Consider the following 56,716-nt stretch of genomic DNA (forward strand, 5'->3'; position numbering starts at 1 on the left):
GGTGGCGGACGAGCGGCCTCGGTCGAGGGGCTTCGACCCGAATGTGCCGAACATTGCCCGCATGTACGACTACTACCTCGGTGGCAAGGACCACTATGAGGCCGACCGGGTGCGGGCGGAGGAGGCGAAGGCCGCCGACCCCACACTGCTGTCCACGATCAGGGCGAACCGGGCCTTCCTCGGACGCGCGGTGCGCTACCTGGCCGAGCAGGGGATCGACCAGTTCCTGGACATCGGCACCGGCCTGCCCACGCAGCAGAACGTGCACCAGATCGCGCACTCGGTGAATCCGGACGCCCGCGTCGTCTACGTGGACTACGACGAGCAGGTCGTCGCGCACGCCCGGGCGCTGCTCGCCCGGTCGGAGAACGTCCGGATCGTCCAGGCCGACCTGCGCCGCCCCCGGGAGATCCTCGACCACCCGGACACCAGGGCGCTGCTGGACCTCTCCAAGCCGGTGGGGCTGCTGCTGGTGGCGACGCTGCACTTCATCCCGGACGAGGACGATCCGCCCGCCATCATGGCCGAGCTGCGCGACGCGCTGGCCCCGGGCAGCCACCTGGCGCTGACGCACGCCTCCGCCGACGGCATCCCCGACGTGGTCGCGAAGGTCGTCGAGGTCTACAAGAAGACGTCCGCGCCCGGCACGCCGCGCACCCGCGAGCAGGTGATGGAGCTGTTCGGCGACTTCGAGCTGCTCGACCCCGGGCTGGTGTGGGCGCCGCTGTGGCGCCCCGAGGAGCCGGTGAGCCTTGAGGAGGCCGTGCGGATCTGGTTCTACGCCGGTGTCGGCCGCAAGCCCTGAAATGTTGGCGGACCGCTCCCGATAGTTGATCGTTGGGGGAAAGTGACCGACGGGGAGGACGAGATGGGAGCGACGACGGTCGGATCGGCGCTGGCGGACGCGGCGGCCCGCGGCGGGGTGTTCCTGCGCGACGGCGACGACGCCGTCACGTTCGAGGAGTTCGACGGGCTGGTCGACAGGGTCGCGGCGGGACTGCTGGCGCGCGGGATCCGGCGCGGCGACCGGATCGGACTGCTGGGCCTGAACACGCCGCAGTGGCTGGCCGCGTTCTTCGGCGCCGCGCGGATCGGCGCCGTCATCGTCCCGCTCAACGTCCGGTACCGGGAGCGGGAGCTGTCCTACATGCTGGGGCAGAGCGGCGCCCGCATGGTGATCTGCCTGGACGCCACGCCCGACTTCGACTTCGCGGCGTTCCTGGACGGCTTCCGCTCGCAGCTGCCCGGGGTGCGCGACTACGTGTTCTTCGGGAAGGGCTTCGCGGGCAGCACCGCGTTCGACGAGCTGGCCGCGACGCCGCCCGACGCGGCGCTGTCGGCGGCCCGCGACGAGGTCGCCCCGGACGACCCGCTGCTGATCCTCTACACCTCCGGCACGACCGGACGCCCCAAGGGCGCGGTGATCACCCATCGCAGCATCCTGGCCTCGGCGTCGGCCCAGGCCGAGCACCTCGGGTTGGGCGCCGGCGACGTGCAGCTCGGGCACCTGCCGTTCAACCACGTCGGCGGCATCACCTGCACCGTCATGACCGCGCTGGTCAGCGGCGGGTCGGTCGCGCTGGTGCCCGCGTTCGGCCCGGACGCGTCGCTGCGCGCGCTGGAACGCCACCGCGTGACCGTCCTGGCGGCGGTGCCGACGATGTACGTGCTGATGCTCGGCCACGGCGACTTCGCCGACCGCGACGTGTCGTCGGTGCGCGTCTGCATCGCGGGCGGGTCCAACCTGGAACCGGCGCTGGCCGACCGGATCCGCCGCGGCTTCCCGAAGGCGTCGCTGTGCGGACTGTACGGGCTGTCGGAGTCGTCGGGCGCCTGCGTGCTGTCGCGCAGGGACGACACCCCCGAGACGGTGACCCGCACCCTCGGCGTGCCGATCGGCGACTTCGAGGCGCGGGTGGTCGGCCGGGACGGTGCCGTCCTGCCGCCCGGCGAGGCCGGCGAGCTGCAGATCCGCGGCGGCTGCGTGGCCGCCGGGTACTGGGAGATGCCGGAGGAGACCGCCGAGGCGTTCCTGCCGGACGGCTGGCTGGCCACCGGCGACATGGTGGAGATGGAGCCGTCCGGGCACCTGGTGCTGCGCGGCCGGAAGAAGGAGATGTACATCCAGGGCGGCTTCAACGTCTACCCCGTGGAGATCGAGAACGTCCTGACCGCGCACCCGAAGGTCGCGATGGCCGCCGGGATCGGCGTCCCCGACGACGTCCTCGGCGAGGTCGGCCGCTTCTACGTCGTGCCGCGGCCCGACGTCGAGCCGCCCACCGCCGAAGAACTCACCGAGTACTGCCGGGAGCGGCTCGCGGACTACAAGGTGCCCCGCCAGTTCGTGATCACCACCGACGTCCCGCTGACCCCCGTCGGAAAGATCCACAAGGCTCTCCTCAAGGAGCGCTACCTGGCCGATTCGTAGCCCGCGTCGTCGAGAGCTCCTCGCCGTCTGAGCACGTCGACGACCTGGGAGTGCTGTTCGGACATGCTGGTGACGCGGCCGGCTGCGGCATGGCCCACGATGCCGATGTGGGATCGGTGGTAGCCGTCACCGGTCGAGCCAGTCGCAGAAGGCGGCCTGCCGTTCGGCTGCTTGTGAGACGGACTGGTCGTAGGCCCATTCCCAGCTTGGCGCATGTGGTGCGCCGGATGGTCGTGGGTAGGCCAGGCGTTCGGTAAGGACGCGTCGAGGTGGTCATCGGCGCCCTTTGGCCAGCCGGTTGCGGATCCGGTCGGCGCGTTCTGGGATGGTGGCGCCGATACCACGGCGGTGCGGTCAGGCGCGGATGGCGCGGGGTGCAGCCCTTGTCCGCGACCAGGTGGCCGGGCGGCACGCGGTAACGTCGCTGGCGGTCACCACCACCCCAGCGGGCGTCCTCTGCCGTCGCGGGCCAGGCGGATCTCGCTGGTCGATCCTCCCCGCGATCGGCCGTGCGCCGGACGCTCTCTTTCGGGCGTCGGCGGCGTGCTGGTGGGCGCGCACGATGGTGGAGTCCAGTGACAGCCAACCAGTTGATGGCGGCGCGTCAACGGGCCGTGTCAGTGCTCGCCCTCTCAGCGGGACGCGTCAGTAGGAGACGAGAAAAGGCGTCAGGGCTTGCGGGCGACGCCCCCGAGGACCCCCTCGTCGGAGGGCGTCTCGAACGGGCTCGGGTCGGGGCGCCATTCGTTGATGGGGACGACGCCGGGCTCGACCAGCTCCAACCCGTCGAAGAGCCGTTCGATCTGCTCGGGGCGCCGCAGGTGGTACGGCGCGGCACCCCCCTCGTTGTAGCGGCGTGTGGCCTCCACGTTCGCCGGATTGGTGTCGGTGCTGTCGTTGAGCGCCAGGTAGCTGCCGGACGGCAGGGCGTCCATCAGGCCCCGGATGATCGACCGCGCCTCCTCGTCGTCGCCCTCGTTGCTGACGTGGCCGAGGATCTGCATCAAGATCAGCGCGATCGGCTTGTCGAAGTCCAGCGTCTTGGCGGCCTCGCGCATGATGGTGTCGGGGTCGTGCAGGTCCGCCTCGATGTAGCTGGTGGCGCCCTCCGGGCTGCTGGTCAGCAGCGCGTTGGCGTGGACCAGCACGAGCGGGTCGTTGTCGACGTAGACGATCCGCGACTCGGGGGCCACCCGCTGGGCGATCTCGTGCGTGTTGTCGACGGTGGGCAGGCCGGTGCCGATGTCCAGAAACTGCCGGATCCCCGCCTCGCCCGCCAGGAAGCGCACCGCGCGGCCGAGGAAATACCGCGACGCGCGGGCCAGATCGGTGATGCCGGGGTAGATCCGGCGGAACGCCTCGCCCGCCTCCCGGTCGACCGGGTAGTTGTCCTTCCCGCCCAGCCAGTAGTTCCAGATCCGCGCCGAATGCGGCACAGTCGTGTCGATCTTGGGGTGCCCGGTGCCCGGTCCTTCGGGGGCGGGCGTGTCGTTGTCGGTCACGGAACACCCTCCTCGAGGGAAAGCCGGGCATCTCTGACCGATTATGGCTTACCGGGCACGCAGGCGTCCTGTTCTGGCCACATCAGGCGACGAGACGGCCGCCGATCCGAGCGCGGCCGCGCCCGGCTGCCTGTGCGCGAGCCCAGGGCGAGCGGCCCGGCCGCGCCGGACGCCGGCGTGGTCAGACCCGGCCCGCATGCCCCACCGCTGCGGGCGTCGGCGGGGTCCAGGCCCAGGCGCGGGTACGGGTCTCCTTGCTGACGACGTCCAGCGGACGGTACGCGGCGGGGTCGACGAGACCGCCGGTGTCGGTGGCGTCGGTGTACAGGCGGTCCGAGACGATCATCGCGAGGGCGCCCGCGGCGGCGTCGGCGAACTCCTTGAACGCCGGCGCCTCCAGCAGTCGGAACAGGTGGACGAGCGCGGGGCCCGCGACGCCGTGGGCGTCGGGGTGGACCTGGCCGATGTGCACGGCCAGGCGCAGCCTCAGCCGCGTGGCGGGGCCCGCCAGCCGGTTGTGGCGGCGCAGCACGGCGGTCAGATGGTGCGCGAAGGGGTCCAGCAGGCGGTCGGCGGCCACGCTGGGCGGGGCGATGAACAGCGCCCCGTCCCCGCGGTCCTCGTGATAGCACGAGCCCCACGGCACGCCGGTGATCCGGCACGCCTGGTCGATCAGCGCGTACATCGCGCGGCGCAGATAGAGGTGGGTCTGGGGGTCGCGACGAGTGCCGAACCCGCAGATGTCGAGGGCGGCCAGCGTCGTGGTCGGGGACGGGGCGGCCAGCCAGGCGGGGTGAGCGGTCATGCCGAGGTCTCCGGGAACGGGGCGGTGCGGTCGGCGGGCGGGACGTCCTCGTCGGGCTCGCTCCAGAACTCGATGAGCTCGTCCTCGGTCATCTCCTGCAGGGGACGGGTCGGCGCGGGCCGGGCGGTGCGCAGCTCCCACATGGCGATCAGCAAGAGGAGCAGCTGGTCGTCCTCGGTGAACTGCGCGGTCCTGGCGGTGGCGGCGGGCACGGCCTGCGGGCTGAAGCGCACCCGGTGGCGGCGGCCGGTGAAGCGGCAGCCGCGGGGGAAGGGGGCCGGTCGGCGGAAGGACATGGCGGACTGGTCCTTGCTGGTCGGTGGACGGACGCCGACAAGTAGGCCAGATTGCGGCCGCCCGCGAAGCGCTCTCTGGCCGATCGGAAGCGAACGGAACAGTTCACCGCACCGTGACCCCGCCGAAAGCGGACAAATGGCGATACCTGTCGTATGTGCGGGTGAATTCACTTTGGTTACTGGGCGGTTTGTGTCGTATGACGCACAAGTTTGCTCCGCGTCGTTCCGTTGTGATCCGCTTTGTTCCTCCGCGTCGGTGACCTGCCGTCTTAGCGACGTAACGGAACAATCTGGAGCGATGGGGATATGGGTGTTGAACCATCCGGAACGGGCGCCAAGTGAGACCATTCAGTCCACCATTAACGATCAAGTAAAATGATCATGTAAGGGTCGGTGCGATGACGACCGTTCATTCCGATGACAACGCCGTCGATCGGCTCATCCGGGACCTCGCCCGGTTCAGGCACGCGTGCGGCTCGCCCGCCTACCGTGAGCTGGAAAGGCTGGCGCAGGAGGTCCTGCGGCGCCACAAGAGGCGGATGCCGCTGCTGCTGCCGCTGTCGCTCACGGCGATCAGCGACGTGTTCAACCGCAAACGCCTCGGGCCGCCGCGCTGGGGATGGGTGGCCACCCTGGTGCTGACCTGCCTGCACTACGCCGAGCAGACGGGCGTGCGCCCCGACTACCCGGGCCCGACCGACCTGCGGGAATGGCACGTCCGCTATCAGGCGATGCGCGCCGAGCTGGACCGCCTGCCGCCGGAGGAGGCCGGTGAGGAGGCCGCGCCCGCGCCGCGGGCGGCCGAGGCGCAGATCGCCCAGAAGGTGCCGGTCGACGCCGTGCCGGCCGCCGGCGGGGGCGTCCCTCCCGTCCCGCCCGCCCCGCCGGGCGGAACCGGGCGGCCCGCTCCGCAAGAACCGCAGGTGCTGCGCCCGGAAGACATGCGCGACGACAGGCTGCTCCAGAGCCTGGACGAGCTGCCCGCCATGCAGTCCATGTCGCACCAGCGGTACAACGAGCTGTTCGGCCGGCACGGCGTGGAACTGCTGACCGCCGCCGAGCGCGGCGACCCCGAGGCCAAGTGCAGGCTTGGCATCCTGCTGCTGTGCCGGGACCATCCCGCCGAGGCGGAGGCGTGGCTGGCGTCGGCGGCGGACGCGGGCGACGAGACCGCCCGGATCCTGGTCGCCGCCCGTCCAAGCCGGCGGCGTCAGCTCGCCGCCGAGATCGCCTACGACCTCACGCTTCCCGGCTACCGTCAAGATCGCGACGCCGACGCCGCCCGCCCGTCCCCGCGCGGCGCCGAGGTCTACTACTACGCCGCGGCGGTCGCGGGGCACTCGGGCGCCATGATCCGCCTCGGGCTGATCTACGAGGCCCGCGGCGACTATGTCAGCGCCCTCGCGGTCTTCACCGACGCGCTGCGGTTCGGCCACCCCGACGCCCGCGCCCACCTGGAGCGTCTCGACGAGCAGATCGGCCGGACGCCCTGAACCGGACCGCGGCGATCCGCCTTCGAGGCCCCGGCGCGATGGAGGGCCGCCCGCGGGAAACCACAAGGAACGAGCCGGCACGTGCGACGTCGGGGGCGCTGTGACCAGAATCGCCGAGAGAGACCTGCCCAGGGGGACGGCCCTGGTCACCATGGCGCTCGCGGCCTGCGCGGGCGCCGTGGATCTGCTGGCGTTCGCCGGCCTCGGCGGCGTGTTCGCCGGGGTCGTGACCGGCAATCTCGTCGTCGCCGGCGCGGGCATCGGCACCGGCGGCTTCGGCAAGATCGGCAGCGCCGTCCTGGCCACCGCCGGGTTCACCGCGGGCCTGGTCGCCTGGTCGCGCCTGTGGCGGCGCCGGCCTCGGGCGATCCTCGGGCAGCTCGCGGCCGAATTCGCGGTCCTGGCGGTCGTGGCGGGCGGCTGGCTGGCGGCGCGGGGACGGCCGGGGCCGGTCGCGGCGCAGCTTCTGCTCGTCCTGCTGGCCACGGCGATGGGCGGGCAGAGCATCACCGCGCTCAGGCTCCACTCGGTCACCACCTACATGACGGGGATGATCACGGGGGCGCTGCACGACCTGGTGACCGGGCGGTCCGCCGACCCCCTCGCCGCGCTGCGCCAGATCGCCGCCTTGGTGGCCGGCGCGATGCTCGCCTCGGCCGTGTTCGTGGTCGCCAGAGGGGCCGTCGCGCTCCTGCCGGCCGGCCTGGTCGCCGCGGCCATCGTCGTGCGCCTGCTGGGCGAACGCGCCGCCGCCCGGCGCCGGCGGACGGTCCGCTGACCGCCCGCCGTCGAGAGCCGGCCCGGTTGCGGCGTGCGCGGGCGCGGAACACTCCTCGACGAATGCAGTCGAATACCTGAACTATCGTTCATTCAACGCGCGCACTCTCCCCGCGCCCGGCCAAGAGGTGATCATGTGGGCACCCCCGCGGAACGCGACGGGAAGACCTGGACGTTCCTGACCAACCACGCCCGAGTCCTGATCCATATCGCCCGCAACCCGCAGGCCCGCATCCGCGACATCGCCGCCGCCGTCGGCATCACCGAACGGGCCACCCAGGTGATCCTCAACGACCTGGAAGAAGCCGACTACCTCACCCGCACCCGCGTCGGCCGCCGCAACACCTACACGATCAATCCGGACCGGCCGTTCCGCCACCCCGCCGAGCAGGACCAGCAGATCAACGCGCTCACCTCCCTGTTCACCCGTCACGACGAGGCGCGGTACGCACCGGTTGGGGACGAGCGCGCATCCCTCCGCGGCCCGGCCGCAGAACAGGCGCCGCCCAATGAGCACTGACCGCGCCCTGACCGTCCAGGTGTCCGAACAAGCCGGCTGCGCCCTGGTCGCGCCCGCCGGAACCATCGACTTCCGCACCCGCGCGCTGCTGAGCGACCGTCTCCGCCGGGCGATCGACGAGACCGGCCTCGCGGTGATCGTGGACATGAGCGCCGTCGAGCTCTGCGACTCCGGCGGCCTCGACGCCCTCGTCCGCGCCCACCGCCGCGCCGACGCCCGCGGCACCACCATGGTCATCGTCGGCCTGCCCCGCCACGTCGAGCGGCTGTTCTCCCTCGCCGGGCCGCGCCACGCCCTCTACCGCAAACCCGATCTCCGGACCGCCCTGCACTGGCTGGAGACCGGGGTGGGCGAACCCGCCGCCTCCTGACCGTCCGCGACAAGCGCCGCGACGCGGACGCGACCGGACCTCGGTCGGATGGGTAGCGACATGGGGGTTTTCCCCCGTCCCCCCGGCACGGTGCGCGCGACATGCTTCCTGTGTCCGAGATGCGCGGCTTCCAGCGTGCACCGAGGGGCTTCATCATGTGCGAGCATTGGCCACCGTGCCCACCGGCGACCGCGCCGGAGCACGGTTCGGCGCGTCTTGTGGCCTACCACCCGGAACAAGGGTGGGGGCTGCTCTGCAACGGCGTCGTGATCTTCGATGACGGCGGGGAGCTGCCGCCTGGGGATCGCCTCGTCTCCCTGTCCCGACTTCAGGCGGCCGCGCCGGTCGGTTGAGGCCACGCCACCCGGATTCCCGGGGTGCCGTCGCGCGGGTGCACCAGCTCGTCGTGGCTCATGCTCGAGATTCTGAGGAGACAACGTGAACCCGCTGAACCAGCAGGAACGAGGGCGGCGAACCGGTCTCGGCGAACCCGGGCCGGGCCGGGAGCGGTTCCCGCTCTGGGGGACGACGGCCACGGTGGCGGTCACCGAACCCCGCCGGCTCGGCGTCGCCCGCCACGCCGTGGACCGCGTCGTCGCCGACATCGGAGCGGCGTGCGACGCCTACCGCGGCGGGTCCGACCTGGCGCGGGTCCACGCGGCGGCCGGGCACCCGGTCCGGGTCGGCGCCACCTTCCACGCCCTGCTGTGGACGGCGCTGCACGCGGCCGAGGTGACCGGGGGAGGAGCCGATCCGCTGGTCCGGGCGCCCAAGGGCGCCTGGCGGTCGATCGTGATCGACGACCCCCCGGGGACGGTGCTGCTGCCGCCGGGGACGACCCTCGACCTGTGGCCCACGGCGAAGGTGTTCGCCGTCGACCGGGCCGCCGAGCTCGCCGCCGGGGAGGCGGGGTGCGGCGTGCTCGTCTCGCTCGACGGGAAGATCTCGGTGGCCGGGGCGCTCCCCGCCCGCGGCTGGCGGCTGCGGCTGACCGACGATCTCGACGACGCCCGCGGCGACGACGACCCGTTCGGCCAGGACATCGTGCTGCGGATGCAGTGCGGACTGGTCACCCGAGCGCTGACGGCCGCGGACCGCCCCGCGCTGAACGGGGGGACGGGCGTGACCTGGCTGATCGACCGCCTGGCGAGCAGATCGGCGCGCGGACCGTGGCGCACGATCTCGGTCGTGGCCGACAGCTGCGTGGACGCCGACACGGCGTGCATCGCCGCCGCGGCCCACGGACCCGAGGCCGCCGAGTGGCTGAAATCCCTCGGACTGGCCGCGCGAACCGTCCACGAGGACGGCTGGGCCCTGACGATCGGCGACTGGCCCGCGGTGTCGTCCTCATCATGACGTCGAGATCATGACGTCGAGCGCGGCGTCCCCGGCGTCGCGTCGTGCGCCCCCTCTGAACCCGTCACCCGGACGGGCCGCCGTTGCCGGACGCGCCGTCCCGCTCCCTCACCCAGGAAGCGATCCGAGCACGGGACCGGAACCCCAGCTTGTCCATGATGTGCTCGATGTGCCCCTCGACGGTGCGCTGAGCGATCACCAGCGTCGCCGCGATGTCCTTGTTGCTCAGCCCCTGGGCGACCAGCCCGGCGATCTCCGTCTCGCGGGGTGTCAGCGGCGACGCCTCCGCCGCGCCGGAGGCCGCGGCGGCCTCCGCGGGCCGCTCCTCCAGGGCGTAGGAGAGCGCCGCCTCGTGCGACAGGCGCGCCCCGTGCTGGAAGGCCGACGAGAACGCCGACGCGCCCAGCGCCTGGCGGGTACGGGCCTCGCACTCGTCGTGGAAGTGCACCAGGTGCCCGTAGCCGGACAGCGGAGCGCCGACCGACTTCCACACGTTCTGCACGGCGCCGAGCAGCCGGGCGGCCCGCGTGAACTGCTCCTCGCCTGCCGCGATCCAGGCGAGCACCTCCAGGTTCATGCCGATGCCCAACGCGTCGTCGAGGGAGCGGTTGAACCGCAGGCTCTCCTGCTCCATCGCGGCGGCGCGGCGGGCGTCGCCCTGGCGCCAGATCTCGATCCCCAGCGCCATCATGGCGTACGCCCGGTGCCAGCCTTCCCCGTACGTCTCGCACACGGCGATGCCCTCCTCGCCGAAGGCGATCGCGCGCGCCGAGTCGCCGAGGAAGGAGTAGGCGAGGGAGAGCCTGATGAGCGCCAGCGCCAGACCCACCGGATCCCCGGCGGCGCGATGCCGAGCCGCCGCCGCCTCGTACAGCGCGATGGCGGCGGTGACGTCCCGCCGCCACATGGCGATCATCCCGGCGTAGACGGCGACGTAGCCGAGCACCGACTCCAGGCCCAGCTCCTCCCCGATGGCCTCGCTCTCTTGCAGCATCGCCGTCGCCGCGTCGACGTCGGCCTGGATGATGGCGAGCCAGCTGTCGGCCCACAGCGCCCGCGCCCGCACCTCGGTGCGTCCGGTGTCCGCGGCCAGCCCGCGGTCCAGCCAGCGGCGCCCTTCCGCCAGGTAGGAGCTGGTGATCCAGTGGTAGAGCAGGTCGGCCGCCATGGCCAGGCCCGCCGCGGCCTCCCCGGGCCGGGTGAAACAGAATTCCAGGGCGGCCCGCAGGTTGGCGTGTTCCCGCTGCAGCCGGGTCAGCCACCTGACCTGGTCGGGGCCGAACAGGCGGTCGCGCGCCTCGGACGCCAGATTCCGGTAGTAGTCGCGGTGCCGCCGCAGGACCTGCTCGGCCTCCCCGGATGCGGCCAGGCGCTCGCGGCCGTACTGGCGGATGGTCTCCAGCAGCCGGTACCTGACCGCGGTCGGGTCCTCCTCGCAGACCAGGATGGACTTGTCCACCAGTCCGCTGATCAGGTCGGCGACCTCGTCGGCGGAGATGTCGCCGCCCGCGCAGACCGCCTCGGCCGCCTCCAGGTCCAGCCCGCCGCTGAAGACCGACACCCTGGCCCACAGCGTGCGCTCTTCGTCGTTGCACAACGTGTGGCTCCAGTCGATCAGCGCCCGCAGCGTCTGGTGCCGGGGCAGCGCGGCCGGCGACCCCGTGGTGAGCAGCCGGAACCGGTCGTCCAGCCGATCCAGCACCTGGTGCACCGACAGCGCCCGCAGCCGCACCGCGGCCAGCTCGATGCCCAGCGGCAGGCCGTCCAGCCGCCGGCAGATCGACTCCACCGCCGTCCGGTTCTCGTCGGTGACCGAGAACCGCGGCATCACCGCCCGGGCGCGTTCGGTGAACAGCTGCACCGCCTCCGACGCCGCCGCGTCCGTTCCCGGCTCCGACAGCGCCAGCGTCGGCACGGGGAAGGCCTGCTCGCCGGCGACCCCGAGCACATGGCGGCTGGTGGCCAGGATCCGCAGGTCCGGCGCCGCGAGCAGCAACGCCTCGGCCAGGACCGCGCACTCCTGCAGCAGGTGCTCGCAGTTGTCCAGGATCATCAGCGCCCGCTTGTCCGCCAGGTACTCGGTGAGGACGTCCATCGGCGGACGGGTCGACTGGTCGCGCAGCTCCAAGGTCTCGATGACCGTCGGGATCAGCAGTTCGGGCTTCTCCATGTCGGCCAGTTCCACCAGCCACACGCCGTCGGCGAAGGCGCGCTCCAGGGTCGCGCCCACGCGGACGGCCAGGCGGGTCTTGCCGACGCCCCCGGGGCCGGTGAGGGTGACCAGCCGTGACGCGGAGAGCATGCGCCGGACCTCGGCAACCTCATGCCGACGTCCAACGAAGCTCGTCAGCTCGGCTGGAAGCCTGCGCCTGCGCCGTCGTCTCGTCGACGCGCTCGATGTCGCAGCGGCCATTCATCGCCCCACGCCGATGGGATCACCATGCGCCCGGAATCGGCCCGGATACCTGCCACCCTATGCGGCTGCATTCTCACCTGCACGTGCACGAGCAGGCGTGACGCGGTGTTGGCGGGGCCTTCACCAACGATCGACGAATGAAAGTCCTCGGGGCCGGGCGAGAAGGCGTCGACGGCGGCGCGGTCGTCGCTCGCCATATGGGAGCGCTTCCCATTTTCGGAGGGTCCCATGGTCAGGCTGACGGCCCCGCTCGTGAGGTTGATCACGCTGCTGGCGCTGCTGACGGGGGCGGCGGCAGCGGCGGTGACGGGGGCGCCGCTGCCGTCCCGGGCGGACGCCCCGGTGCGGGTCATGCCGCTCGGTGATTCGATCACCGGGTCCCCCGGCTGCTGGCGGGCGCTGCTGTGGAACCGCCTCCAGGACTTCGGGCACACCGACGTCGACTTCGTGGGCACCCTCCCGCCGCAGGGCTGCTCGGTGCCCTACGACGGCGACAACGAGGGCCACGGCGGCGCGCTGGTGACCGACGTGGCCGACCGGAACCTGCTCCCGGGATGGCTGGCGGCCACGCGTCCCGACGTCGTGATGATGCCCTTCGGCACCAACGACGTCTGGAGCAACCGCCCCACCAGCGCGATCCTCGCCGCGTACACCACGCTGGCCGGCCAGATGCGGGCGAGCAACCCCGCGATGAAGGTCCTCGTCGCGCAGATCATCCCGATGAACCCGCCCGACTGCCCCGAGTGCGCCGGCCGCGTCATCGCCCTCAACCGGGTCATCCCCGACTGGGCCGCCGCCAACTTCACCGCCGAGTCCCCGATCATCGTCGTCGACCAGTGGACCGGCTTCGACACCTCGGCCGACACCTACGACGGCGTCCATCCCAACGACTCCGGCAACCAGAAGATCTCCGACCGCTGGTACCCGGCCCTGGTCACCGCTCTGGACGCCGCGACCCCGCCGTCGCAAAGCTGACCCTGACGGCTTCACGCTGCTGGCAGTGGTACACCCGTTGACCGCCTGCCAGGATCCGTGGCAGGCGGGCACGTTGCGCCATGGTGCCCTGGTGCGCGGTGACCGGCAGCGGCAGCGCCCGCTGCCCGTGCTCGGATGCCAGATGGATCGTGGTCGTCAGCCCACCGCGTGAACGCCCCAAAGCGTGATCAGCGGGTTCCTCGCCCACCGCACCCGGCGGATTCTTCTGTCGGTTCGACGCTTACGGGCGGCATCCTGATGCGCCAGGACGATCACACGGGTTGACGCTCACCGCCCACGTGATCACGCCTGCCGCATCCGCCCGTGCCTGCAGACCGGCGACGATCCGCGCCCGCAACCTCGCCCGCTGCCGTTGCGGTGGTGGTTGGCGCCGCCTGCGGCACACCCGAGGGCCCTGTGCCCGCCGCGTCCAGGGATGCGCATCGCTGACCCCGGCGGAGCCCGAAGGCACCCGGGCAGTATTTGGTCGACTCTTTGTTTCTGCCCCGTTTGGCTTTATATATTCCAAGCTGGGTAGGTCTTTGTGTGACGTATCTCTGAAAGGTGTGCGAGAGTGCACTGACCACTCCGTGATATTCGCTTTTCTGTGCGGTGATACCACTGTGTGGTGATTAGAAGTGAAATAGTGCGGTATCTATGGTGATGTCAGATTCGTTCACGCTGATCTGATCGGCGTACGGATCACCGGGCTGGGGGGACGCTCTGATGATCTCGGTTCTGATCGCCGTGTTGGTCCTCGCTGCGCTGGCGTTGGCGCCGTGGCTGTCCCAACTGGGCGGCGGCGTCGATGTCGAGCTGTGGGAACGCGGACGCAAGGCGTTGCGAGCGGTCATGACGGGCGAGGAAGAGGACGCCGAGGCCGACGCCGGGGACGGGAGGATAGAACCCACGGGCAACGTGCGGATCCTCCCCACGAAGAAGCAGGACGATCGAATCGAAGAAATCGAAGACGACGACGAAGACGTGATGATGGAGCCTCCGACCGCCCACACCGCCTGAGACGGTCGGTCGCAGCGGCCCCGGCGTGGAACCAGCCATTGTTCGTGCCGGGGCCGCTCACTGCGCGGGGCGCCCTGATCCCGCCGAAACGCCGCGCTGGGAAGAACCCGGGGTCACAGCAATGAGGACTGGCCGCCGTCGTAGACCAGCAAGCCGTCTTCTCTCTGTCGGGCCGCCGGGAAAGGGGTGTGGCCGGTCAGGTGCCCATCGTGCATGAGGTGGGCCACGGACACGTCCCGTACCATCACGAGGAAATCGGCGAGCAGGCGGCGGTGGCAACGCCACCAGACGCTCTCGCTGCACATCACCGCCGTCGCGCCGCCGGCGGCGTCCGCCTTGTCCGCCTCGGCCAGCAGATCATCGACGGCGGCCGAGAACTCCGCGGTGCGCATGTGCGCGGCGTAGCCGCGGAACATCTCTTCCCGCCAGGCCAGGTCCGGCGAGTCGCCAGGCGGACGCCGGAACCCGCCGAGGCGCTTGTCCCAGCGATAGGCGATGCCCTGCTCGGGCAGCCACCGCTCCAGCTCGCGCCGCGCCACGTGCGGGTTGCGTCGGCTGCCGGGGGCGATACGGATGTCCACGACCAGCCTGACGTTCGCGCCGTTCAGCAAGCGCGTGAGCAGATCGCGGTCCGCGGTGCCGTGCCCGAAGGTGATCAGTGCGCGTTGCGGGTGCATCCTTGCCTTTTACCCGACCCGTTACCCGACCCGGTGCGCCCACGCCCGCGGTTGGCGACGCGTGGCCCCGTGACGTGCGCGGGACGGATGTGCGATGGCAGGTGAGTGCGCCCGTGACGGGGGGCACCGCGACCAGGAGCCGTCCGAGGGGGTCACAGGAGCACAGCAGTGAATGTGCGTCCGAGGGAGACGAGGCAGGCATGAGCCTGTGGACTGCCGATATCCACGCCACCGTCACCCTCGCCGTCGACATTGGCCGATGGGCGGCCCGCCCGTGGCTCTCCAGCCGCGGATGGCGTGCGGTCGCCTGGTAGATCGCGGATTTGCCGGTGCCGGTCGGCGCTCCGCCTGTGCCTCGCGGCCTGGCCGGGTCCGGCTCCTATCACTGCCAGTGGGGCGTGATCCGCTGCTTCACGTCATACTTTTGCGGCAACGTCCTCTTCACCTCGTCGGCCGCCGGGCAGCCGCGGCCGCCCGCCCACCGGCCAGAGACCGCGTCCCGCGAGGGGACCGAGGGCGCGTGGGGCGGCGAGAAGCGGGACGCCAAGTGGCGACCAGGGCGGCGGCGAGCAGCAGTTCGGCGATGTCCCCGCCGTAGTACATGATCTCCGCGGCGCCGCGGACCTGTGCGATGGGCGCGCGCACGTCGACGAGGTATCCGCCGTACATCAGCTGTGCGATGACGGCGTGCGCGGCGATGGCCGCGCCGAGGACGACGAGCCGGGCCGGGACGCCGGGCCGCGAGGGCGCGGGATCGGGGCCGGCGATGACCCACGCGAACAGGCAGCCCGACAGCAGGAAGTGGGCGTGGACCAGCCGGTGCAGGACCGGGTCGGCAGCGGTGGCGTCGTACAGGGGCGTGAAGTACAGGACGGCCATGCCGCCGCCGGTCAGGGTCAGCGCGGTGACGGGGTGGGTCGGCGGCCGCAGCGCCCGGCTGCGCAGCACGCCGGTGAGCCGCCTCGCGTGCTTCACGGGCAGCGCCCGCAGCAGCACGGTGATCGGGGCGCCCATCACCAGCGCCACCGGGGCGTACATCCCGATCAGCAGATGCTGCAGCATGTGGCCGCGGAAGTCCCGGTGGGCGAACGCTGCGAGCGGAGGGAGCAGGGCCACGGCCAGCAGCACGCATCCGGTGAGAAAGCTCGCAGTACGCCGGCGCGGCAGCGGGCGCCGCCCCGAACGCGCGGCGCGCCGCACCAGCAGCAGGTAGACGGCCGGGAGCAGCGCGACGAGGGCAAGCGGCGGCAGGACGTCCCAGAGCCCGTCGCCGCGCTCGGGCAGCGGATGATCGTGCATCATGTGCTCCGCGGCCGACCGGGGGCGTCGCCGTCCCCGGAGGCCGGTTCGGGGGTGATGGGATCGCCGGTGCGCCGCACGAGGTGCCCGGCGGCCACCAGCACGGCGCCCAGCACCAGAAAGCCGATGTCCCACCAGAGCTGGTAGGGACCGCCGCGCACGTGATGGATCGCGAGAACGTGGTGGTCGACGACGCCTTCGACGAGGTTGAACAGCCCCCAGCCGACCAGCATCCAGCCCCACAGCACCCGGGAGGCCCAGACCCGGCGGCGGCCGCCGGTCACCCGCGAGTACAGGAGGGCCAACCCGGTCAGCACCGCCAGCCAGCACACGACGTGAAAGATCCCGTCCCACACCGTGTTCATCTCCAACCCGGAGACGGTGCGGGGGTCGTAGTACTTCACGCCGATGTTGTCGCTGTCGGTGCCGGTGAGCATGTGGTGCCACCTCAGCAGTTGGTGCAGCAGGATGCCGTCGACGAACCCGCCGAGCCCCACTCCCAGCACGATGCCCGGCAGTCGCAGGCTCGCCGGCTCGGCTTCATCTCGAGTCCGGGCAGTCACAGTGGTCACGGTCCGCTCTGTTCCCGACGGCATGGGGAAAAACCAGGACCGTGCCGGGACGTGACCTGTTTCCCCGGACGCCGTGTCGAGACGGGCTCGTCCGCCCGGACCGGGGTCCGGCCGCGCTGGGATGACACCAGGAGGTGATCATCCTGGTCGTCGTCGCCGGAGCGACGGGGACGAACGGGCGTGAGGTGACCCTGCACTGGGCGCCGTCGGGAACGGCATGCGCTGAACCGTGCAGCTCGGCAGTCGACCCACGCGGTGACGTATGCGGGGGCCAGACCCATCGTCACGGACGCCCGCGCCGCGTCGCCCGGCACGTCGAGTCCGCACCCGACACGAAGGAGCGTCACCCGCGCGGACGCACCGCGGCGGCCGGATATGAGGGGTCGGCAGGGTCTGTCAAGATGGCCGCATGGGTGGTTCGGAGATGCGGGTCTACGGGGGTGTCACCGGCGCCGACCGCATGGCCGAACGCCGGGCGCAATTGATCGAGGCCGGACTGGACCTGCTCGGCGGCACCGAGGGCGACCAGCTCACCGTGCGCCGGGTGTGCCGCAAGGCGGGGCTCACCCCCCGCTACTTCTATGAGAGCTTCGCCGACCGCGACGAACTGGTGTCGGCCGTCTACGACCACGTCGTGCAGACCATCGCCGCCGGGGCCCTCGCCGCCGTCGAGGCCGCCGGACCGCGGGCCGAGGCGAAGATCCGCGCCGGGCTGACCAGCATCGTCCGGGCCGTGGCGGAGGACCGCCGGCACGGGCGGGTGCTGTTCTCCGTCACGCTGACCGACCCGCTGCTGGCGCGGCGGAGGCTGGAGTCGTCGCGGTTCTTCGCGCGCCTGCTCATCGGGCAGGCGCGCCAGTCCTACGGTGTCCCGGACAGTCCGCAGCTGGAGCTCGTCGCGCAGTTCGTCGTCGGCGGCCTCGCACAGACGCTGACCGCCTGGCTGGCGGGCACGCTGTCGCTGAGCGAGGCGGAGATCGTGGCCGAGTGCGTGGAGATCTTCACCGCCCTCGCCGATCGCAAAGCGCCCGCGGCGTCCGGCTGATCCCGCCCCGCCGGGTGCCGTTCGGCGGTCAGGCCCGCGCCCGGCGCCGACCTGCCGCCACCGGACGGCCCGAGGCTGTGCCGACGGTGAGAGCGGGGGTCGCCTCACCGGCGCTTCCCGAAGACGTAGCACTCAACCTGGGCGCGCTGGTAGCTCATGCCGCGTCGGACGTACTCGCGCACGCAGGCACGCTGACGGGCGCTGAGCTTGAGCTCGCCGCACACGGTCACGCTCGAATACGTGCGGCAGCGCAGGGCGGGGTTCCAGGCTCCGATCGTGTACTTCTTCTTGGTCTCGGCGCGGCAGGCCTGGCGGGCGGCCTTGCCGTCGGCGTACCGGCACTGGTCGAGGAGCGTCCGGTATTGCGCCGGGCTGACGGGCTCCTTGTCGGTGCAATCGGTGGCGTGCGCGGCGCCCGAGGCGGTGAGCGCCGCCATCGCGGCGAGCATCACGATCGAAATGACCTTGTTCACAGCGTCTCCTCTCTGCTGATGGGCGTGTTCGCATGGCCTGGTCCTCCGGCCGCATGACGAGCAAGGAGCCACCCGGCCGTGAGCCATGCGTTGGACGCTGCCGTCGGCCGTCCCGCCACCGCGACAGGCCACTCTCTCTCACATGTTGTGCACTCAGCCGGCCCCCAGGGGGAGTTCGCGGTGATACCCCAGAATGCGGACCCGATTCGCCCCCGTAGATCTACTGTCCGGACGACGCCGGGCGACGCCGGCCCGGCTGCCCCCGGTGTCCGGCCGCTTCCTCCGGTGTCCGCGCGAACCTGGCACCCCGGTGCAGGCGCGGTCTCCACGTGCACACCGCAGACCCGGATGACGGTGTCATCCGCCGTTGGAATCGGCGCGGCGGTCCATGCGGGCCCCGGCCCCCAGGCGTCGTACGGCGGAGCGAACCGACGGGTCCTGAACGCCGCGCCGGGAACCGCCGCTCGGCCTGACCGGACAAGGACGGCAGAGGCCGTTGATCGCGTCGCCGTCGGACGGCCCTTCCGACAGGCCACGGTCGGCAAGCCGATAGTCCCTGGTCAGGGCGGTGGCGGGGCTCGCGCCGGGCGGCCGCCGTAGATCCACTCGGACAGGATGGCTGATATGCCTCAAATTCTTGACTGATTCCAAAAAATGAGCCAGGCTGTCCGACGTGGCCAAGCCCATGGACTTCCCGCGGATGCTGCGTGAGGCCGGACTGCGCGTGACCCGCCCGCGTGTGGCGGTGCTGAGCGCGGTGCACGCGCATCCGCACGCGGACACCGACTCGGTCCTCTCCGCCGTGCGCAGGGAGCTTCCGAAGGTGTCCCACCAGGCCGTGTACGACTCGCTGCACGCGCTGACGTCGGCGGGCCTGGTGCGGCGCATCCAGCCCTCCAGGTCCGTGGCCCGCTACGAGACGCGGACCGGAGACAACCACCACCACATCGTGTGCCGGTCCTGCGGGGCCATCGCCGACGTCGACTGCGCCGTCGGCGAGGCGCCCTGCCTGACCGCCTCCGACGACCGCGGCTACGCGATCGACGAGGCCGAGGTCATCTACTGGGGCCTGTGCCCCGGCTGTTCCGCCGCCGAAAGTCCTTGAGACGCCCCGCTGAGCCCCGAAAGGAAAGACATGGCTGAGACCAACGAGACCACCGCCTACCAGACGAACGAGGAGAGCGCCGGAGGCTGCCCGGTTGCGCACGAGCGGCTCCCTCACCCGACCGAGGGCGGCGGGAACCGCAACTGGTGGCCCAACCGGCTGAACCTGAAGATCTTGGCCAAGCACCACCCCGCGGCCAACCCTTACGGTGAGGACTTCAACTACCGCGAGGCGTTCCTGAGCCTCGACCTCGCCGAGGTGAAGCGCGACATCGCGGAGGTGCTGACGACGTCCCAGGACTGGTGGCCCGCCGACTTCGGCCACTACGGTCCGTTCATCATCCGGATGGCGTGGCACAGCGCGGGCACCTACCGCATCGACGACGGCCGCGGCGGCGCCGGGACCGGCCAGCAGCGTTTCGCGCCCCTCAACAGCTGGCCGGACAACGCGAACCTCGACAAGGCCCGCCGGCTGCTGTGGCCGGTGAAGAAGAAGTACGGGCGGAAGATCTCCTGGGCCGACCTGATGATCCTCGCCGGCAACGTCGCCCTGGAGACGATGGGCTTCAAGACCTTCGGCTTCGCCGGCGGCCGCGAGGACGTCTGGGAGCCCGAGGAGGACGTCTACTGGGGGCCCGAGACCACCTGGCTCGGCGACGAGCGCTACTCCGGCGACCGCGAGCTGGAGAACCCCCTGGCCGCGGTGCAGATGGGCCTCATCTACGTCAACCCGGAGGGGCCGAACGGCAACCCCGACCCGCTCGCCGCGGCCCGCGACATCCGCGAGACGTTCCGCCGCATGGCGATGAACGACGAGGAGACCGTCGCCCTGATCGCCGGCGGCCACACCTTCGGCAAGACGCACGGCGCCGGCCCCGCGGAGAACGTCGGCCCCGAGCCCGAGGGCGCGCCCCTCGAGGAGCAGGGCCTCGGCTGGAAGAACAGCTACAAGAGCGGCAAGGGCCCCGACACGATCACCAGCGGCCTTGAGGGGACGTGGACGCCCACTCCGACCAAGTGGGACAACTGGTACTTCGAGAACCTGTTCCGCTACGAGTGGGAGCTGACCAAGAGCCCGGCGGGCGCCTACCAGTGGCGGCCGAAGGACGGCGCCGGCGCCGGCACCGTCCCCGACGCCCACGACCCGACGAAGACGCATCCGCCGACGATGCTCACGACCGACCTGGCGCTGCGGTTCGACCCCATCTACGAGCCGATCTCGCGGCGCTTCTGGCAGAACCCCGACGAGTTCGCCGACGCCTTCGCGCGGGCGTGGTTCAAGCTGACCCACCGCGACATGGGGCCGGTCACCCGCTACCTCGGCCCGGAGGTCCCGAGCGAGACCCTGCTGTGGCAGGACCCGATCCCCGAGGTGGACCACGAGCTCGTCGACGCCGCCGACATCGCCGCGCTCAAGGAGCAGATCCTCGCGTCCGGCCTGTCGGTGTCCCAGCTCGTCAAGACCGCCTGGGCCGCCGCCTCGACGTTCCGCGGCAGCGACAAGCGCGGGGGCGCCAACGGCGGCCGCATCCGCCTCGAGCCGCAGAACAACTGGGAGGTCAACGAGCCCGAGCAGCTGGCGGCGGTGCTGAGCACGCTGGAGGGCATCCAGCGGTCCTTCAACGACGCCCAGACCGGCAACAAGAAGATCTCGCTGGCCGACCTGGTCGTGCTGGGCGGGTGCGCCGCCGTCGAGAAGGCCGCCAAGGACGCCGGGGTCGACGTCGAGGTGCCCTTCACGCCGGGGCGCATGGACGCGTCGCAGGAGCAGACCGACGTCGAGTCCTTCGCCGTACTGGAGCCGACTGCGGACGGCTTCCGCAACTACCTCGGCAAGGGCCACCGGCTGCCGGCCGAGTACCTCCTGATCGACCGGGCCAACCTGCTGACGCTGAGCGCGCCCGAGATGACGGTCCTCGTCGGCGGTCTGCGGGTGCTCGGCGCCAACTACAAGGGGTCGCAGCTCGGCGTCTTCACCAAGACGCCCGGGGTGCTGACCAACGACTTCTTCGTCAACCTGCTCGACATGGGCACGACGTGGCACCCGACGTCCGAGGAGTCCGAGACCTTCGAGGGCCGCGACTCCGTCACGGGCGAGGTCAAGTGGACCGGCAGCCGCGTCGACCTCGTGTTCGGCTCCAACTCGGAGCTGCGCGCGGTCGCGGAGGTCTACGCGAGCGACGACGCGCGGGAGAAGTTCGTGCACGACTTCATCGCCGCGTGGGACAAGGTGATGAACCTCGACCGGTTCGACCTCGTCTGACGTCTCACCCGCGTTGACGTCCAGGCCGGCCCGCACGGGCCAGCCTGGACGCTCGCGTTCTCAGGCGCTTGCCGTACGCAGGCTTCGGGTCCGGCAGAAGCAGCGCCCCGCGCCCGGTTCGCAAAGGCGTCCACTCCTCACAGCGGCTCGGCCGACACCGCTGGACGATCAAGCGCGCCACTGCACGGCTCAACGGCTTTCGCCGCCCGCATCGACACTACGAACGCTCCGCCCGGCACTTCCTCGCCGTCGCCGACGACTACTCCCGCCGCCTCGCCACTGGATCACCTCTACAGCGGGAGGACTCGCCCGAGTGGGGGCGGTCGGTGAGCGTGCCCAGAGAGGTCAGCCGGTCTCCCGGCACTGCGGACACAGACCCCAGAACGTGACCTCGGCCTCGTCCACGAGGTAGCCGGCGTCGTCCACCGGGTCCAGGCAGGGCGCGTCCCCGACGGTGCAGTCGACGTCCTTGACCGTTCCGCAGTTCCGGCACACGAGATGATGGTGGTTGTCGCCGACGCGCCCCTCGTACCGGGCAGGGCTCCCGGCCGGTTCGATGCGGCGGACCAGCCCCGCCGCGGTGAGCGCGTGGAGGGCCTCGTAGACCGCCTGAAGGGAAATGTGGCCCACGCGGTCGCGCACGCCTGAGGCGATCGACTCGACGTCGAGGTGGTCGCCCTCTCGGACGGTCTCGAGCAGCGCGACGCGGGCCGCCGTCACCCGCAGGCCGGCACCGCGCAGCTCCTCGGCGGTGGACGGGGACTGGGATGCGGTCATGGGCCCTAGAACCACCTTTGAAAACGCGAACGATTCGAGACAGCGAATAATGCAAGTCTAAGTCAAGATACGGTATGCCCCTAGTAAGTGCATCTTTGGGGTCGAACGTCCGGAACCGCGGACGGTGGCACTGCCCTGGGGCAACGACGAGCGAGGCGTCGCCAAGGGCAGGAGTGCGGCATCACATCGCCCGCGGTACCGGCCAAGAGACCGCCGCTTCGACCAGCGGAAACATGGCGTGAACCGATGGACCCGCAGGCTGACCCCACACAGCCGTCCGCTCAGAGACGACCAGCCGAGCCCGAAGCGAAACCCCGGCCGCCCTCGCTCGCGCAAGCCCGTGACGAACGGTCAGGCAGCGGTGACGAAGTGACGTCGGCCGTAGATGCTCCGCACATATGGAGCGGATGCGCGGAGCATGTCGCCCAGCCGATGACCGTGCGGGAAGTCCTCCGGCCCATCTGCGCCGCGGTCACGCTGGGCGTAGGCATCCTCAAGCCGCGCTCAGGGAGGACAAGCCGATCCTTGGGCCCGTCTCGCAATCCGGCGGAGCGTGCGGGAAGCCGTAGACGGGTCCAGATGTCGCCATGCCCGCCCCGCCTCCACACTGGCGAGGCGCCTGCCCGGAGCAGGAGGCGGGTCGTCTGTGTCCGTCTGGCCTGTTGCCGCCTCTCACAGTGCTCACTAGCATCGACCCCGTGATTGCCGGGTTGGCTACGAGCCGCGCACAGAAGGGTTACCCGGCCGCTGCTTGATCGCCGCGCGGGCGCGAGGCCCGCCCTCCCGTTGCGAGATGCGCCGAGGACTGCTCGCAACGGAAGGAGGTGCACAGTGAGCTGGCAGGAATTCATCGCCCGTCACCAGGTCGGCGACGTCATCGAAGGCGTGGTGACCGAGCAGATGCCGTTCGGGGCCTTCGTGGAATCGGAGGGCTGCACCGGACTGGCCCATGGGCACTCGTGGCCCGTGGGCACCCGCGTCTCGGTCAAGATCCTCGCGATCGACCCCGAGAAGCAGCGGTTCAGCCTGGACGCCGCCTGAGCGGACGTCGGGCCTGGTCCTGTTCGTGACCGCCACGGGCGCGGGTCGTCCCTGGGAATGCCGACCGAAGGGTGACGTCTGGAAGCCCGCCCGCCTCGGGCACCCGGGAGATTGATCGGTCACCAGCGGGCGTACATCGGGGGCGACCCCCCGCCCTACCGCACGCACTGTGCGGTTCGGCTGAACGAGTCGGCAGAGCAGGAAGGGCCGCCCGATCAGGCTGTGTTCAGCCTCAACGCGGACACCCCACCGGGCTTGCGTTCGACCGCAGTCCCCAGGGTGACCAGGACCAGGGGACCGACGTCCTTGCGGACCTGCATGGCAGTCCCCGATCGAAGGGACCGATGATTCGTTCAGGCGGCGGCTGCTGCCACGGCGAGGAGCAGCATCAGCACCAGCAAGACGCCGGCGACGCCCAGGAGCACGTACGTGAACGCCGCGCCGGGCCACTTCTGCGGTCCCACGCCGAACGCACCGCCCATGAACACGACCATGGGTGCGCGGTATTCGAGCGCCACCTGCTGACCGGGCTGCACCGGCACGGTCAGGTCGGCGTGGCCGATCTCCGACGGCAGCAGGTACGGGATGTGGATCCGCAGGTGGTGGTTGCCCGGCGGCAGAGGCAGCACGTTGACGCCCCACCTTCCCTGCTGGCGGTACCCGTTGATCGTGATCACGGGGGTGAAGGCGCTGTACATGAAGGCCAGCGGATGGTGCTTGATGTCGACCGTCACCTGGCCGCCGCCGCTCGCGGGGTGACCCGGCGGCTGAGCGTACTGAGGGGGCTGACCGGGCTGCGGCCCGCCCGGTGCACCTTGCCAGGGGGTGCCCCAGGCGTTGTTGCCCGGCTGCTGAGGGTGCTGCGGATTGTTCATAAACCGTTTTCGTGGCGTCGTTTGGGCAGACAAACGCCCAAAAGGGGTTAGGGAAGCGCGCTGATCAGGAGTGTACGGTGCGTAGGCGGTCCTGTGCGAACGATCTGTGCACTCGCCTCGTCTGCGAGCGAACTGCAGGCGACTTCCCGCGCCCTCGCTCTCCAACGTCCGCCAGAAGGCGAGACGTGCCCCAGGGATCGGATCGTCCTGCCGGAGTGCGGTCTGAGGACGCCCACGCCGGCGTGACCACCGCGTAGATGTTCCGCAGGACCTGCCTGCCGCTTTCCGCAGCTCGTCGACCGTCAGACATGCTTCGCGCATCCGCTCCATGTTGTGCACGGAGCACCTACGGCCGATGTGCCTTGCAACTGAGCACACGAACCACGGCTTGACTGACGCCTCCTTCCTTGCCGTTCGGCATCCGTCATGGATTGCATGAGCGGGGGCGTTCCAGCTTCCGCAGCCAGATGTTCAGGTCAGTACCTGCGAACCGAACTGAATGAAAACTGGCCGTTTCCTTCATAGACTCGCAGGTCAGCAAGTGTCGGCCCCGCGCACGCGGGGATGGTCCGTGTGGTCTGCCTTTTGGCCACAGGTCGAGCGTGTCGGCCCCGCGCACGCGGGGATGGTCCTTCCTGCGCAGCTCGGTCATGGACAGGTCCGGGGTCGGCCCCGCGCACGCGGGGATGGTCCCACGCCCGGCCATGTCGGACAGCTCATCGGCCGGTCGGCCCCGCGCACGCGGGGATGGTCCCGAGCCGGACATCTGCTCGTCTACATCCCCGTCGTCGGCCCCGCGCACGCGGGGATGGTCCGTACTACTACGGCGGCGGCCTGGCCGTGGGCCCGTCGGCCCCGCGCACGCGGGGATGGTCCCATCGCCGGGCAGCTGGGCGGCAGCAGGCGCCGGTCGGCCCCGCGCACGCGGGGATGGTCCCATCGCCGGGCAGCTGGGCGGCAGCAGGCGCAGGTCGGCCCCGCGCACGCGGGGATGGTCCCCCGAGGCCGCGTCAAGAGTCGCCGGGGCAGTGGTCGGCCCCGCGCACGCGGGGATGGTCCGTCCAGATGGACTTTAGCGTCACCGTCAGTGTCGTCGGCCCCGCGCACGCGGGGATGGTCCCATGGCCGGACATGACGGCGGCAGCAGGCGCCGGTCGGCCCCGCGCACGCGGGGATGGTCCCATCGCCTACGAGACGCTCCGGGCCATGCGTGCGTCGGCCCCGCGCAGCGGGGATGGTCCCAGTCGGACCTTGCGGACCGTCTGGAGAGCCTGGGGCGGCCCCGCACATGTGGGGATGGTCCCCTCGTCAGGTGGCGGATGGAGTACACGTGCGGGTCGGCCCCGCGTATGCGGGCATGGTCCCGTCACCGCGTATAGCTGACCCCACCGGAACATGTCGGCTCCGCGCACGCGGGTGATTCGGAACGATGTTCCCGCCGATCCGGCGTCGAGTTGGCCCGCACAAGTCGAGGTGGCCACGGCTGCGAGGGGCTTCGACCCAACAATGAGTTGGCCGCGCGGACATTTGGGACTGGGATCCCACGCCTGGCGGTCGCTGGCGGCTGTGTCGGCCCAGCGTGGGAAGGTCCGGACGAGTAGACCATGGGCCCGCTGCATGGGCGGCCTCGCGTACGCGGGATGGTTCCACGAACTCCGGACGCAGTTCGCTGTGGTGCTGCCGCATGGTGTGTGCGAGGTTGGTCCGCAGGCAACCCAGAAGGTCGAGGCGCGGTTGTCTGGCGGCGCTGCGTTTGCGGGGATGCTCCGCTCGGGCGTGCGTCTGGCCGTGTGGGGCAAGGCTTCGACAGGAGGGCCTGGGGTACCGCTGGACAGCATTGCGGACTCCAAAGGGAACGCTTGTCTTCCAGCCCAGGTATGTCTTCTGCGCATGGCTGACCGGCCCACCGGGCACCCTCGATGCCGTGACCGCCCCACACGCACCGGCAGCGTTGGCCGCGCTTCTCGTCGCCGCATACGTCGATCGCGACGGCAGGCAGGCGGATGCGCTCATCAACGGGTTGACCGACCGCCAGCGGCAGCAGCTGCTGGACGCCCTCGGCGCGCTGGCCCGGTCCACCCGCACCGCGGTGTCCGGTGCAGACGGTCACGTCCCCGGAGTCGGTGACGCCCGGTCGCTCGATGAGCGAGTGCACGAGGTCCTCGCGCAGGTCACCGACGTGGACACCGAGGCCGCGCTGCAAAGCTACCTGCACCGGCCGCGCACCATGCCCGGAGAGACGCCTGCGGCGTCGGCCGCCGAGGTCACGGCGATGGTTCACGCGAGTGCCGCCTACGCCGCGGTGCTGATGGAGTCGCGGCCGATACCGCCGACGGTGTTGGCGGCGGGTCTGCGTGCGATGGCCCGACATGTGCAGGGCCCTGCCCCGGAGCAGTGACCCCTGGTCAGCGGCGTGCCGACCGGTTCGGGGTGTCCGCGGCGAGGGGCGCGGTCGGGTCATCGTGGTCCCGCTGCGCGGTCTCGGCCGAGCCGTCCTCGGGCATCACCACCGGCGCGGGCGCCTCCCAGCCTTCGCGTTCCAGCGCGCGCAGGAACGCCTCGACCATCACCGGGTCGAAGTGCTCGCCCGCGCAACGTCGAAGTTCCTCCACGGCTTCTTCGGTGCTGAGCGCGGGCCGGTAGGAGCGGGTGGAGGTCATGGAGTCGAACGCGTCGGCCACCGAGATGACCCGGGCGAACTCGGGGATCTCGTCGCCGGCCAGGCCCATCGGGTAGCCGGTGCCGTTCACCCGCTCGTGGTGGTGCATGATCCCCGCCAGCGCCTCGTCCAGGAAGCCGATCTCCCGGACGATCTCCAGACCGCGCATCGGGTGCAGCTGGATCGCGGCGAACTCCTCCTCGGTCAGCTTCCCGGCCTTCTGCAGCACCTTGGTGGGGACGCCGAGCTTGCCCACGTCGTGCAGCATGCCCGCGTACCGGATCGCCTCCACCCGGTCGGGCCGCATGCCGATCTCGCGCGCGATCATCACCGACCCGCGGGAGACCCGTTCGGAGTGACCGCGGGTGTAGTAGTCCTTGGTCTCCACCGCCTGGCACAGGGCGGCCAGCGTGGCCGCGTGGGCCTTCTGCTGGGCGTGGGTCTGCTCCAGCGCCCAGCGCGCGATGAACAGCGGCAGCAGCACCAGCACCGCCGCGAACGTGCCCACGTGCGGCCACAGGCCCGCGATGAGCAGGCCGAACATGCCGTAGCCGAGGCAGCTGACCGCCAGGTCCCGGCTTTCGCGCAGCAGCTCGCGCGGCGCCGCCTGCTTGGACAACAGCAGGATCCCGGCGAGCAGCAGCAGGTTGACCCCGACGAAGGTGACGGCCGCGGCGACGAACGGGACGATCACCTGTTCGACCCAGTCGGCCTGGCCGGGTTGGAGCGGGCTGCCGCCGAGGAGTTCGAACACGGCGCCGGCGGTGTACCCGCTGATGGCGAACTGCGCGCCGTTGAAGAGCCGCTTGATCGGGGCCAACAGGCGCTGCCCGGTGACGAGGGCGGACAGCCCGAGGAGCGCGGCGCCGCCGGGGCCGAACAGCACGACCGACGCCAGACTGGCCGCGAACGCCAGCGACACTCTGGCGCTTTGCACGACGCCGAGCCGCGCCGGCGCCGAGTCGCAGACCCAGAACAGGACGGCCAGCACCGCGAGCGTGGTCCAGTCGCGCGTGGAGAATTCCGCCGTGGCGGCGGTGAGAGAGACGGCGATCAGCCAACCGGCCAAGGTGAGCGTGGCGCCGACATAGGCCCAGGCTGGACCGGGGAGTTTGCGCATGGTGCCGCCTCCTGCGGGTGAGGTGCTGGGGCACTCCTCCTCCACAGCGTAACGACATGATCACGCCAAGCGGTCGCTGATCGGTGAATCCTGGACAAGTTGTGACGTGCGATTGGAAGCTGTCGCCGCCTCAGGTCGGGCGTGTCCCGGGACGGCGCGTGACGCCTGATCGGACTCGCACCTGCAGCAGTCGGCCATCTCGGACGATGATCTGCGCAAAACTCCAGCTGCAATGCCACGGGTCGTGCATGACGCTGACGAGAAACGTCTGCGTGCGTCAGACGAGCGCCGACCGCTGTTGAGGACGGCGTCGTGCGACGCCTACCGACACGCACACAAGACGGGCGCCATCACCAGGCGGGACGGTGGGCTTGCGGATCAATGCCGAGAACGTCGTAGAGGTGCTTGCCGCGGCTGGCCCAATCGATCAGCCCCGTGCGGTCAATGAGGAGCAGCCCTGACATTGCCGCGAAGTCCTTCGCGGGTTCGATGAAAGGGTTCGTGGTCACCACCAGCACCAAGTTGGCCTTGGCTCCGCGGGTCTGCCGATGTCGGACCGATGGGTGACGCTGGGGCGGTGCTGCCCGCGTCCGACTACCGAGAAGCATGGGGAAAAGAATGACGTGACCGGGGCGGTAGGCGTTGGGGGGCGAGTGAAGCTTGAACCAGCAGCCTTCGGATCGAGAAGTCGGATCCACCGACTTCGATCAGCGCCGTCCGCTGTCCGCCCTGACAAAACCTAGGTCGGCAGTACTTGTTGCGATGTGGACCGTGCACCTCGGAAGCGATGGCGCCGACGCGCTTGACCTCGGGTGCGGCAGTGGCGAGGATGCGGGTTTGTCTCGGGCGGAGGGCGAACCGGAGGAGTCACGGCGTGGCGCTGGCGATCGAGCGAAACCAACACACGATGCTGGGCCATCGCCAGAACTTCATCGGACGCTCGGTTTCCTACAACACGGCCGCCTGGGACTACCGCGGTCGGACTTGGGCCGTTGAACGGCCCGCGGACGGAGAACCAGCCCGTCGCTGCACTGTCACATGCTCAGTGTGCGGGGAAAGGCTGACCTACAACGTGCACAGCCTTGCGGCAACGCGTCGAAGGCGTGTCCGCCGTTGGATCGCGGCCGCCGTCTTCCTGGTCGCCACCGTACCGGTGTTCGGTCTGATCGCGCTGGACCCCAGCAGTCCTGTCGTGCTGTCCATCGGGTACGGCGGTGGAAGCCTGACGTTCGTCACCAGCTGGGGCCTTGCCCTCAGCGCCGGCCAAGAAAGAGGGCTCGTCGGCCATGGATCCATCTGGCCCGGCTACGCGAAACACAAGTTGTTCGTTCGGAACACCGAGGACGGCCGCTGGGTGTAGCAAGCGAGGCGGCTTCGCCAGAGCCGGTGCCACTCCCATGAGATCCACCAGCTCAAGCACTGCCCGGCTCGGCGTTCGAGGGACGAAGAGCAGAACTGTCCCGTGATGTCGTGGGCACTCCTCACCGCAAGATCACCGGTCAATCCGATGAATCCGGGATAGGAGGGCGATAGGAGGCGCCCGCCTGCGGCGGAGGCGCGGTTCATCTCGCATCAGCAGCATTGCTGGAGCCGTAGATGTGAAAGCGTCCTGCCCTGCTCGTCGCCGACTGCCGGTGACGGTCATCGCCGCAGTTGATGGTTGCGGCATGCCGTCGATGAAGGGAACGCACAGGACGGCCACCACCCGCATGGAGGAGCGCGGGCGGCGTTGTCATGCTCAGGTGCCGTCCCAGCCGTGGAGGGTGAGCGGGGCGCCGGTCAGGTAGGCGCGGATACCGGCGGCCGTGTAGTCGATCGTGTTGGACGGCAGGATGGCAGGGTCCGTCCACAGCAGCTTTCCGCACTTGTGCGGTTCGGCGTTGTAAGGCTCGCCCTTCCAGCGGGAGGCGGCGAAGAAGAAGCCGATCCGTGCCAGGTCCGGGTGCTGCCGGTGGTGCACCACCGCGGCCAGGCGCAGAGCGTCCGGGTCGATGCGGACGCCGACCTCCTCGAACGCTTCCCGGGCGGCCCCGTGCGTGACGGGTTCACCGTCGTCGAGGTGGCCGGACGGCAGGTGCAGCATGCCGTCGCAGTACCCGGTGCCCCGCCGCTCCAGCAGGAGGATCTCTCCACCGCGTTCCAGGATCACGTGGACGTCGATGATCGAGCGGTACCGCTTCTGCTCCGCCATGGAGTTCCTCCGGACGCTGTGGTCGGCGCTGCGGCGCGACCATAACGCCTGGAGGGCGCTTGAGCTGTGAGAACACACAGTTGGCCTGTGGCCGGTGCCGTCTAGAGGGTTCTCAGCCTGTCCCGCAAAACGCGTACCAGGTCGTGCGGCGCAGTGGATGCGCTCTCGAGGCCGCCCACGACACCTCCTGACCGGTGCGCGAACATCTGGGATGCCGTGCGTCCCCGGCCTAGACTGCGTTGCGATGAGCGTCGACGGCACCCAGGCCGATGCTGCGCGTCGAGGGCTGGTCGATCACCTCGTCGCCGAAGGCGTCATCCGCACCTCCGCGATCGAGGCGGCCTTTCGAGCCGTGCCGCGCCACCGGTTCCTCCCCGGCATGCCCATCGCGGATGCCTACGCCGACCGGAGCGTCGTCACCAAGTGCGGCAGCGACGGAGCCCCGCTCAGCTCCGCGAGCCAGCCCACCATCGTCGCCCAGATGCTGGAACAAGCCCGACCGCGGCCCGGATGGCGTGTGCTGGAGATCGGCGCGGGCACCGGATACAACGCCGCACTGCTGCACGAGCTCGTCGGCGGCACCGGACAGGTCACCACGATCGAGATCTACGACGACGTGGCGGCCGCCGCCCGCCGCAACCTGGACGACACCGGGTACGAGGACGTTCTCGTGCTGACCGGCGACGGCGCGCTCGGCGCCCCCGAGCACGCGCCCTTCGACCTGATCATCGTGACCGCGGGCGCCTGGGACATTCCCGCCGCCTGGTGGGCCCAGCTCGCCCCCGCCGGCCGTGTCGTGGTCCCACTGCGCTGGCGCGGCCTCACCCGTTCGCTCGCCCTGGACCACCAGCCCGCCGGACCGGGACGCCCAGCGTCGCTGATCTCACGGTCGATGCACCTGTGCGGCTTCATCGCCATGACCGGCGGAAACGACGGTGAACGTACCGTCGCCCTCGCCGACGACGTCGTCCTGTTCACCGACCCGGACCAGTCCATCGACGGAGAACTCCTGCACGGTGTGCTCGACGCTCCTCGCGTCGAGACGTGGTCGGGAGTGGTCATCGACGGTGACCAGCCCGTGGAAAGGATCCGGTCCATAGAAGGGATCTGGCTGCGGTTGTCCACCATCGAGCCCGGCACCTGCCAGTTCAGTGCCGGTCCCAGCGCGGTTCGCGGCGGTCGGGCCACCCCGGCATCCCCCGTCAACCCGGCATTGGTCGAAGGCGACTCGATCGCCTATCTGGCGTCCCGCCGTGTCGCCGCAGGCGTTTCCCGCTGGGAGATCGGCGCGATCGGCCACGGTCCCCGCGGTGTCGAACTCGCCGAACGCATCGTGGAGCAGATCCGCCTCTGGGCCGAGAATCGGGACGCCCAGCCGACCGTCACCCTGTATCCGGCGGGCACTCCGGACGAGCAGATGATCAGTGGCCCGACCATCGACAAGCGCGACAGCCGCATGGTCCTCACATGGTGACCGCTGGGAAGCCCCTGGTCGGCCTGCTTCACGGTCGTCAAAGTCAGTGAACAGTTCTGGGCTCGCGCCTGCGCTTTGTGATGCGAACGGGAGCATCGCGGCATGCCGGTGGCAGTCATGCCGCCGTGTGCGTCTGCGGCACGTCACCGCAGCGGACGGCCAACAGCGCGATGGCGTCCACTAACCGAATTGGTATGGCAGGCGGCTCAGGGGGAGAGCCCGCTGACCAGGATTCGGTGGACCGGCACGGTATGGGGCTGGGCGATGAGCGCTTCAGGTGTGCGTCTGGGGGGGCCTCTTCCCGTCCGTGTCCGTCGGGCATCGAGCGGCCGCATGCTGGCCGGGGGAGCCCCAGTGACATCGACGGAAGCAGGAGCTAGAAACTACAAGCGTAATAGTATGGCGGCGTTCGGCTGGCGCCGTCGGTCGGCGCGGTGCCTGGTTCGCGAGCCGCGTGACCAAGGAGGGGGCGTAGTGGTCTTCAAGAAGATGATGGGAGCGCTGGGGGTCGGCGGCCCGAAGGTCGACACCGTGCTGGCGGTGCCGAGTTGCCGCCCCGGCGAGTCGCTGTCCGGGGAGGTGCGCATCACCGCCGCCGACTACGACGTCGACATTCAGCGGGTGACCCTGAGCCTGGTCACCAACGTCGAGGTCGAGCACGAGGGCGGGGAGTCCTCCGGTGCGATCGAGTTCCACCGCGTCGACGTGTCCGGGCCGTTCCAGCTGGGCGCCAAGGCCGACAGGCTCATCCCGTTCCGGCTGCCCGTCCCGTGGGAGACGCCGATCACCGAGGTGTACGGGCAGCCGCTGCACGGCATGGTGCTGGGCGTGCGGACCGAGCTGGCGGTGGCCAAGGCGGTCGACAAGGGCGACCTCGACCCGGTCTCGATCGCGCCGCTGCCGTCCCAGGAGCGTGTCCTGCGCGCCTTCGAGCAGGTGGGATTCGTCTTCAAGGGCGCCGACGTCGAGTACGGCCACATTCACGGCGTCGCGCAGCAGCTGCCGTTCTACCAGGAGATCGAGTTCTATCCGCCGTCCGCTTACGCCGGTCGCATCAACGAGGTGGAGCTGACGTTCGTCGCCGACCCCGGCGCTTTGACGGTCGTGCTGGAGGCCGACAAGCGTTCGGGCCTGTTCGGCTCCACCGACCAGATCTTCCGCGTCCAGGTTCCCCACGGCGAGGCGATGGCCGTGAACTGGGAGGCCGACCTGACCGCCTGGCTGGACGCCCTGGCCGCCGGACGCCTCGGCGGTCACGGTGGCCACGGCGGGTACGGCCACCACGGGGGACATCACCATGGCCCCGGCTGGGGCGGTGTCGCGGCCGGCGCGGCGGCGGGCGTCGCGGTCGGCATGGCCGGAGAGATGATCGCCGAAGAGGTCGTCGAGGAGGTCGCTGAGTCGATCTTCGGGGACGAGGAAGACTGACCCGCCCTGACGGTTCCGCCTCGGTGCGTGGAGCGGAATCGCGGCTGAGTCGGGAACCGTCAACGCGCCTCGACCTCGCCTCCGCGCCAGAGTGTCTGAAGGCGATCACCTGCGCGTGAACGCGGCACCGTCCAGGACACTCTGGCCGGGGGCGACCGCCGGTGTTCGGGCGTCGTGGAATGCCGGACGAACCGCGGAGGGATCCTCCCCGTCCGCGGTGCCGGCGGCCGGAGTGGACGGGACGGTGTTCAGTCGGTCGCGCATACCGAGCCGACGCTGAGGAGCCTGCCTGATCGTGCCCCGGCCGCCCTGGGCCGGGGCCCCTCAACGAGATCGAATTCTCAGCACGCCGTCGATCCCCTGATCGTCGTGGACTGCAGGATCGGCGGAGGGGAGCAGGCCCCGACGCGTGCCGTCGATGTCGGCGTGCCGGACCGTCCGGCGGGGTATGCGCCCACCGTGTGCGGGCGCCCGTGCCCAGGAGGCCGCCCGCTGGCTCCTGAGCAGGTATCGGAGAATTCGCTCACTTATGCGGTGATGCCTTCTGCCATCATTTTGACAACCGTAGTTGTCGTAGGGGTTGAGGATTTTGGCGCGAAGGGCACTCGGACAACTGGAGGCGGAAGTCCTGGCGGCGCTCGCGGCTCTCGGCGGTTCGGCCGGAACGGCCGAGCTGCGGTCCCGGCTGGAAGGGAATCCGGCGTACACCACAGTCAACACGATCCTGTTCCGTTTGCATGAGAAAAAGCTGGTCACCCGCGAACGCTCGGGCCGCCACTACCGGTACCGCCTCGCCGTCGACGAGTCCGAGCTTGTGGCCGGCCGCATGCGCGACCATCTGCGGCATGCCAGCGACCCCGGCGGTGTGCTGAGCCGGTTCGTCGAGACCCTCAGCCCCGACGAGGCCCGCAAGCTGCGCGAGATCTTGGACGAGACACGGACCGACGAGTGACGTGAACTGGTTCACCTTCCTGCCGTTCGGCGTGATGCTGGCGCTGAGCGTGACGCTCGGCCGGGTCGCCTTACCGCTGCACCCCCTCTGGTCGGCGCGCCTGCTGTCCACCACGGGGGTGATGACCGTGGTGGCCGCGTTCGGCACCGGCGTGTTCGTCGCGGTCAACTACGGGGCGACGCTCGCGCCGGACGCCGCCGCCCACGTGCCCGAGTGGGCCCTGTTCGGAGACGACCGACCGGTCCCCGCCTGGGTCGGCATCCCGGCGATCGTGCTCTCGGCGGCCGGTCTGCTGGTCGCGGCGCGATTGGCCGTCCGGTGGGTGATCGATCTGCGCGCGGCCCAGGCCGACGCGCGACGACCCCTGGACACCGAAGTGCCCATAGCCGTCGCGGTCCCGGGACGGCGCGGCGGCGTGCTGCTCTCCCGGGGACTGCTGAGCCGTCTCACGGCCCGCGAACTGCAGGTGGTGTTCGAGCACGAACGGTCCCATCTGCGGCATCGCCATCACCGCTATCTGGCGTCGGGCGAGCTGGCCGCGACGGTCCTGCCGCCCCTGCGGGCGTTGAACGACAGGTTGCGGCTGTCGGTGGAACGCTGGGCGGACGAGGACGCGGCGGAGGCGGTCGGCGACCGCAGGCTGGTCGCGCGGACGATCGCGAAGGTCGCGCTGGCCCAATGCCCGGACGGCCGGCACGGACCCGCCGTCCCGTTCGCATGGTCCGGCGTGGTGGAACGCGTGGAGGCGCTCCTGGCGACGCCGCCGGCCAAGAACACCGTCAGCGGTCCGCTGCTGTTCGTCGGCCACGGCCTCGTCACCGGCTCGCTGACCGCCCTCACCCTGCAACTCGACCGCGCGATCGCCTCGACCCTGTTCCCCACGCTCATCATCCGGTGACCTGCGCGCCCCGCCGAGGCCCGAGGGGACGGGGCGCGCAGAGGCTGCCGGGCGCGCTCTGCAATCGCGGCGACCACAGTGCCTCGTTCGGTGAGGTCGCCGGGACCTGTGGCGCGTTGCTCGCCCTTGGTCGACATCCGTTCCGGGCGATGAACTGCCGCGTTCCGTCGCGACCTCACCGAACGTCACGACGTGCCGACGACGGCCGGTTCGTTCAGACCTCCTCGTCGAAGAACTCCACGGCCTCTTCGTAGGCGTCTTCATAGGCCTGCTCGTAGGCGGCCTGCCGGTAGGCGTCCTCGATGGCCTGCTGCTGCGCGTCGGCGATGGCCGCGGCGAACGAGTCATCGTCACCGCCGTCCTCTCCCTCGTCGCCGTCGTCGAGCAGCTCGTTGACGACCGCACCGGCCGCGAACCCGGCGGCCGCGCCGACCACCGCCCCGGCGGCCACCCCGCCCCAGCCCGGACCGCCGCCGTGCGAGTCGTGATGGCCGTGCGCATACCCGGCTCCGTGGCCGCCGTGCAGGTGCGCGGCCACGGCGTGCAGCCAGTTCTGCAGCTCCTGCTCCCAGGCCATGTGCAGCGCCTCGTCGTGCGAGACGTGGTAGCGGCCGTAGACGTCGTCGCCCTCGGTGAAGATGTCGCCGCGACGGTCGGCTTCCAGCACCACCGCCAGCCCGTGCGGGCTCGCCACGAACGTCAACTCGACCTCGTTGATCTGCCCGCTGAACTGCGGCGGGGCGTAGAACTCGATCTCCTGGTAGAAGGGCAGCTCCTGGTGCACGCCCGCGATGTGCCCCTGTTCGACGTCGGCGCTCTTGAACTGGAAGCCCAGCGCGCTGAACGCGTCCAGCACACGCTGCTGCGACGGCAGCGGGCTCACCGAGATCGGGTCCAGATCGCCGGAGTCCACCGCACCGGCGACCGCCAGGTCCGTGCGCACGCCCATGGCCATGCCGTGCAGGTGCTGCCCGTACACCTCGGTGAGGGGAAGCTCCCACGGCAGCGGCAGCTGGAACGGGATCACGTGGTACTGCCCGGCCCCCAGGTGGAAGGCGCCCGCGACAGAACCCCGATAGAACTCCAGGTCCGCGGCTCCCTCGTGGTCGTCGTGCTCGTACTCGGTACGGGTCAGCAGGCCCACCGTCACCTGCTGGACCTCCACGTCATGATCGCCGCCCTGGATCCTGACCTCTCCGGACAGGACGTCGCCCGGACGGCCGTGCGAACCGTTCAGCACCGTCTCGACCGAAGGTCCGCCCACTCCGAAGGCGCCGAGCAGCTGCTTGAAGACCATGCTTCCTCTCTTCTGTTGTCCGTCGGATGTCCGCCGAGCACAGATCGACCGCGTCTCGCCGTTGCGAGGTCGCAGGCGCCGCCGTCCGCCGTACCGCGTCCGCCCCAATCGAACGAGGGCAGGAGCGCATCAGCGCACTCGTCCGTAGGCGGTGGCGCCGAGTTCTTGCACTGGGCAGAACCCAGGTGCGGCAGTGAAGATCATGGACACCGTTGCGGTGCCCACGGTGGGGTCGGCATCGGTGCCCTCGCATCGGGCGGACCCCCGCCGGTCCCATTCGCTGTGAGGATCGTCGCCGCATTGATCGGCACTGCGGCTGCCGGAGCCGTGGGTGGATCGGCTCCGGGCAAGTGGACGGGAAGGGGCCGACGCGTCGCATCGGCTTGGCCGCCGTCGGTGCGGTCCCGGTCGACGACCGCGGACGCCTGATTCTCCGTTGCGGGCCGCGATCTGCACCGACCCCGCACCCCCCGACGCCACTCCACCCGCCGTGCCGGTCGGCGGACGTGCCGAAAAGTTAACTACTACAGATGTAGCACAAAGCCGAGTGGCCGACCAACGGAGATCCGTCACGCCCGGCGGTCACAACCCCGTAACCGTCGTCAGGCCGTGGTCGCCGTCGTCCATGACGCGACCCTCGGTCAGGCGAGCCGTCACGGCTATGTGGTGCGAGTTGATGAGGGGGACGTCGGCGTGGTCGAAACGGCGCAGTCAGTCGCCGACGTGTCGCGACCAGCGGCCCCGGTGGGTTGGCCGCGGACACGCCGAACAGCAGCACCGAGGCCAGCGCGTAGATCGCCGCGCACAGCCGTGCGCCCACGGTCGGTCTGAACGCGACCAAGATCTGGCCCGCCACCAACGCGAAAGGGAATGTCCCCGCGTGCAGCCAGCCGCGCTGCTTGCCTTCCAAGAGAGTCGCGCACCGTCTCAGCAGGGAAGCCGAGTGCGCAAGCGAAGAGGACTCAAAGGGATGTTGCCGTGCCTCCCTTCCCTGTACACGCGGTCATGCTTCGCGTCGCCGCAGAACTTACGGGTGATCACGGTGAAACTCGGGACGGTCGCCTCTCCGAACGCGTACAGAAGCTCGGCGCCGTACCAGTCCAAGCCGTCCCACTCCTGGCGGGCGCCGGGCAGGTAAGCCGGGACATCGACCACGACCACCAGCGACGCGTCGAAGGTGGTGCACATTCGGGCAAGTGATCTGCCGGTTCTCGGCGTCGTGAGAATACGGTGCGGGCCGACAGCAGCGCTATCGGCACCGTGAACGCCACCAGCCACCACGACGACCCCGCCCACCCCGCGGCGGCCCACGCCGAGGCGGTCGCGCCGCGGGTGGCGGCGGTCTCCCGCGTGTAGTGGCCGACGCGGCGCTCCAGCAGTCCGCTGGCACAGATGCTGCGCGCCAGCGGCGCGAAATCGCTGCGGGCCGCGCCGCCCGAGGCGCCGCCGCCGACCGGGGCGTCGGAACCGGCGGCAGGCAGGGTGAATAGCATAAGAAGCGAGCAGCCCCTCTCGGTATAGAGGGAGGTCAGGCAGCCGCCGTTGCGCAGCGACTTGTTGGGGGCACCCCGACGATTTGCCCGCCGAGCTGCGCGGGCCCGGCCACGATGTCGGGCGCCCAGCCCGCCAGAGCTCCTTGAAGCGCTCGTCGTCCAGCGGGCGCGCACCAGCGTTTGAGGTCGTAGGTGCGGTGAGGCTGTCAAGTATGAGCACGCCGGCGGCCGGTCGGCGACGGCCCGCGCATCGAGCTTCTCGCAGCGGTGAATGTAGTCGACGAAGCAGCCGGTCCATCCCTTCCGACCGTGACGACGGCAGTCGGGGTGCGTCCAGGACCCTGAAGCCTGGTCAGATGATCAGTGCGTCGCCGTCCATCCACCTGGCCAGGCGGTCCCGATCGATCAGAACGAGCCTGTCCCCGCATTCGTCGAGCGCGGGGGCGGTGAAGGTGTTCGAGGTCACCAAGACGCCGACATGGCCGGTGTAAGAGCTGTGGACGGCGCCGATGAGGTTGCGGACGCGATCCGCGCCGACAGTGCGGCTCTGGCGTTTGCACTGCACGGCAATTTTGCGGCCGTCCGGTGTACGCGCAGTGATATCGACCCCTCGGTCCCCGCTCCTGCCGACGATAGTGACGTGTCGGTAGCCGTCACGGCGAAGAAGTGCTGCGACGAGTTCTTCGAACTGGGGACCGGTCATGGTGTCTACGCGCTCCAGGTGCGCGATCTCGCGGAGTCGCTGCCTCTCCACCTGGGCCTTGTGCGCTTCGATCCCGGCGGCGGCCGAGCCGAGCACCGCCAGCACGATCAAGACGACGATGGCGCCGACGATCCACTGCCAGTATGCGGCGACGAATCTGATCATTGTGGCGATCGGCCAGGCGAGGGCGACCCCTAGAGCAAGGCTTCCTCCGGCGATGCCCAGGTTGATCAGGATGGATCGCGTTCGGCCGGCGGGAACGCGAGGAGAAGGGGGGACTTCCACTCAGAACCTCCGGTATATGCTGCCTGGCTCCGAGGATGACATCTGCTTCCGACATTCCGCCAAGACAAGAACAAGGAGCTGAATTTCGGTCTTTGGCTATCTCTCTAAGGCGATGACCTAATCGCGGCTAATGTGTGCCAAATATGCGTTGAGGTCACCTGTCCGGGTGAGGAGAATCGCAGGGCGGTCGAATCGATCGCGGCAAGGTCGATCACGAACCGGTCAGGCCCCGGCGTGCCGCCGTCCTGCGACGTTGACGCCGCGAGGCGCCAGCCCCAGCGGCCGGTCGGCGGTGGCCCGCGGAACGCCCCAACCCGCGGCGGTGCAAGAGGTCAATGAGCTGGCGGGGGCGCCGGAAGGTGTCGTCCTCAACCGCGGCGACAATGTGCGAGATGCCCGGCGGTCGTCAGCCCCTGGGCGCCCGGCCCGGCCATGTCGATCTCCTTGCCGGTCACGCTCATCACCAGGTCCGGGCCGGTACGAACAGCTGGCGCGTCCGGCGCATGATCACTAGATCGGCCAGTGCGAGGCCGTAGGCAGCCGCGTCCATCGCCGGCCTCGGCGCCACCGACACGGTGGGATCCGGGCGGACGCGCGGATCACGGCCGCGAACATTCGGCCGATGCCCTCCCGGAAGCCCTTGGCCGGCCCTCCGGAACCATGTCAGGCGGGATGGGGCGTCCTGGTGGTGAGTCCTTCCAAGATGAGGCGCAGCAGGCGGTCGGTGCGGTCGCGGTCGGCGGGGGCGTTCTCGCGCACCCACGCCACCCCGGTCAGCAGGTCGAACATCTCCTCCGGGGTCAGGTCGGCGCGCACCCTGCCGGCCCGCTGCGCGGCGCGCAGCAAGGCGGCGCCGCTTTCGTGCATGGCGTTGCACATCTCGTGAGACGGAGTGCCCTCGTCGTACATGCTCTGCGCGAGGATGCCGACGAGCCCGCGGAACGTGCTGAAGTGCCGCACCGCATGGCGCATCCACTCGATCAGGGCTTCCAGCGGGTCGGGCGCGTCGGACAGGCGTCGAGCCAGCTCGACCAGGTCGCCCAGCCCGTCTCGGGTCGCCGCCTCGACCAGGGACGCTCGGTTGGGGAAGTGCCGGTACAGGGTGCCGATCGCGACCCCGGCCTGCGCCGCGATCTCCTCCAGTGAGGCCTCCGCGCCGTCGCTCTCGAACGCCTTGCGGGCCGCGGCGAGGATCGCGTCGTAGTTGCGCGCACCGTCCGCCCGCTTGGGACGGCGGGCGATGTACGGCGCACCGGCGCTCATGGCTGACCTCCCGATTGACTACCTGAGGCTGCCTCAGGTTAACTGCGTGGAGAGAACCTGAGGCTGTCTCACGATAGTACCGGCCACTCTGCACGTCCGGTGCCCCCCCGCTCCGTCGGCCATCGGACGGAGGACGTGGTCCATGCAAGAGCGGAGGTTCGATGAGCGCAGACACCGTGACCGGCGAGACGCGGACCCGCCCGGCGTCCTCCAGAACCTGGGGCCTGATCCTCGGCGCCATCGTCGGCGCCGAGTTCATGCTGCAGCTGGACGGCACGATCGTGAACATGGCGCTGCCCGCGCTCCAGTCCGACCTCGGCCTGTCGGCCGCGTCCGGCTCGTGGGTGCCGAACGCCTTCCTGCTGGCCTTCGGCGGCCTGCTGCCGTCGGCCGGCCGCCTCGGCGACGTGTTCGGGCACCGCCGGGTGTTCGTCGCGGGCGTCGCGTTGATCGTCGTCGCCTCGCTCATCGCGGGGCTGGCCGTCAACGTGGAAATGCTGCTGGTGGGCCGCGCGCTGCAGGGCGCGGGCTCCGGCATCGCGGGCCCGACCGGACTGGCCCTGCTGGCCATCGTGTTCGAGGGCGAACGGCAGCAGCGTGCGTTCGGTATGTACTCCACCATCACCGGTCTCGGGGCTTCGGCGGGCATGGTGCTCGGCGGCCTGCTCACCTGGGCAGGCGACTGGCGGTGGAGCCTGCTGGTGAACGTGCCGGTGGGACTGGCGGTCATCGCGATCGCCCTTGGTGTGCTCGGACTGAAAGACGAGGCCACCCGCTCCCGGCCGCTCGGCCTCCCGAGCGCCGTGCTGGTCACCGCCGCTGTCACCGTGGCGGTGTACGGACTGGTGCACGCCACTGAGGAGGGGTGGGCCGACACCTGGACGGTCGTGCCGCTGGCGGTCTCCGCGGTGCTGTGGATCCTGCTGCCCGTGGTGGACTCGCGGGCGAGCGAGCCGCTGCTGCCGGGGACGGTGTTCGCCGACCGTGCGCGAGTGGGTGCGTTCCTGAACCTGCTGCTCCTGGCCTCTGTGCTCACCGGCTTCCTGATCTACCTGGTGCAGTACCTGCAGGGGGCGCTGCGACTGGACGCGCTGGAGAGCGGCCTGGGCATCCTGCCGTTCGGGCTTGCGCTGCTGGTCACCACGCAGTGGCTCACCAAGCGGCTGGACCGGTTCGACATGAAGGCCCGGGCGGTGGCAGGGCTCGCGCTGGTGCTGGTCGGCGTGCTGTGGCTGAGCCGACTGGACGGCGGCAGCGGTTACCTCGCCGACGTCCTTCCGCCGCTGGTGGTCATGGGAGTCGGCGTCGGGGCGGCGATCGTGCCGTTCAACATGGTCATCCTGACCACGGTCCCCGCCGAGTACGCGGGCGTCACCGCAGGGCTGCTGCAGGCCGCGCTGACGATCGGCGGCTCGCTCGGCCTCGCGGTGCTGCTGATCCCGTTCACCCGGCACGGGCGCGGGCCCGCGGAGAACATCTCCGGAGTGTTCGGCTGGGCCGCGGTGGTCACTGCCGCGGCGATCGTGCTCGCGCTCCTGTTCTGGTTCGGACCGGGCGCGCGGCGCGGTGCTCAGGGTGCGCCGGATGCGGGCGCCAAGGAGCCCGGGGCCGTCACGGAGAAGAAATGACGGAGGCGGCGCCGAGCCGTCGTTGGTTAGGGGGTCAGCCCGCCAACTGGAAGTCCGCGTCGGACTGGAGGATCGCGGCCTGGAGCCCTGCACATGGCGGCGCGGGGCCAGGCCGTGTTCCTTCCGCAGCACCCGGCGCCCAGACCGGGAGACCTCTAGCGCCTTGACGCGCCGACCGCACCGGTACAGCGTCGGAATCAGCTACGCCCGCAAGGTCCTATTGACTATGCGCTCTTCGATCCGAACATTCATGACAGGCCGGCGCCCTGCCCGCTGGACGGCGGTGTCTGTCATCGTCGGCCCGGTCAGACGGACGAAGAACGCGTTCCTGTCGACGTGCGTAGTGGGGGAGTGGCGACGGATATCGCCGTTCCTGCCGAAACTCGAGAGAGGCGAGAAAGCGTCGGCGGGTGGACGAGAGAAGATGGAAGCCGCCGGGAAAGCACCGTCCTTGACGGGGCTGCCAAACTTTGGTTAGCCCACGACGGCGGACAGGCGTCTGGTCGGGTTATAGATGTGGTGGGCGATATTGGGACGAACCAGAGACCTCTACCATGTCAAGAAAGTTCACGATCGGGCCATGCCCGGTTTGCCGGGCTGTCTGCAGTGGTGGAGTCGGGTGCCCAGGTCACGGTGGCTCATGGCTGCGATGCGCGTTTCGCGGCAGTCGGCCGGCGGGCGACTCGGCGGGGATTCCCTCCGAGCGGTAGACGACTCGGGGGTTCAAGCCTGGCTTTGAGTCGTGAAGTTGACACAAGCTGGCCTGAGATATTCCGTTGTCGGGCCGTGGGGCGGCTGATATGAAGGTGCGGTGACTTCGCTGGATGCGCTCGTCAGGCCTGACAAGTATCCGCGTGCGGCGGCCTACGATCCGCAGTGGATGGTCGACAACTGTATGGGGCCGAACCCGCTGTGGCTGCTCGAAGACCTCGGCCGGGACTGTGCCTTCCGGCCCGGAATGAAGGTCCTCGATCTCGGATGCGGACGGGGGATGACCTCGATCTTTCTAGCGCGCGAGTACGGCGTCGAAGTGTGGGCCGCGGATCTGTGGATCCCGGCCGAAGACAACGCTGCGCGATTCGAACAGGCAGGCGTCGGCGACCAGGTCCACGCCGTGCGTGCCGAAGCGCACGACTTGCCGTTCGCATCGGGCCAATTCGATGCGATCGTCGCCGTGGACAGCTATCACTACTTCGGTACTGATGATCTCTACCTTGGCTACATGGTCGAGTTCCTCAAGACAGGCGGTCGGCTGTCCATCGCCGTGCCGTCACTGCACCGCGAATTGCGCGAGCTCGGCGGTATCCCGGCCCATCTGCGATCCGGGGTGGGGTGGCAGGTTCTCTGCTTTCACTCGCCCGAGTGGTGGCGCTTCGAGTGGGAACAGACCGGGCTGGTCCAGGTCACCGCAAGCCGAGCGCAGCCGGATGGTTGGCTCGACTGGAAGCTGTGGTGCGAGGTCTGCGCCGAACATTCCCCCGACGAGGCCGTCCGACAAGCATCTCGTGCCACGATCTCCATGCTCGACGCCGACCGTGGCGAACTTCTGACGTTTGCGCTCGTCACTGGTCAGAAGGTCGCGTCTTCAGAGTGACGTCTCGGTCAGTGACCGGCGGCCTCACCGTCCAGGACTCCAAGGACGCCGCCATCACCGCCTTCCGGGCCGCCGGCGCTGCCTGGAATGCCTTGATCCGCGACCACCAGATCAGCGGACGCATCCGTCGGACGGGTGGGTGCAACGCCCAGGTCATGGTCAACACCAGCGCCTGGACCGGGTTGCAGCAAAGAGAGCCAGCTGATCTGTCCCGCGCCAGCAGCCACCGGCGGGGGAGTCTGGTGATCGCCCCCGACATCGGATGCCCGTACGAAGGCGGCGCGAAGCCATGGCCGGACCCGCCCAAGAGCGAGGCCGGCGCCCGCCGCATCGGGGCTGCCGGCCTTCTTGAAACAGATCATCGTTAGCCACGACCATGACCGGCTGTTCGTCAGCCACGGGAGAGAGCGGCTACGGCGCTCCGAGTTTCCCGCCGTGCCTGGCGGACGGCCTGTGGCGGCGACCCCGCACAGCGGATTCCGCCGATCCTGCCCGGTGGTCGTGCACGGACTGCGTCACCACCACGAGACCGTCCTGGAAAAGCCGGACGTCTTTGAAGTGAACGGAAATGAACGGCCGCCAGATGCAGGCCCTCAAGCGTCTACACCCACGTCACCGACGCCATGCGCCGGAGCCTCGTCGTCCAGCTCCAACGCCGCTGGGCCATCTGGAACCCCGAACCCTCGACGACGAGTGATTCCTGCGGGGCAGGCATGAGAAGCAGCTGCTGCCATCCGGGCACTGCCCGAGATCAGCTGGTCCGCGACGGCCGGTGGAGCAGTGTGCTCCGGATCACGTCCCCCGTCTGCGCTAAGGCCCCGCCGCCGGACGGGAATGGCCAGCCGCGACGAACCGTGGAGCTCGAGCTGGTGGTCCGGGAGGGCACCGCCGCGCCGTCGGGGCGCTGAAGCGCCGCACCCCGAACGCCGTGAGGGGGAGACCTATGCCGCAATGAAAAGAGCCCAAGCCGCCGTTCGTGGGCTGACCTGGGCTTGTGTGTTGGTGGGCGATACTGGGATCGAACCAGTGACCTCTACCGTGTCAAGGTAGCGCTCTCCCACTGAGCTAATCGCCCGGGACCGTGCTTCCTGAGGGAAGTACGGCGCCTGAGGTGGAGACGGGATTTGAACCCGTGTACACGGCTTTGCAGGCCGTTGCCTCGCCTCTCGGCCACTCCACCAGAACGAGACCTGGTGGCCTCCCAGAGCGGAAGACGGGATTCGAACCCGCGACCCTCACCTTGGCAAGGTGATGCTCTACCAACTGAGCCACTTCCGCCTGTCTCGCTTGGGGCCTCCGCCCCTCGCGGCGACGAGAAAACCTTAGCGTGTCCGGGCCGCTTACCCAAACTCGATTCCCGCGAGGCGCGGGGGGACGCGCCGACCTGCGTGGAAGCGCGGGCGCATAGCGTGGGGGCATGGCCGTGCACGGCTGCGACATCGTGCTGGTCGCGGCGCCTTCGGCCGTGCGGGCGGTCCCCGAAGACGGCCTGCTGGACGAACGGCCGCCCGCCGCCGGGGAGCGACCGCAGGTTCGGCGGGACGGCCCGCAGGCCGTCCGCGCCCATAGGCGGCCCTGCTACGGCGGTCGAGCAGGGGGCGAGGCACCGGCTCAACCGGCTCCGCGATACCGGCGTCGCCCAGTACTGGAGGGCGGTGAGCCGCGGTTTCAGGGGAGCCGGGGCGACGGCGCCTGTCGCGGACGTGCTACGACCATCTGGCGGTATGGCCAGGGGCGCCGTCCGTGTCCCCGGCCGACGGCGGCCTGATCGAGGATGACGGAATGTTCAAGGTCACAAGAAGGGCCCAGCAGCGTTCGGGGCGGCCCGAACGAGGGCGGACACGGCACGCGCCGCAGATGACCCTGCGAGGCTGCGGCGTTTTCGGGAGCGTCCTGTGAAAGGCGCGTTCGCGCATGTCGGCGGAATGCTCGCCACCGGGCTGCGGGACGTGACCAGCGATCCCGGCGCGCTGGAGTCCCGCGGGTGGTGGGCGGTCGTCGTCACCTACGAGGGCAAGGTGACGTGCGCACGGTTCGACACAGTGCGGCCCGCGCCCCACCCGGAGGGGGCCTGGCACGGCGTCCGCGGGTGGGTGTCGTCGATGGACGAGGACGCCTATGTGCGCGGAGTCCAGAAGATCCGGGAAGCGATCGCGGACGGGGTGGTCTACCAGGCGAACCTCTGCCGGATCCTGTCTGCGCCGCTCCCGGCGGACGCCGACATCGCGGGCCTGGGGGCGCGGCTCGCCGAAGGGAATCCGGCGCCGTACGCGATGACGCTCAGCGTGCCGGGCCTGCAGGTCGCCAGCGCGTCCCCCGAGCTCTACCTGTCGAGGAACGGGGCGGTCGTCGAGTCGCGGCCGATCAAGGGGACGGGACGCACGGAAGACGACCTGCTGCCCAAGGACCGGTCCGAGAACGTGATGATCGTCGATCTGGTCCGCAACGACCTGGGACGGGTCGCGGAGGTCGGCAGCGTGACCGTCCCCGCCCTGTGCGCGGTGGAGTCGCATCCGGGACTGGTGCATCTGGTGTCCACGGTGCGCGCCGAGCTGGCCCCGGGGGAGGGGTGGCCGGAGTTGCTGAAGGCGACGTTTCCTCCCGGTTCGGTGACGGGCGCGCCCAAATCGAGTGCGCTGACCTTGCTGGATGAGCTCGAACCCGAACCCCGCGGGCCGTACTGTGGGGCCGTCGGCTGGGTCGACGCGGACTCCCGGCGCGGGGCCTTGGCGGTGGGCATCCGCACCTTCTGGGCGGAGGACGGCAGGTTGCGTTTCGGTACCGGGGCGGGCATCACGTGGGAGTCCGATCCACGACGGGAATGGCAGGAGACCGAGCTGAAGGCGGCTCGGCTGTTGGAGGTGGCTTCCGGTGTCCGCGGAGCGAGCGGCAGGCCCGGCGAACGGGCGGGCGAAGGTCTGGGTGAACGGGGACCTGCTCGAACCTGAGCAGGCGCGCCTGTCGGTCTTCGACCACGGCGTGCTGGTCGGGGACGGGGTGTTCGAGACGGTGAAGGCGACCAACGGGGAGCCCTTCGCGCTGACCCGTCACCTGCGCCGGCTGGCCCGGTCGGCGGCCGGGCTGGGCCTGCCCCAGCCCGACCACGACATGCTCGCCCAGGCCACGCTGGAAGTCCTCAACGCCGCGCCGAAGTGGCCGCTGGCGCGGGTCCGGATCACCTACACCAGCGGACCGGGGCCGCTGGGGTCCGACCGCGGCCGCCAGGGCGTCACGGCGGTCGTGGCCGTCGACGAGCAGAAGCCGTTCCCGCCCGTGGCCGACGTCACGGTCGTGCCGTGGCCGCGCAACGAGCGGGGCGCCCTGGCCGGCCTCAAGACCACCTCCTACGCGGAGAACGCGATGGCCCTGGCGTACGCCAAGGAACGCGGCGGCGGCGAGGCGATCTTCGGCAATCTGGCCGGGAACCTGTGCGAGGGCACCGGCAGCAACGTCTTCCTGGTGCGCGGCGGACGGCTGCTCACCCCGCCGCTGTCGTCCGGCTGCCTGGCCGGCGTGACGCGCGCGCTGGTGCTGGAGTGGTACGGCGGCGAAGAGGAGGACGTGCCGCTGGAGGACCTGTACCGGGCCGAGGAGGCGTTCCTGGTCTCCACCACCCGCAACGTGCAGCCGATCCGCGCCGTGGACGGCACCGCGCTGCCCGCCGCCCCCGGCCCGATCACCACGAAGGTCATGGAGGTGTTCGCGGCGCGGTCCGCCGAGCTCATGGACCCGTGACGGGCCGCTGAGCGAACCGCCCGACGCGGGTCCCGCCGCCGCGTCGTGGCACGCGACGGCGGGCGCCGTCTTCTCAGCCAGTCACGGTCCAGCCCCGTCGGGACGCTGCGGGCCGTCGGCTTCGGGCCGTGCCGGGCCGTCAGCCGGTCGATCCGGAGCGGGGCGCCTGGGTGGCGGCGAGCCGGTCGGAGTAGAAGGCGGCGGGCTGGTCGATCAGGCGGCCGGGGGCTGCGGTCTCGGCCGCGCCGTCCGGCGCGCCCCGCGCCGCCTCGTCCGCGGCCGCCATGGCGGCACCGACGATCCCGGCGTTGTTCACCAGCGCGGCCGGGACGATCGGCGCCCGCACGCCCTCGATCAGCGGCAGGAACTTGTCGGCCTTCTTCGACACCCCGCCGCCCAGGACGATCAGCGACGGGGAGATCAGCGCCTCCAGGTGGCGCAGGTAGCGGGACAACCGGTGCGCCCACTTGTCCCAGCTCAGGTTCTTCTCCTCCCGCACCCGGGCGGACGCGCGCGACTCGGCGTCCTTGCCGTCGAGTTCCAGGTGCCCGAACTCGGTGTTCGGGACGAGCACGCCCTCGGTGAACAGGGCGCTGCCGATCCCGGTGCCGAGCGTCAGCACCACGACCGTGCCGCCCGCGCCGCGCCCGGCGCCGTGCCGCATCTCCGCGATGCCCGCCGCGTCGGCGTCGTTGACCACGGTCACCGGGCGGCCGGTGGCCGCGGCGAACAGCTCCCGCGCGTCCACCCCGATCCACTTCTTGGACACGTTGGCCGCCGACAGCGTCACCCCGTCCTTCACCACGCCGGGGAAGGTGACGCCGACCGGTCCCGTCCAGCCGAAATGCTCCACGATCTCGGCGAGCACGCGGGCGACCGGCCGCGGTTCGGCCGGATGCGGCGTCTCGACGCGCAGCCGCTCGGCGGCGAGCACGCCCCGGTCGAGGTCGACGGGCGCGCCCTTGATCCCCGAGCCTCCGATGTCGATGCCGAGCAGTTCCATGCGATGCCTCCCGTGATCCCGCACGCCTCCCCGGCGAGCCTCGATGCAAGCCTGCCCTGGACGCGCCGGATTAAGGGGGACATTGTGGTCACGGCCGGTCAGCCTTCGACGGCCCGCAGGCCGATCACGCCGATCAGGATCAGCGCCAGGAACGCCAGGCGCGGCACCGTGACGCTCTCGCCCAGGACCACGATCCCGGTGACCGCGACGCCGAACGCGCCGAGCCCCACCCACACCGCGTAGGCGGTGCCGACCGGCAGCTCCCGCATCGCCACCGACAGCACGACGACGCTGAGCAGGCTCACCGGCAGCCCCACCAGGCTCGGCACCAGCCGGGTCAGGCCGTCCGACTGCTTGAGCGCGGTCGCCCACACCAGTTCCATCAGCGCCGCGACGACCAGCAGCAACCAGGCCACGCGATCTCCTCCCAACGTCATCCGTCCGGCACGGAGCGGGCCGCGCCGGGGACCCGGTCGGCGTCCCGCACCCATGTCGCGTCCGCCGCGCCGGCATCGACTCGTCCCCGCTCTCCCTGGTAAGCGGAGAAGTCTCCATTTAATTCCGGACGTCACCATATCCGGAGAGTCCTCCGCTTACAAGGCCGGATCCGGAGGGTCTTCCGGTAATCTGCCGGGGAGACGGCGGACGCGGAGGAGGTGAGCCGGGTGAGCGAGACCCGAACCGACGCCCCCGAGCACACCGCGGCGCCGCCGTCCGGCCGCCGCGAGCTTCCTCAGCTCGTCCGCTCTCCCGCGCGAGGAGCCCCGGCCGCCGGCCGGAGCGAACGCGCCGACGCCGCGCAGAACCGGCGCAAGATCCTCGCGGCCGCGGCCGACCTGATCGCCGCGCGGGGGGTCGAGGCCCTGACGATGGACGAGGTGGCGCGGGCGGCCGGGGTCGGCGTCGGCACGGTCTACCGGCGCTTCGGCGACCGCGCGGGGCTGCTCTACGCGGTCCTCGACGACCGCGAACGCGACTTCCAGGCGGCCTTCCTGCACGGCCCGCCGCCGCTCGGCCCCGGCGCCGAACCCCTCGACCGCGTCCGCGCGTTCCTGCGGGCCCTGGCCGACCGCACCGAGGAGCAGCTCGACCTGCTGCTCATGGCCGAGGCCGACTCGCCCGACGCGCGGTTCGCCGACGGCTCCTACGAGGTGTACCGCAGGCACCTGGAGACGCTGATCGCCCGCATCCGCCCGTCCGCCGACGCCGCCTACCTCGCCGACGCCCTGCTCGCCCCGTTGGCCGCCAACCTGTTCCGGCATCAGCGGCGCGGACGCGGGATGAGCCTCGAGCGCGTCAAGGCCGGACTGGACGACCTGGTCGCGGGCCTGGCCGCCCCCTGACGCGTCCGAGCGCCCCGGCGGCGTCGCGTTGACGATCTGAAATGTTCCGCTCAGGGGCTTATGGGCGTACCGCGAATCCCGTCACACTATGGGGCGTGAGCGACTTCGATCTGCTGGTGCTCGGCTCGGGACCCGGAGGACAGCGCGCCGCGATCGCCGCCGCCAAGCTGGGACGGCGGGTGGCGATCGTCGACCGGCGCTCCATGCTCGGCGGCGTGTGCATCAACACCGGGACGATCCCGTCGAAGACCCTCCGCGAGGCCGTCCTGTACCTCACCGGGCTCAATCAGCGCGAGCTGTACGGGCAGAGCTACCGGGTCAAAGAGGACATCACCGTCGCCGACCTGGGCATGCGGACCCGGCACGTGATCGGCCGGGAGGTCGACGTGATCCGCAGCCAGCTGGCGCGCAACCACGTCACCGTCCTGTCCGGCACCGGCCGGTTCCTCGACCCGCACACCATCGGCGTGAGCGACGGGGACGGCCGCGAGCTCAAGGTCACCGCCGACAAGATCGTCATCGCCACCGGGACCCGTCCGGCCCGGCCCGACAGCGTCGAGTTCGACGACCGGACCGTGATCGACTCCGACGGCATCCTGCGCCTGGAGCGCATCCCCGAGACGATGGTCGTCGTCGGCGCCGGGGTGATCGGCATCGAGTACGCGTCCATGTTCGCCGCGCTCGGCACCAAGGTCACCGTGGTGGAACGGCGCGAGCGGATGCTGGAGTTCTGCGACCTGGAGATCGTCGAGGCGCTCAAGTACCACCTGCGGGACCTGGCCGTGACCTTCCGGTTCCGCGAGACCGTCGCCTCGGTGGAACGCCGCCCGGACGGCGCGATCACCGTGCTGGAGAGCGGCAAGCGCATCCCCGCCGACACCGTCATGTACTCGGCCGGGCGGCACGGCATGACCGACGACCTGAACCTCGAGGCCGCAGGGCTGACCGCCGACGCGCGCGGCCGCATCACGGTGGACGGCGACTACCGCACCGAGGTCCCGCACATCTACGCCGTCGGCGACGTGATCGGATTCCCCTCGCTGGCCGCCACGTCCATGGAGCAGGGGCGGCTGGCGGCGCACCACGCCTGCGGCGAACCGGTGGCGGAGCTGCACGAGCTGCAGCCGATCGGGATCTACACCGTCCCGGAGATCAGCTTCGTCGGCCGTACCGAGGACGAGCTCACCGAGGCCAAGGTGCCGTTCGAGGTGGGGGTGGCCCGCTACCGGGAGCTGGCCCGCGGCCAGATCATCGGCGACTCGTACGGGATGCTCAAGCTGCTGGTGTCGCCCGAGGACCGCTCGCTGCTCGGCGTGCACGTGTTCGGGACCGGGGCCACCGAGCTGGTGCACATCGGGCAGACCGTCATGGGCTGCGGGGGGACCGTGGACTACCTGGTCAACGCGGTCTTCAACTATCCGACGCTGGCGGAGTCCTACAAGGTGGCGGCGCTGGACGCCATGAACAAGATGCGGCACATCGCCCGGCTCAGCGGGTGACCGCTCACGACGACCACAGCAGGTCGTCCAGCTCGGCGTCGATGTCGATGAACTCCGACTCCCGCCCCGCCGGGACGACCTTGTAGGTGCGGTGGAGGAAGTCGGCCAAGGGGGACAGGGGCACCAGGAAGCGCGCGTTGCCGAAGGGCGAGGACAACGCCAGGTTGAGCGTGCCCTCGTCATCGTCGGGTCCGGCCGGCCACACCTGCACGTCGCCGTCGCCCGCCCGTCGCACGATGCCCACCGTCAGCAGCTCCCGAGCGAAAATCCATTCCACCGGTTCGCCGTCGCCGACGTGGAAGGCCATGCGGATGGCGTACGGGTCGTCGGCCGCGTACTCCAGCCCGGCCAGCAGGGGCACGGTCGTGCGGTCGGGGACGACGAGTCGGAGGCCCAGCTCGGTCGAGACGGTGGTGCTGCTGTTCATGGCCATTCCTTCGGACGTCGGTCCCGCTGACGCGCGGGCGTTCCCGGTGGGACTTCACTCCACCCCCGGGTGTCCCCGCGATCTATGACCCGTAACTGAGTGAACGCGGGGGAACATTCCGTTCCGGTCACCGCGTGTGATCCATCTCACTGTCCGTGAAGTAGCCTCTGACCTGGGCAAAAGCGGATCATAGGGGCGGCCGGGCGCGGGGCGCCGGGCGGTGCGGAGGGGATATGCGAGGATGGGCGGGCCGCTGACGATTGCCGAATTGGGACGAGTGGTCCGAGTCGACCGCCTTTGTGGCCTAGGGTAATAAGATGGCAATTAAACAAGAAAAGGAACTCTCATCGTCGGCCGTCGAGGGGGCCGAGGAGAAGCCGGGAGGCTTCGTGCGGTTCCGGGCGTTCATCCGCCGCAACCGGCTGCTCAACACCACCTGGCAGATCGGCGTCTTCACGGTGGGCGTGACCGTTCTGCTCGGCGGCCTGGTGATGATGGTGACGCCCGGCCCCGGGATCGTGGGCATCGTCGTCGGCCTCGCCATCCTCGCCACCGAGTTCGCCTGGGCCCAGCGCGCCCTCCACCGCGCCCGCCAGGCGGCCGAGCGCGCCAAGGAGAAGGCCCTCGACCCCCGCACCAAACGTCGCAACGCCATCATGGCGGTCCTCGCCGGCATCCTCGCCGGCGCCGCCGTGACCGCCTACTTGATCATCTACGGCTTCGCGCTCCCCTGGAACATCACCGACCTCACCCCCTGGCAGTAGCCCCCAACGTTCACCCGACCCCCTTCAGCCACCTTCCCACCGCCCGGCCCCGCAGCACCTCAGCCTGTTCTGAGACCGGACGAGCCCACCGAAGAGCGCGCCCCCCTCGGACGCCGATCCCAACCGAACCCCGACGGATCCCCAGCGTCCGCGTGTGCCCTCGCCGCCTTTCCCAGCCCCGTTGGGCGTGGACCGCATCAGACCACGCTCAGGCCGCTTCCTTCCGCCGTCCCCGCACGCCCGGGATAGCGTGAGCCAGCACACCCTCTCGCTTCCGGTCCCCGGCCACCGTCGCCGAACGCGCCCATGACCTGCCAGATCACGCCGCCGAGGAAGACTGCGACGAGGCATGCCGACGGCCGGCGCCGCCCGCCGTTCCGGCGGATCTCCCCTCCGATGCGCGAACAACCCCCAACATGCGCTACTCTTCTGGTCGTCGGGAACGCCGCAAGGCGGACCGGCAGGGGCGATTAGCTCAGTGGGAGAGCGCTTCGTTCACACCGAAGAGGTCACTGGTTCGAACCCAGTATCGCCCACGCAGGTCAGAGACCCGCTCCTCGGCCGTGAGGGGCGGGTCTTCTGCTGTTCGTGCGTTGTACCTGCGTGATCATTTACATCGTGCGTGCCCGGCGGTCCCATAGCTCCTTCGGTGCTCCTTCAATGCCAGATGCGCCAACCGCTGCGTCGTAGGTGTGCGACCCATGATGAGGACTATCCCCGCGTGCGCGGGGCCGACCGGGGATCGCCGTGGCTTCCTTCCTGTTGGGCTGGACCATCCCCGCGTGCGCGGGGCCGACCAAGGCGTGTTCGTGCAGGGGCTGGATGTGCCGGGACCATCCCCGCGTGCGCGGGGCCGACGTGCTCACCGGCACGACTGGTGTTGTCCGGACGGGACCATCCCCGCGTGCGCGGGGCCGACGCGAACACCGTCTCGACCGTGGTCGGTGCGAGCGGACCATCCCCGCGTGCGCGGGGCCGACTGGCGGTCACCGGCCACCTGCCCAACGACCTGAGGACCATCCCCGCGTGCGCGGGGCCGACGCGTCAACGACAACCTTCGCGGCGGATCCGGATGGACCATCCCCGCGTGCGCGGGGCCGACCCCGTGGGACCACCTGGCGTCACATCTAGGGGGGACCATCCCCGCGTGCGCGGGGCCGACCAACTCTGCTGCGTGACATGCTGCCCGAGATGAGGACCATCCCCGCGTGCGCGGGGCCGACGCGCGCACGCGCGCGCGGAGATGATGAGGAGTCGGACCATCCCCGCGTGCGCGGGGCCGACACTTGCTGACCTGCGAGTCTATGACGGCGAAGCCAGGTTTTCATTAGCTTGCACCGACGGCTCCCCGCTGGGCCGACGGGCGATCCACTGAACGAGACGGTCGTGAAGCGACGAGTGACGCCAACAGCGGGACCCGAAGTCGTGGCCCCCGCGCCGTTTGGAGGCTAAGTTGTGGCCCCTCGCCACTCCAGTCCAGCTGTCCTGTCGCCTTTCCGGCCCGAGCACTACGGCCACAGTGTGTGCGTCATCAGCTGGCCGCTGCACCTATGCGCCGCCTGCCATGGCTCCTGTCCGGCAGGCAACGACATCCTGTCCCATCACGGGAGATCCCGAACTCCGCTTCACTCGTCGGCCCCGCGCACGCGGGGATGGTTTGGCAAGTTGAGGTGCGTGACGGCCGTTTCGGCGTGAAGGATCGGCAGGCGAGTCTTCGGTGCCGCAGGATGGGCGAGTGCGGATGCGTCTTGCGACCAGCGCCGACCGGCGCCAGGTCGCCCAAATGATCGAGGCCCGGTGCGCCTGGATGGAGCAGCGTGGACTGCCGAGCTGGCGGGGGGCGGTTGATGAGTTGGTCGCCCAGTGCGACAACCCCTGCGGGGACGTGTGGGTGCTCGAGAGCGACGAGCATGGCGTCGTCGGCCAGATGGTGGTGCAGGACCAGGGGCCGCCGTGGGGATGGACGGCGGAGGAGCTGGCCGAGCCCGCGCTGTATCTGTCGGGGTCCATCACCCACCCGGCCCTGCGCGAGCGGAGACCGGGGACGGTGATGGCGCTGTGGGCGGTCGACCGGGCCGCCCGGCTCGAGGTGCCGTGGGTGCGACGGCACTGCCACGCCCCCGAAGTGGCCCGCTACAACTTGTCCCAGGGGTTCACGTTGGTGCGCGAGGAGCAGCGGACGCACACCCGGCTGTACATGATGGCGCGTTGGGCCGAGCGGCTCGAGCTGACGGAGATGCTCTGGGAAGGCAGGAGCGCGCAGTCAGGTTGAGGGTGACCTTTTGGACGGGCCTTCGCGGAGCCGGCAGCGGCGTCCCGTTGACGGTGGTGGAATTGTCTCGGCTCACCCCTGATGTGCGCGGTCAGCAGGGCTTCAAGCGCCAAGCGCCGGGATCAGTGTCGGCACGCATCGCAAATGGCCACGCTTTCGACCGGGTAACAGTGCTTCCAGGAGGAGAGGCGCTTGGCAAGCGAAGGCCTCGGGGGCGGCGCGAGGCTCGCTGCCTGGGAGGCGCCCCTTGCCTGCCCTGAGGTGCACGTCCACCCGTGGGCGTCACACCAGTGGTAGTGGCGCATCAATCGTCCGATCAGGCTGTGGCAGTTGGACCGTCCCGATCGCTTGAGCAGCGTCCTGGTCGTTACTTGGTCAGGCCGCATCGGCTGAGTCTGAAAACGGTGACGGCGTGTGGGCGTTGGCTCAGAGACCGTCGGCTTCTGTGTGTCCGGGGCTGTCGGGAGTGTTGCGTGACGCCGTGCCTGCGCGGATGGCGGACAGCAGGCCGGGGAAGCGGGCCTCGATGTCGTCGCGGCGCAGGCTGACGGCGGTGCGGTTTCCGTACTGCTCGACCGTGATCAGGCCTGCCTCGCGGAGCACGCGGAAGTGGTGGGTGCGTCCTGCCTTGCCGACGGGCAGGCCGAACCACTACCCGAGTCGAAGAGGTGAACGTCCCGTGACCACCGGAACCGTGCGGTCTGCGCGCCGGGTGCTCCCGGTGCTGGTGCCGATCCTGGTGCCGGTCGCGCTGTGGTGGCTGCTGACCTCCGTGCTCGCGTCCGGCCACGTCGTGCTGTCGGGGTTCGCGCCGCAGCGGGCGGTGCCCGCGCTGTTCGACGCGGCCGTGCACGGTCGGCTGCTGCCCGACACCGCCGCCAGCCTGTGGCGGCTGTTCCTCGGTCTGGCGATCGCGGCGGCGTGCGGTGTGCCGCTCGGACTGCTGGTCGGGCTGGTGCCCGCCGTCGAGCGGGCCACCCGGCCGCTGTTCCACTTCCTGCGGATGATCTCGCCCCTGTCAGGGGCGCCGGTCGCGATCGCGCTGTTCGGGATCGGCCACCGCCCGGTCTACTTCCTCGTCGCGGTCGCCGCCGTGTGGCCCATCATGCTGAACACCGCCGCCGGGGTGCAGGCGATCGACCCGGGCTTCCTACTGGTGGCCCGCTCTCTAGGAGCCACGCCCGTCGAACGGCTTCGCACGATCGTCCTGCCCGGGGTGCGGATGCCGCTGCTGACGGGACTGCGCCTGGCGCTCGGAACCGCGTGGATCGTCATCGTCCCTGCGAGATGCTCGGCGTCGAGTCGGGGCTGGGCTACGCGATCCTCAACGCCCGCGATCAGCTCGCCATCGACCAGCTCATGGCGGTCATTTTGTGGATCGGCATTCTCGGCCATCTGATGGACTCCTTCTTCCGGGCCCTGCTGGCGGGAGGCGTCCGGTCGACGACCGAGAACCGCCGTGCCGACCGCACGTCCACTCGAACCGAGCAATCGCACCTCGCGACACAGCCAGACTCCCGGAGCGCTGAGACCGCCGCCAAGGAGGTGCGCCCATGACGGGCGCGAGACGCGACGAGGACGGGTGCTGCGTGCCGATCGACCTGCGCAGCGAGGCCGAAGTCCGCCTGGAAGGGCCAGGACCGCTGACCCCAGCGTCCCACCAAACTGTTCGTTCCCCGGCCCAAGGTATTTCTCCGTGATCGAGCCGTGGGGCCGCCGGGTGTCGGCGAGGCGAGCGTGACCGACATGGGTGATCGCTGCCGTCGCAGGCGCGGTGCAGCGATGCATCGCGCCCGCGACTCCTGGGGGAGGACTCCGACGAGCATCCGCGCAATCGACCTCTGAACGAGGTCACCATGCCCGTCGGCATCAGCCTCGCGTCCCGCCGCGCAGAGCTTGCATCAAGCACAGCGGAAGCGGCGCGCGAGGCTGGCCGTCTGACCACACGCGCGGCAGCAGCTGTTCGAGGTTCTGAGGCGCCCCACGAATGCCCCGAGCAGAAGTCCTGTCAGCGAGATCTGGGATTGACAGATCGCGGGACTCTGTGGGGCAGGTCACAGAGCCGGACCTTGACCTTGACGTATACGTCAACCTTTTACCGTGGCGGCGCACAACGGTTCGAAAAGCAGGAGATTCCTGGTGCGTCGATGAATTCCAAAACTGTGGACGAACGCGGCCCGCAAGGAATGGGCTGGTTGTTCGGGCTGCTGCTCGCGACATTCGCGATCGGCACCGATGACTTCATCATCGCCGGCATTCTCCCGGAGATCGCCTCCGATCTGGAGGTCAGCGAGGCGGTCGCCGGCCAGCTGGTCACGGTCTTCTCGGTCACTTATGCCGCGGCGGCGCCGATCCTGGCGGTGGCGACGGCGCGCGTTCCCCGCCGCCTCCTGATCGTCGGCGGCCTCGCGGTGTTCGCAGTGGTCAACGTCGTCACGGTCTTCGCGGCCTCCTACCCGCTGCTGATGGCGTTGCGCGTGGCGGCGGCGCTGGTGGCCGCGGCGGTGAGCCCGGCCGCGTTCGCTGTGGCGGGCACTCTCGCCCCGCCCGAGCGGACGGGACGCGCCATCGGCACGGTCGCCGCGGGACTCACGGTCTCGCTGG

The 56,716-nt window shown here is 70.3% G+C and carries 53 protein-coding genes, 4 tRNA genes, 2 pseudogenes and 2 CRISPR repeat arrays (1 of these 61 cut by a window edge); of the genes and pseudogenes, 33 read left to right on the forward strand and 26 right to left on the reverse strand.

The window, feature by feature from the left end:
* Position 1: 1 nt before the first annotated feature.
* Together AR3_RS11590 and AR3_RS11595 are read left to right on the forward strand one after the other, a co-directional pair.
* Positions 2-805: an SAM-dependent methyltransferase gene (locus tag AR3_RS11590; protein ID WP_067912902.1), complete on the forward strand. Its 804-nt coding sequence runs from the start codon at positions 2-4 to the stop codon at positions 803-805.
* Positions 806-868: 63 nt separating this feature from the next.
* Positions 869-2,428: a class I adenylate-forming enzyme family protein gene (locus AR3_RS11595; RefSeq protein ID WP_083951360.1), complete on the forward strand. Its 1,560-nt coding sequence runs from the start codon at positions 869-871 to the stop codon at positions 2,426-2,428.
* Between the two features lie 443 nt (positions 2,429-2,871).
* Here the strand turns inward: AR3_RS11595 and AR3_RS32115 are convergent.
* The 4 genes and pseudogenes from AR3_RS32115 to AR3_RS11610 form a co-directional block, all read right to left on the reverse strand.
* A pseudogene (locus AR3_RS32115) lies at positions 2,872-3,013 on the reverse strand (IS5/IS1182 family transposase); the annotation flags it as partial.
* Positions 3,014-3,096: 83 nt separating this feature from the next.
* Positions 3,097-3,930: an SAM-dependent methyltransferase gene (locus AR3_RS11600; RefSeq protein WP_067912905.1), complete on the reverse strand. Its 834-nt coding sequence runs from the start codon at positions 3,928-3,930 to the stop codon at positions 3,097-3,099.
* A 181-nt stretch (positions 3,931-4,111) separates the two neighbouring features.
* A complete protein-coding gene (locus tag AR3_RS11605) occupies positions 4,112-4,735 on the reverse strand; it encodes a hypothetical protein (protein ID WP_067912908.1) in 624 nt (207 codons plus the stop codon).
* Complete coding sequence (locus tag AR3_RS11610; protein ID WP_067912911.1) at positions 4,732-5,031, reverse strand: hypothetical protein; 300 nt, start codon at positions 5,029-5,031, stop codon at positions 4,732-4,734. Before AR3_RS11610 ends, AR3_RS11605 begins: the two co-directional genes overlap by 4 nt.
* 398 nt (positions 5,032-5,429) lie before the next feature.
* Here AR3_RS11610 and AR3_RS11615 point away from each other — a divergent pair, with 398 nt between their 5' ends.
* The 6 genes from AR3_RS11615 (at position 5,430) to AR3_RS11635 (ending at position 9,547) form a co-directional block, all read left to right on the forward strand.
* The gene (locus tag AR3_RS11615) at positions 5,430-6,524 is read left to right on the forward strand and encodes an SEL1-like repeat protein (RefSeq protein ID WP_067912914.1); all 1,095 of its coding nucleotides are present in this window, start codon (positions 5,430-5,432) and stop codon (positions 6,522-6,524) included.
* 100 nt (positions 6,525-6,624) lie between these two features.
* Positions 6,625-7,302 (forward strand): YoaK family protein, encoded by a 678-nt coding sequence (locus tag AR3_RS11620; protein WP_067912916.1) that lies wholly within the window; start codon positions 6,625-6,627, stop codon positions 7,300-7,302.
* 135 nt (positions 7,303-7,437) lie between these two features.
* Positions 7,438-7,821, forward strand: coding sequence for a helix-turn-helix transcriptional regulator (locus tag AR3_RS11625; RefSeq protein ID WP_067912919.1), 384 nt, complete (start codon positions 7,438-7,440; stop codon positions 7,819-7,821).
* Positions 7,811-8,191, forward strand: a complete 381-nt coding sequence (locus AR3_RS11630) for an STAS domain-containing protein (protein WP_083951341.1) — start codon at positions 7,811-7,813, stop codon at positions 8,189-8,191. Before AR3_RS11625 ends, AR3_RS11630 begins: the two co-directional genes overlap by 11 nt.
* A 155-nt stretch (positions 8,192-8,346) precedes the next feature.
* Entirely contained in the window at positions 8,347-8,544 is a 198-nt protein-coding gene (locus AR3_RS32120; protein WP_083951362.1) for a DUF5999 family protein, read from the forward strand.
* An 85-nt stretch (positions 8,545-8,629) separates the two neighbouring features.
* Complete coding sequence (locus AR3_RS11635; RefSeq protein ID WP_067912925.1) at positions 8,630-9,547, forward strand: FAD:protein FMN transferase; 918 nt, start codon at positions 8,630-8,632, stop codon at positions 9,545-9,547.
* Between the two features lie 64 nt (positions 9,548-9,611).
* Here AR3_RS11635 and AR3_RS11640 read toward each other — a convergent pair whose 3' ends face one another.
* The gene (locus AR3_RS11640) at positions 9,612-11,849 is read right to left on the reverse strand and encodes an ATP-binding protein (RefSeq protein WP_227023381.1); all 2,238 of its coding nucleotides are present in this window, start codon (positions 11,847-11,849) and stop codon (positions 9,612-9,614) included.
* A 44-nt stretch (positions 11,850-11,893) separates the two neighbouring features.
* Positions 11,894-12,229 (reverse strand): hypothetical protein, encoded by a 336-nt coding sequence (locus tag AR3_RS31070; RefSeq protein ID WP_169803818.1) that lies wholly within the window; start codon positions 12,227-12,229, stop codon positions 11,894-11,896.
* On the opposite strand from AR3_RS31070, the gene AR3_RS11645 reads away from it, so the two are divergent.
* Both AR3_RS11645 and AR3_RS11650 read left to right on the forward strand, forming a co-directional pair.
* A complete protein-coding gene (locus tag AR3_RS11645) occupies positions 12,216-12,938 on the forward strand; it encodes an SGNH/GDSL hydrolase family protein (RefSeq protein WP_245637878.1) in 723 nt (240 codons plus the stop codon). The genes AR3_RS31070 and AR3_RS11645 overlap by 14 nt on opposite strands.
* Before the next feature lie 726 nt (positions 12,939-13,664).
* Complete coding sequence (locus tag AR3_RS11650; RefSeq protein ID WP_067912932.1) at positions 13,665-13,958, forward strand: hypothetical protein; 294 nt, start codon at positions 13,665-13,667, stop codon at positions 13,956-13,958.
* 113 nt (positions 13,959-14,071) lie between these two features.
* On the opposite strand, the gene AR3_RS11655 is transcribed toward AR3_RS11650, so the two are convergent.
* From AR3_RS11655 to AR3_RS11665, 3 genes are all read right to left on the reverse strand, one after another.
* Entirely contained in the window at positions 14,072-14,635 is a 564-nt protein-coding gene (locus AR3_RS11655) for a DUF488 domain-containing protein (protein WP_067912935.1), read from the reverse strand.
* Between the two features lie 441 nt (positions 14,636-15,076).
* Positions 15,077-15,934 carry a cytochrome c oxidase assembly protein gene (locus AR3_RS11660; protein ID WP_106259235.1) on the reverse strand — a complete coding sequence of 286 codons (858 nt, stop codon included), beginning with the start codon at positions 15,932-15,934 and terminating at the stop codon, positions 15,077-15,079.
* On the reverse strand, positions 15,934-16,506 hold the full coding sequence (locus AR3_RS11665) for a DUF2243 domain-containing protein (protein WP_067912938.1): 573 nt from the start codon (positions 16,504-16,506) through the stop codon (positions 15,934-15,936). The genes AR3_RS11660 and AR3_RS11665 overlap by 1 nt, the downstream gene beginning before the upstream one ends.
* 409 nt (positions 16,507-16,915) lie before the next feature.
* Here AR3_RS11665 and AR3_RS11670 point away from each other — a divergent pair, with 409 nt between their 5' ends.
* On the forward strand, positions 16,916-17,551 hold the full coding sequence (locus AR3_RS11670) for a TetR/AcrR family transcriptional regulator (RefSeq protein ID WP_217998518.1): 636 nt from the start codon (positions 16,916-16,918) through the stop codon (positions 17,549-17,551).
* Between the two features lie 104 nt (positions 17,552-17,655).
* Here AR3_RS11670 and AR3_RS11675 read toward each other — a convergent pair whose 3' ends face one another.
* Positions 17,656-18,024, reverse strand: coding sequence for a hypothetical protein (locus AR3_RS11675; RefSeq protein WP_227023382.1), 369 nt, complete (start codon positions 18,022-18,024; stop codon positions 17,656-17,658).
* 700 nt (positions 18,025-18,724) lie between these two features.
* Here AR3_RS11675 and AR3_RS11680 point away from each other — a divergent pair.
* The 3 genes and pseudogenes from AR3_RS11680 to AR3_RS32125 all read left to right on the forward strand — a co-directional run.
* The gene (locus AR3_RS11680; protein WP_067913046.1) at positions 18,725-19,129 is read left to right on the forward strand and encodes a Fur family transcriptional regulator; all 405 of its coding nucleotides are present in this window, start codon (positions 18,725-18,727) and stop codon (positions 19,127-19,129) included.
* Positions 19,130-19,159: 30 nt separating this feature from the next.
* Complete coding sequence (katG, locus tag AR3_RS11685; RefSeq protein WP_067912941.1) at positions 19,160-21,391, forward strand: catalase/peroxidase HPI; 2,232 nt, start codon at positions 19,160-19,162, stop codon at positions 21,389-21,391.
* A 110-nt stretch (positions 21,392-21,501) separates the two neighbouring features.
* Positions 21,502-21,645 (forward strand): annotated as a pseudogene (locus tag AR3_RS32125) (IS5/IS1182 family transposase); the annotation flags it as partial.
* 91 nt (positions 21,646-21,736) lie between these two features.
* Here AR3_RS32125 and AR3_RS11690 read toward each other — a convergent pair.
* Complete coding sequence (locus AR3_RS11690) at positions 21,737-22,168, reverse strand: Fur family transcriptional regulator (protein WP_067912944.1); 432 nt, start codon at positions 22,166-22,168, stop codon at positions 21,737-21,739.
* Positions 22,169-22,999: 831 nt separating this feature from the next.
* On the opposite strand from AR3_RS11690, the gene AR3_RS11695 reads away from it, so the two are divergent.
* Positions 23,000-23,209: a S1 RNA-binding domain-containing protein gene (locus AR3_RS11695; protein WP_067912947.1), complete on the forward strand. Its 210-nt coding sequence runs from the start codon at positions 23,000-23,002 to the stop codon at positions 23,207-23,209.
* 353 nt (positions 23,210-23,562) lie between these two features.
* Here the strand turns inward: AR3_RS11695 and AR3_RS11700 are convergent, their stop codons facing one another.
* Positions 23,563-24,084 carry a hypothetical protein gene (locus tag AR3_RS11700; protein ID WP_146150380.1) on the reverse strand — a complete coding sequence of 174 codons (522 nt, stop codon included), beginning with the start codon at positions 24,082-24,084 and terminating at the stop codon, positions 23,563-23,565.
* A gap of 543 nt (positions 24,085-24,627) precedes the next feature.
* Positions 24,628-25,266: direct repeats of the CRISPR family, unit length 28 nt; unit sequence GTCGGCCCCGCGCACGCGGGGATGGTCC.
* Between the two features lie 742 nt (positions 25,267-26,008).
* On the opposite strand from AR3_RS11700, the gene AR3_RS11705 reads away from it, so the two are divergent.
* Complete coding sequence (locus AR3_RS11705) at positions 26,009-26,482, forward strand: hypothetical protein (RefSeq protein WP_146150381.1); 474 nt, start codon at positions 26,009-26,011, stop codon at positions 26,480-26,482.
* 7 nt (positions 26,483-26,489) lie between these two features.
* Here AR3_RS11705 and AR3_RS11710 read toward each other — a convergent pair whose 3' ends face one another.
* Positions 26,490-27,863, reverse strand: coding sequence for an HD-GYP domain-containing protein (locus AR3_RS11710; RefSeq protein ID WP_067912956.1), 1,374 nt, complete (start codon positions 27,861-27,863; stop codon positions 26,490-26,492).
* Positions 27,864-28,213: 350 nt separating this feature from the next.
* Positions 28,214-28,384 carry a PDDEXK family nuclease gene (locus tag AR3_RS30465; RefSeq protein WP_146150391.1) on the reverse strand — a complete coding sequence of 57 codons (171 nt, stop codon included), beginning with the start codon at positions 28,382-28,384 and terminating at the stop codon, positions 28,214-28,216.
* 353 nt (positions 28,385-28,737) lie between these two features.
* On the opposite strand from AR3_RS30465, the gene AR3_RS30470 reads away from it, so the two are divergent.
* Positions 28,738-29,223: a hypothetical protein gene (locus AR3_RS30470; protein ID WP_146150390.1), complete on the forward strand. Its 486-nt coding sequence runs from the start codon at positions 28,738-28,740 to the stop codon at positions 29,221-29,223.
* Positions 29,224-29,601: 378 nt separating this feature from the next.
* Here the strand turns inward: AR3_RS30470 and AR3_RS11720 are convergent, their stop codons facing one another.
* Positions 29,602-30,054 (reverse strand): NUDIX hydrolase, encoded by a 453-nt coding sequence (locus AR3_RS11720; RefSeq protein ID WP_083951347.1) that lies wholly within the window; start codon positions 30,052-30,054, stop codon positions 29,602-29,604.
* 244 nt (positions 30,055-30,298) lie between these two features.
* On the opposite strand from AR3_RS11720, the gene fxlM reads away from it, so the two are divergent.
* The 4 genes from fxlM to AR3_RS11740 all read left to right on the forward strand — a co-directional run bounded on the left by fxlM (position 30,299) and on the right by AR3_RS11740 (position 34,806).
* Complete coding sequence (gene fxlM / locus AR3_RS11725; RefSeq protein WP_067912962.1) at positions 30,299-31,528, forward strand: methyltransferase, FxLD system; 1,230 nt, start codon at positions 30,299-30,301, stop codon at positions 31,526-31,528.
* A gap of 474 nt (positions 31,529-32,002) precedes the next feature.
* Positions 32,003-32,956: a sporulation protein gene (locus tag AR3_RS11730; protein WP_067912965.1), complete on the forward strand. Its 954-nt coding sequence runs from the start codon at positions 32,003-32,005 to the stop codon at positions 32,954-32,956.
* Positions 32,957-33,545: 589 nt separating this feature from the next.
* On the forward strand, positions 33,546-33,908 hold the full coding sequence (locus tag AR3_RS11735) for a BlaI/MecI/CopY family transcriptional regulator (RefSeq protein ID WP_067912968.1): 363 nt from the start codon (positions 33,546-33,548) through the stop codon (positions 33,906-33,908).
* 1 nt (position 33,909) lies between these two features.
* Positions 33,910-34,806, forward strand: coding sequence for a M48 family metalloprotease (locus AR3_RS11740; protein WP_067912970.1), 897 nt, complete (start codon positions 33,910-33,912; stop codon positions 34,804-34,806).
* Between the two features lie 214 nt (positions 34,807-35,020).
* Here AR3_RS11740 and AR3_RS11745 read toward each other — a convergent pair whose 3' ends face one another.
* The 4 genes from AR3_RS11745 to AR3_RS11760 form a co-directional block, all read right to left on the reverse strand.
* Complete coding sequence (locus AR3_RS11745; RefSeq protein WP_067912973.1) at positions 35,021-36,103, reverse strand: sporulation protein; 1,083 nt, start codon at positions 36,101-36,103, stop codon at positions 35,021-35,023.
* Between the two features lie 927 nt (positions 36,104-37,030).
* Complete coding sequence (locus tag AR3_RS32905; RefSeq protein WP_067912976.1) at positions 37,031-37,291, reverse strand: carboxyl transferase domain-containing protein; 261 nt, start codon at positions 37,289-37,291, stop codon at positions 37,031-37,033.
* A gap of 657 nt (positions 37,292-37,948) precedes the next feature.
* Positions 37,949-38,464 carry a restriction endonuclease gene (locus AR3_RS11755; RefSeq protein ID WP_067912978.1) on the reverse strand — a complete coding sequence of 172 codons (516 nt, stop codon included), beginning with the start codon at positions 38,462-38,464 and terminating at the stop codon, positions 37,949-37,951.
* 783 nt (positions 38,465-39,247) lie between these two features.
* Positions 39,248-39,847, reverse strand: coding sequence for a TetR/AcrR family transcriptional regulator (locus tag AR3_RS11760; RefSeq protein WP_067912981.1), 600 nt, complete (start codon positions 39,845-39,847; stop codon positions 39,248-39,250).
* Between the two features lie 161 nt (positions 39,848-40,008).
* Here AR3_RS11760 and AR3_RS11765 point away from each other — a divergent pair, with 161 nt between their 5' ends.
* The 3 genes from AR3_RS11765 (at position 40,009) to AR3_RS11775 (ending at position 43,437) form a co-directional block, all read left to right on the forward strand.
* Entirely contained in the window at positions 40,009-41,475 is a 1,467-nt protein-coding gene (locus tag AR3_RS11765) for an MFS transporter (RefSeq protein WP_067912983.1), read from the forward strand.
* Between the two features lie 811 nt (positions 41,476-42,286).
* On the forward strand, positions 42,287-43,069 hold the full coding sequence (locus AR3_RS11770) for an SAM-dependent methyltransferase (RefSeq protein ID WP_067912986.1): 783 nt from the start codon (positions 42,287-42,289) through the stop codon (positions 43,067-43,069).
* Positions 43,070-43,080: 11 nt separating this feature from the next.
* Positions 43,081-43,437, forward strand: a complete 357-nt coding sequence (locus tag AR3_RS11775) for a hypothetical protein (RefSeq protein ID WP_067912989.1) — start codon at positions 43,081-43,083, stop codon at positions 43,435-43,437.
* 632 nt (positions 43,438-44,069) lie between these two features.
* Here the strand turns inward: AR3_RS11775 and AR3_RS11780 are convergent.
* From AR3_RS11780 to AR3_RS11790, 3 genes are all read right to left on the reverse strand, one after another.
* Positions 44,070-44,144 (reverse strand) — tRNA-Val (locus tag AR3_RS11780).
* Positions 44,145-44,178: 34 nt separating this feature from the next.
* Positions 44,179-44,249, reverse strand: a tRNA-Cys gene (locus AR3_RS11785).
* 25 nt (positions 44,250-44,274) lie between these two features.
* Positions 44,275-44,347, reverse strand: a tRNA-Gly gene (locus AR3_RS11790).
* Positions 44,348-44,964: 617 nt separating this feature from the next.
* On the opposite strand from AR3_RS11790, the gene AR3_RS11795 reads away from it, so the two are divergent.
* Positions 44,965-46,017 carry a chorismate-binding protein gene (locus AR3_RS11795; RefSeq protein ID WP_227023400.1) on the forward strand — a complete coding sequence of 351 codons (1,053 nt, stop codon included), beginning with the start codon at positions 44,965-44,967 and terminating at the stop codon, positions 46,015-46,017.
* Positions 45,992-46,804 carry an aminotransferase class IV gene (locus tag AR3_RS11800; protein WP_067912991.1) on the forward strand — a complete coding sequence of 271 codons (813 nt, stop codon included), beginning with the start codon at positions 45,992-45,994 and terminating at the stop codon, positions 46,802-46,804. The genes AR3_RS11795 and AR3_RS11800 overlap by 26 nt, the downstream gene beginning before the upstream one ends.
* A gap of 139 nt (positions 46,805-46,943) precedes the next feature.
* Here the strand turns inward: AR3_RS11800 and ppgK are convergent, their stop codons facing one another.
* Together ppgK and AR3_RS11810 are read right to left on the reverse strand one after the other, a co-directional pair.
* Positions 46,944-47,807 (reverse strand): polyphosphate--glucose phosphotransferase, encoded by an 864-nt coding sequence (gene ppgK, locus AR3_RS11805; RefSeq protein WP_083951352.1) that lies wholly within the window; start codon positions 47,805-47,807, stop codon positions 46,944-46,946.
* 98 nt (positions 47,808-47,905) lie between these two features.
* The gene (locus AR3_RS11810; RefSeq protein WP_067912994.1) at positions 47,906-48,223 is read right to left on the reverse strand and encodes a DMT family transporter; all 318 of its coding nucleotides are present in this window, start codon (positions 48,221-48,223) and stop codon (positions 47,906-47,908) included.
* 249 nt (positions 48,224-48,472) lie between these two features.
* Between AR3_RS11810 and AR3_RS11815 the strand changes: the two genes are divergently transcribed.
* A complete protein-coding gene (locus AR3_RS11815) occupies positions 48,473-49,150 on the forward strand; it encodes a TetR/AcrR family transcriptional regulator (protein WP_083951354.1) in 678 nt (225 codons plus the stop codon).
* A gap of 95 nt (positions 49,151-49,245) precedes the next feature.
* Positions 49,246-50,649: a Si-specific NAD(P)(+) transhydrogenase gene (gene sthA, locus AR3_RS11820; RefSeq protein ID WP_067912997.1), complete on the forward strand. Its 1,404-nt coding sequence runs from the start codon at positions 49,246-49,248 to the stop codon at positions 50,647-50,649.
* A 4-nt stretch (positions 50,650-50,653) separates the two neighbouring features.
* On the opposite strand, the gene AR3_RS11825 is transcribed toward sthA, so the two are convergent.
* Positions 50,654-51,076, reverse strand: coding sequence for an SsgA family sporulation/cell division regulator (locus tag AR3_RS11825; RefSeq protein ID WP_067913057.1), 423 nt, complete (start codon positions 51,074-51,076; stop codon positions 50,654-50,656).
* Positions 51,077-51,393: 317 nt separating this feature from the next.
* Between AR3_RS11825 and AR3_RS11830 the strand changes: the two genes are divergently transcribed.
* The 3 genes from AR3_RS11830 to AR3_RS11840 all read left to right on the forward strand — a co-directional run bounded on the left by AR3_RS11830 (position 51,394) and on the right by AR3_RS11840 (position 54,112).
* Entirely contained in the window at positions 51,394-51,840 is a 447-nt protein-coding gene (locus AR3_RS11830) for a PGPGW domain-containing protein (protein ID WP_067912999.1), read from the forward strand.
* A 464-nt stretch (positions 51,841-52,304) separates the two neighbouring features.
* A tRNA-Val gene (locus tag AR3_RS11835) sits at positions 52,305-52,376 on the forward strand.
* A 172-nt stretch (positions 52,377-52,548) separates the two neighbouring features.
* Positions 52,549-53,124: a CRISPR direct-repeat array (repeat unit 28 nt; unit sequence GGACCATCCCCGCGTGCGCGGGGCCGAC).
* A 457-nt stretch (positions 53,125-53,581) separates the two neighbouring features.
* On the forward strand, positions 53,582-54,112 hold the full coding sequence (locus tag AR3_RS11840; RefSeq protein WP_067913060.1) for a hypothetical protein: 531 nt from the start codon (positions 53,582-53,584) through the stop codon (positions 54,110-54,112).
* Positions 54,113-54,538: 426 nt separating this feature from the next.
* Here the strand turns inward: AR3_RS11840 and AR3_RS31500 are convergent, their stop codons facing one another.
* On the reverse strand, positions 54,539-54,715 hold the full coding sequence (locus AR3_RS31500; protein ID WP_157406656.1) for a helix-turn-helix domain-containing protein: 177 nt from the start codon (positions 54,713-54,715) through the stop codon (positions 54,539-54,541).
* A 76-nt stretch (positions 54,716-54,791) separates the two neighbouring features.
* Between AR3_RS31500 and AR3_RS11845 the strand changes: the two genes are divergently transcribed.
* Positions 54,792-55,511 carry an ABC transporter permease gene (locus AR3_RS11845; protein WP_227023399.1) on the forward strand — a complete coding sequence of 240 codons (720 nt, stop codon included), beginning with the start codon at positions 54,792-54,794 and terminating at the stop codon, positions 55,509-55,511.
* A 457-nt stretch (positions 55,512-55,968) separates the two neighbouring features.
* On the forward strand, positions 55,969-56,716 hold the 5' end (the start) of the coding sequence (locus AR3_RS11850) for an MFS transporter (RefSeq protein ID WP_227023398.1). Its footprint extends 782 nt past the window's final position; only the first 748 of its 1,530 coding nucleotides appear in the window; the start codon lies at positions 55,969-55,971; the stop codon falls past the right edge of the window.

This window comes from Actinomadura rubrobrunea NBRC 15275 (assembly GCF_001552235.1).
In the GTDB taxonomy this organism is placed as follows: domain Bacteria; phylum Actinomycetota; class Actinomycetes; order Streptosporangiales; family Streptosporangiaceae; genus Spirillospora; species Spirillospora viridilutea.

Excerpts from the sequence above, each read along its gene's own strand:
- AR3_RS11765 (WP_067912983.1), top strand. The coding sequence starts at position 40,009 with ATGAGCGCAGACACCGTGACCGGCGAGACGCGGACCCGCCCGGCGTCC.
- AR3_RS11630 (WP_083951341.1), top strand. The coding sequence starts at position 7,811 with ATGAGCACTGACCGCGCCCTGACCGTCCAGGTGTCCGAACAAGCCGGC.
- AR3_RS11670 (WP_217998518.1), top strand. The coding sequence starts at position 16,916 with ATGGGTGGTTCGGAGATGCGGGTCTACGGGGGTGTCACCGGCGCCGAC.
- AR3_RS11650 (WP_067912932.1), top strand. The coding sequence starts at position 13,665 with ATGATCTCGGTTCTGATCGCCGTGTTGGTCCTCGCTGCGCTGGCGTTG.
- AR3_RS32120 (WP_083951362.1), top strand. The coding sequence starts at position 8,347 with ATGTGCGAGCATTGGCCACCGTGCCCACCGGCGACCGCGCCGGAGCAC.
- AR3_RS11710 (WP_067912956.1), bottom strand. The coding sequence starts at position 27,863 with ATGCGCAAACTCCCCGGTCCAGCCTGGGCCTATGTCGGCGCCACGCTC.
- AR3_RS11760 (WP_067912981.1), bottom strand. The coding sequence starts at position 39,847 with ATGAGCGCCGGTGCGCCGTACATCGCCCGCCGTCCCAAGCGGGCGGAC.
- AR3_RS11755 (WP_067912978.1), bottom strand. The coding sequence starts at position 38,464 with ATGATCAGATTCGTCGCCGCATACTGGCAGTGGATCGTCGGCGCCATC.
- AR3_RS11640 (WP_227023381.1), bottom strand. The coding sequence starts at position 11,849 with ATGCTCTCCGCGTCACGGCTGGTCACCCTCACCGGCCCCGGGGGCGTC.
- AR3_RS11830 (WP_067912999.1), top strand. The coding sequence starts at position 51,394 with ATGGCAATTAAACAAGAAAAGGAACTCTCATCGTCGGCCGTCGAGGGG.
- AR3_RS11720 (WP_083951347.1), bottom strand. The coding sequence starts at position 30,054 with ATGGCGGAGCAGAAGCGGTACCGCTCGATCATCGACGTCCACGTGATC.
- katG (WP_067912941.1), top strand. The coding sequence starts at position 19,160 with ATGGCTGAGACCAACGAGACCACCGCCTACCAGACGAACGAGGAGAGC.
- AR3_RS11615 (WP_067912914.1), top strand. The coding sequence starts at position 5,430 with ATGACGACCGTTCATTCCGATGACAACGCCGTCGATCGGCTCATCCGG.
- ppgK (WP_083951352.1), bottom strand. The coding sequence starts at position 47,807 with ATGGAACTGCTCGGCATCGACATCGGAGGCTCGGGGATCAAGGGCGCG.
- AR3_RS11605 (WP_067912908.1), bottom strand. The coding sequence starts at position 4,735 with ATGACCGCTCACCCCGCCTGGCTGGCCGCCCCGTCCCCGACCACGACG.
- AR3_RS32905 (WP_067912976.1), bottom strand. The coding sequence starts at position 37,291 with ATGTGCACCACCTTCGACGCGTCGCTGGTGGTCGTGGTCGATGTCCCG.
- AR3_RS11595 (WP_083951360.1), top strand. The coding sequence starts at position 869 with ATGGGAGCGACGACGGTCGGATCGGCGCTGGCGGACGCGGCGGCCCGC.
- AR3_RS11700 (WP_146150380.1), bottom strand. The coding sequence starts at position 24,084 with ATGAACAATCCGCAGCACCCTCAGCAGCCGGGCAACAACGCCTGGGGC.
- AR3_RS11655 (WP_067912935.1), bottom strand. The coding sequence starts at position 14,635 with ATGCACCCGCAACGCGCACTGATCACCTTCGGGCACGGCACCGCGGAC.
- fxlM (WP_067912962.1), top strand. The coding sequence starts at position 30,299 with ATGAGCGTCGACGGCACCCAGGCCGATGCTGCGCGTCGAGGGCTGGTC.
- AR3_RS11680 (WP_067913046.1), top strand. The coding sequence starts at position 18,725 with ATGCTGCGTGAGGCCGGACTGCGCGTGACCCGCCCGCGTGTGGCGGTG.
- AR3_RS11825 (WP_067913057.1), bottom strand. The coding sequence starts at position 51,076 with ATGAACAGCAGCACCACCGTCTCGACCGAGCTGGGCCTCCGACTCGTC.
- AR3_RS11610 (WP_067912911.1), bottom strand. The coding sequence starts at position 5,031 with ATGTCCTTCCGCCGACCGGCCCCCTTCCCCCGCGGCTGCCGCTTCACC.
- AR3_RS11745 (WP_067912973.1), bottom strand. The coding sequence starts at position 36,103 with ATGGTCTTCAAGCAGCTGCTCGGCGCCTTCGGAGTGGGCGGACCTTCG.
- AR3_RS11840 (WP_067913060.1), top strand. The coding sequence starts at position 53,582 with ATGCGTCTTGCGACCAGCGCCGACCGGCGCCAGGTCGCCCAAATGATC.
- AR3_RS11690 (WP_067912944.1), bottom strand. The coding sequence starts at position 22,168 with ATGACCGCATCCCAGTCCCCGTCCACCGCCGAGGAGCTGCGCGGTGCC.
- AR3_RS11660 (WP_106259235.1), bottom strand. The coding sequence starts at position 15,934 with ATGCACGATCATCCGCTGCCCGAGCGCGGCGACGGGCTCTGGGACGTC.